We start from the raw sequence: 41250 nt of genomic DNA, 5'->3' as shown, positions 1-41250 counted from the left end.
CACATCGAATAATCAGCTTGCCATTCACCCCTCTCACCTTTGACTTTATCTCTCGCTGCAGACACAAGCGAATTCATTCGCGAGACGGCATTCCAAATGACATATCTGTGTTGGATGCACTGGCCTCTCGCGAATGAATTCGCTCCTACGGCGAGGCGGTTTCAGGAAGATAATGCCACTCGCCGTAACCTCCCGGTCAATGGCACCACTTCATTTTCCCGGCCGGGCAGCAGACGCCCGGTGAGTCCCATGCCTTCACTGACAATCACGGCATTCTCCACAAGGCACAGGTTGGACGGTGTATCCAGACCTGTGGCGAGTACGCTGACTTCACGGGTTTGCAGGTCGCAGCTCAATAGTCTGCCGCTGAAACGCTCGAAACCACCATGCAAGGGTTCGCCGGCCCAGTCGGGGCGCAAGGGTTGCAGCAGCCGGTCGCACAGTTCCAGCACCAGTACGCTGCCATCCGGGCGGATGGCCAGGCCGGTGGGCAGTTGCAGGCCGCTTATCAGCAACTCGATCTTGCCGGTTTCCGGCCAGACCCGGATGACCTGGCCGGCCCTGTCGACAAAATCGATACCCTGCTTGGCAGGATCGCTACGCAGCTCCCCGGAAAACAGGCTGATCAGGACCGCACCGGTCGCAGGCTCGTAGACCAGCGTCACAGGCACTGCTTCCTGCCCTTGAGCCAGTTCGGGCAATTGGGCCAGGATGCGTTCACCTTCGTTGTCCTGACTGAATTCCACCAGTTGGTTGGTATCAGGCTTGACCGCCAGCCAGCTGTGACGAGTGGGGTGATAGCACAGGGAGTTCAGGTTGCCCTGGCTGTGGAATACCGGCTCGGGTGGCGAGTACTGGATATCCAGGATCTTCGAACCCTGCACATAGTCGGTCTGGCTGACCAGAAAGCGCCCGTCACCCCAGGCGACATCCGAAATGCCCATGATCTCGTCCCGCAGCATGCGAGGCTGCATGTTCATGGCGCGAAAGCCTTGCGCCAGGGTTTCGGCAGGCAGGTAAGCCGCTGGGGTTTTCGGGTCCGGGCGCAGCACGCTGATACGGCCACTGAACGTCGCATCGGGCAAGCCCGATCCAGCTTCGATCAGTATCAGGCTGCCATCCGGCCCTGAGCACAGGCCCCGCGGGTTCAGTAACCCTTCTGCAATGAGGGTACTGGTACACAGGCGTTCAACGGGGTGCGCGGGTATTTCAATGGGAACAGTCATGACGCTCTCCATAGCCATGGGTGGGGTACTCATGGCAGCGGCTGCCAGGGTGTGCCTGTCAGGTAGGCGCTGAGCAATGCACGCTGGCTGGGCGACATCGAACGCACGACTGGCATAAACAAGGTGGTGCCTTTGTAAGTGTCCGAAGTGCGCGCAAGGATTGCATTCTTGTGGCCCATGACCGCATCTGGCTGGTTGAGCGGCACGTAGCGCGACATGGCAGGAAACGCCAGATAGTGATAACGCAGCACGTTGGGGTACACCTGATCCCAGGTGATGATGCTGCCCTTGGCGATACCGAAATCCGTCTGGGAGTATTTGCGGAAGGCGCTGAAATATGGGCTGTTGCCCGCAAGGGTGTACGTCAGCTTGGGAAAGCCCGCCAACGCTTCGGTCCCGTTTTTCAGGCTGATATCGATATTGACCGAATGTTGATTGGCGGGTACAGAAACCGATGACGGATAGTTCAGGCAATCGAGGCTTGTGCCAATGGCTATTTTGATAGAGGTGTCGGAAGGTACAGGTCCGCCCAGATACCTGACCTGCAGCGGAATCGTCAGGCCGTCAGGATGGTCTTCCAGATAGATATTTCGCTGGTCGGTGTAGAGTCTGTAGGGCGACTCGGCGATTTGTAGAGACGTCTTTGCAGGTGGATCAACTCTATAGTTCATGACCTCGTCTGGAGCCGTGATGGTCAATGGCTGGGTTTTGACCTGCTGTGCCGTGCCAGCATCAAGCGGCAAATCCACGATACCGCCGTACAGGTAATAATTCTGCAGGTACTCATTGTCCGGAGTCAGAGTCGTGAGGGTTGTAGTACCCGCGCAGAAGTTGACAGGACCATAATCGGCATTGGGTCCGATGGGGCTGGTAATGGCAGTACGGTCGGACCTGAACGTCTCCTCAGGGATGAGGTTCACCATATCGATGCTCAATAACCCGCTGTCGCTCAGGTCTGCAAAACCGGTACCTCCTGTGTTCTGGTTGACGAGCAGCCGGCCCGCTGGGCAGATGACAGGCTCGTCGGCAAAGGCCGGTGCCAGTGTGCCGATAACCCTGCCAATGCTTGGGTTGGGTGTGTATTTCCTGGCTGCATAATCGGCATTCAGTTGTTTTGTGGTCAGTGTCGGGCACATCTCGAACATGACGAAGCGCAAGACGATTCCGGTTGCTCCGGGAGCCTTGATGATCGATTGCAGTATTTCGCTGTTCTGGTTGTAACTGACGATTTTGTCCAGCGGGAAGGTCAACTGGAATGTGCCGCTGAGGGCGTAGGACCCTGGCGCGTCCATGGTTGCCGGCCCCAGTATTCGCTGCGTTACATCCAGGCTGCTGCACACGGTATCGCAGTTGATCAGCAACTGGATGTTGTCGTTGCCGCCGATCTGCAAGCCACCGACAAATATCTGGGTGGTGACCACCGAGGTCGGGTCCAGGTCCACCATCATCGGGCCGGAGGAACTGCGCTGGCCGGTTGCCGGGTCCACCGAGCCGAGCAGATAGACGGGTTGCCCCACCAGGTCGCCTTGCTTGCTGATCGCTCCCGGATTGCCTTGCGAACTGATCAGCGTGTCCATTTCGACGAGATGCTGGCCATAGTGATTCCAGCCACCTTGGGTGTAACCGCTGGTTGGCGCAGTGCTGGAAGGCGTGTTGATCTTTTCGTTCAATTGTTCGTCGGTGTAAGGCTGGGCCTCTGGAGCAATAGTCGAGGTTGCCGGATCGAACAGCTTGAAGCCTGTTTGATCACCCTGAGGAACGGTCGCTGAATTGTTCGGCACACTCACATCGGTGCTGATGCCACCCCAGAAATTCACTCGTGGTCCATTAAGAATGCTCATGGTCTATTTCTCGTCCTTGGGGCCTTGGGTGGCGGGCTGTGCAAATTTGAACATGTAGGAAAAGTCGGCCTTGTAAGGGCTGCCGACCGGTGTCGCCATGGAATGGCAAGCCATGCAACTGCTGTTGGCCTGGATATAGCTTTCCATCGTGACGTTGGCCGAAAGTGCCGGGGTCGGCTGGCCCAACGGATTACCGGGGTTGTTCGGGTTGAACGGACGCTGGGTCGTGACGAGCTGGTAGTACTTCAGAGCGCTTTGCTGCAGGCCGGGATTGAGCTGGAACCCCTTGTTGATCAGTTCGGTGGAGAGAGCAATCGGCGTTACCCGGTTCAGCGGGTTCGGGGTCTGGAAGGTGGTACCGGCTTTGGGTACACATACCATCTTGTTGTCTTGCGTCTGCCAGTCGCACGGGGACTGATTGAGGCTGGCAGGCTCGGCGTGGGGATTGAAGTAGGAGTAGTTGATGCCGGGTGCCGGGTTGTCGATCCATTGGCCTCCCGATTCCTTCTTGGGTGGCACGTTGTCGACTTGCTCGAAGGTGGACCAGATCCACTGTGGATAGCCTTGCACCTTGGTGATGATGTGCAGGCCCACCAGACCCAGATAAGCATCTGCAACAGCACCGGTGGGTTTGCCCTGATCATCGAACAGATCGACCTGCGAATGAACCGTCAGGTAACGGCTGGCGTTGTCGGCGGGTGTGAGAATTCGCCAGCTCGACTTGACCTCGATGACCCCGTTGGGGAATGAAATGTTGCTGGCTTTGGACACGACATTAGCGTTGTAGAAATTGTTGGCCACGATGTAGTTGTAAGAAACCTCGTTGGCCGAGATGTCGTAGTAGGTCGGGTTGCCGCGCTGATCGATCAGCCAGCCGCCCACGGCCTGATCGACCGCCTGGAGGACGCCAGTGTTTTTCAAGGCCGAAATATTGATCAGGCCCAGACTCTGGCTTTTCACCGGAGTATTCCAGGGGCCTGGATTACTGCCGTCCGCCGGGAATATTTCACTGACGTTCTTGTAGCTCTGCCACACGGTGTAGCCCGCATCTCCGGGTTTCTTGTTGCAGTCGGGGGTTCCGCGCTGGCCATCCGTTACGGGCCAGTTCAGGGCGATGAACATCTGCCAGCTGTACAGATCGAACAGGTCCTGGCCGCTTTTGGCGGCTGGAGCGCTGCCGGGAAGCTGGCAATTCAGGGTTGTAACCGACACATCCGGCATCGGTTGTTCAAAGGCAAGCGCAGGCAGGCTGACACTGCCCAACAGAGCCAGGGCAAGGCGATATCGAGTATTCATGGCATACGTCCTTGTCTGTCAGGGCTTGTTGGGCATCAGGTTGTTCCACTGCGCCTTTTTGCCATTGCTCAGTGTGGTCGGCGGGTTGAACAACTGGCAGGGCTCGGGATTTGCCGGGCACATCTTTGCCACTTGCGCCCAGGTCGTGGCCGGGTCCGGTTTGGCTATGCGGAAGTTGGTGTAGTTCTGGCTGACGATAGGGGCATTGGCGGTGGAGACATCGCCCGAAAAGAAGAAGGATTGAGGAAGCCTGTAAGGCGGTTGCCCTTTCTGGCTGCTGGTGGCGGCCTTGAAGAATGAATAACCGAACAGGATCGGACCGTCCGGCCCCGGCACATCAAGGGCATACGCTTGCACGCTGGCGTTGAGGTTCTTGCTGCGCTCGGCGCTATAGGGCAAATGCTGGATGAAGTCCTGGCGCGGCGGGTGGTTCATGGGCGAGAACATGCAGCAGGCGGGCATGCCTTTGGGGCGGTCCTGCTCGTAAGTCAGGAAGTACGCCTTGTTGCCCAGCGACACGAAGCTGCACGTGTAGTTGTTGTCCTTGATCGGGAAGATCGGCAGGCAGTATTTCTCGTAGTGCTCCATCATCGCGCCGTAACCATCGCCATCGGCCGGAATGTAAGTGGTGTCGTAATAAGTGGTGCCTTTGGAAACGCTGTAGTCACTGGGTTTCAAGGTGGCGGGCGGGTTGCTGTAGGGCGGCGGGTTTTTCTTGTAGCTGTCGGTGGTCACCCGGTACATGGTCCAGTCACTGACCCAGAAGGCCGGGAAGAACGGGTCGCTGGGGTCGCTGGGGTTTCGCTTGGCGATGCAGTTGCCGTTCTTTTCATTGCAGCCCGCGGTGTTGTGCACGCCCATGGTCGGGTAGATATCACCGCCGCCCTGCGCAAACAGGGAATTGCAGAACAGCAGGCTCGACAACATGAACAGCCGGATCAGAACGCTGGATTTCATACGACACTCCTCTGAAATGGCGGGTGGCCTGGTGGCCACCCGCTTTCTTGCCTGGGCGTTTAACAGCTTTGCGGGAAGTCGCTCATGCTCAGGGGCGTGGGCGGGTAGTTGCCCTTGACGAGGGATTGCGCCCAAAGCTCCAGCACGGCGCGTCGGCTTTGCGGCATGTCACGGGTGATGGGCATCGCCAGCGTGCTTTCTTCCTGGTATGGCTTGCTGATCAGCACAATCAACTGATCGACCGCGCCTTCTATGCGCTTCAGGGAGTTGAGCGGCATGTACTTGGCCATGATCGGGTACAGGTAATAGAAGGGTTCGAGGATTCGTGGATAGATGAACTGCTCCCAGATCAATACGCGGGCATCCTGCTGCTCGTAGATACTGTTCCAGTAAGTGATGAAGTCCTGTTGCAATTCAGGCTCCAGAGGAAGAACACGCAACGGTGCCAGGAAGTCGGTATAGGCCGACAGGTAGTTGAAGCTGAAAGGGACCTTGGGAGACTCTTCGCCTTCTTGCACGAAGAAGCGCAGGGTCGGAAAACCCGGAGCCTGTGCGGTGAAGGTCAATTGAGCGATGCCGTTGGCGTCGGTCGTGATCTTCGCCACGCTGTAGTTCACGGTGCTGCCGTTTTTTCCTTCCAGAGTGTCTTGCTGTGCAATGGCATTGGCCAGCGATAGACAAGGCGTCAGTGCCAGCGCTGTCGGGTTGCTCAGGTAGGTCTGATAGCTGACTTCTTCCGCAGAGTCATCCTTCAGTACGCTTGCAGCCATCGGAGGCAAGAACTCCGTCAACTGGCGACCGCTACCATCGGCAGCCAGGCTCAATACGGGGGCTGTATCGAGGAATTGGGGCAGCACGGATGTGTTTTGCTTATAGCTGGGCGGGTAATTGTTGAAGAGGGTGAAATCTGCCGCATTACTGAAGGCCAGATAATAGCTGCTGGTGGTCACCGAAAAGGCGTTGTTGTATTCCGCCACCCATATCACGGTATTGACCGCCGGTTTGCCATCGTGCTGAACCATGATGTTCAGCGTCTTGGTGTCGCCGACATCGATGAAACTGGCGCTTTCCACCACTTCGGCGGTCCACATCTGCTGTGTGGCGGCGGTCGTGGGTGACGAGCCTGACAACTGAAGTTCCAGCGGCCCGCTTTGCAGTTGGCCGATGGCGTCGGGCGTCAGGGAAAAATCGAGAATGCCGGAGCGCTTGTCGAAAGCGGACTGTTGATACTGATCGAAGCCGAAACTTGCGACCTTGCTGAATTGTCCGTCGATTCTTACTCCCACCTCATAGTCACCTGCCTGGAATTTCTCCGGCACGGGGACTGCGGCCTTGTCGTCCACGGTATAAAACGGAAAGCCGGTTCCCAGATCCAGCGACAGAATGTTGCTTTCAGGCTGTACCTGAGCCGAAATCACACCAAGCTGGATAGTGGCTCCGGGCGGAAGAGGCGTATCGCCCGGTGTTTTCTTGTAAACGCTGATGGGGGATGCCGGAACCAGACGACGTCCGGCAGGTGCAGTCGGGAACTCATCTTCGAACCACAGCCCCAAGGTGCCAGCTGTGCGGCTATAAGCCGGGTTGAAGAAAATATCGGCAACGTTATCCAGGCCTTTCTGATACATGGCCTGCATTTCTGCCAGTATTTTTGCCGGATCCTCATCGCCCGTCGGGTGTGTGATAAAGGGCGGGTAATCGTTGAAAACGCCGTTTTTGTCGTAGTAAGTCAGATAGGTCGAAAACCGGAACATCAGACCTTTGGCATTTTGCTTTTCCATCTGCTGCTGAAGGTTTTTCAACAACACCGAGTTTCCGTTTACCCATTGCAGGTTTTCCTTGGGGAAACAGGTCTGCCAGGTGGTGGTGACATAATTCAGGCCGCCGAAGGCTCCCCAGTTGAAGTTCAGAAAGCGGTCAAGCATGCGGTACTGGCGATCAAGAGTCAGACCACACTGGCTGTCTCCAATGATCAGCTTGTCGAAATACAGTGCCGTGAACGTGTTCTGCCAGGGGCTTACATCAACGAAACGGGCCGGTGTCTGTGCAGTGCTGCCAAAAGGGTTGCCTGCCAGTTGGTAGCTCTTGTTGATCAGATCATCCTGGCTGATATAGCTGTTGTTCTGCAGCTCTCCGCCAATGACCAGGGACTGAATGTCCTTGTAGCCCACAGTGCCGCAGCCATTGTCTCCAAAGAGGTCCCATTCACCGGGAGTGCCACTCGCGCCGTAATTGCCCGGCACTTGCAGCACGTAATCGGGCACTTTGGGAATCGGCGCGATGGTCCAGGGCAGCAGGGTGCTGGCGGCGTTCTCGGGGGTAATGCCGTACTCGGCCAGAAACGGCCAGTTCATCTGCATCTTGACCGCGTCGTACAGCGGAAACATGTCGTTGTTGTTGGCCGTCGGTGGGTTCCAGTACATGTGGCCATTGAAATAGATACGGGGGAAATTCAACACGCTCATAGGGTCATGCTCCTTAAGGTCGTTGCCACTGGGCGCGTTTGAGCGACCAGACGAAGTCCAGTTTTTCGTAACCGGCATAGGCCGACTCGGGCAACTCCTTGACCGGGTAGGCGAGGCCGCCCTTTTGGTCGAGCGCGAAGTTGAAATAAGTCTTCGTCTTCGTTGAATAGGCCGCTGTGCTGTGACAGGCCAGGCAGTCGGAATTACTCTGGAAAGCCGACTCCAGTTGCGAGTTGGCCAGCAACTGTCCGTCGTTCTGGTACTGGACGCCGATCAGTTCGTACTGCGCCAGCGCCGGGTATTGGGCCTGGAACGCTGTGTTGACCGGTTTCGCCGCCGCTGTTGGCCCGGTGATATTGGTCATGGGCTTTGCCGGAGTGTCATTGGTCACGCTGTACTTGCTGTTGTTCTTGTTTTCAAAGGTGGTCCAGACCCAGCTTGGCGACAGCTTGTTGATGACGTGCATGCCACTGAGGGCCGCATAACCCACGTTGTAGGTTTTCTGGTCGTCCTCCAGGTAATAGGCCTGAATGATGTAGTAACCATCATTGGTCAGTTGCTGCACGAAAGTCTGGTCGGCACCGATCCACAGCCAGGAGGTTTTCAGCTCCCAGGCTGTGGAGGGAAATTTCAGGCTGCTGGTCAGGGCCGCCTGGCCGTTCGCGTTGTAGACCTTTTGCTGCACGATGTAATTGAAGGTGTCTTCACTCATCTGCAGGTGAAAACGCACCGGCTGGCCCCGTTGCGCCGCAGGCACCTGATTGCCCATTTGCAGAATCAGCCCGTCCACCTGCTGAATGCTGTCCAGGTTCTGGAAAGCGCGCTGCATGTTCAGGCCCAGTGTCTGGGCCTGTTTGCTCACATCGGCTGGCAGCGGTTCGCGTTGGGCATAGGGCAGGGGTTGGGCGCCATTGCCCAGATAGACTTGATCGCTGGGCTTGAGGGTTTCCCAGACACGATTGGGATTACCTTGGGCTGCCGGCTGGTTCAGGCAGGCAAACCAGTTCCAGGCCATGGTTTCAGGGCTCTGCTGGAAGTTGGTCCAGGTCGTGGCCTGGCTGGTGCCAAACTTGAAAAGGTTGGTGCAATCGAAAGGGGGCGGTGTCTGCGCTTGAGCCATACCGGCTACAGCACTCAGAACGGTTACACAAAGGGCTCGCCGCATGAAATCTCCTTGGCATTGGCCTGATCACGGTGTTGGTGCCCCCGGAAGTGCTCCAGAAGCAGTTGCTTGATGGCGGTGGCAGGAAGACGCTCCGGCAACTGCAGTTCGCAATTTGTAATAAGTAACGGGCCTGACTGTTCATCGCCGGGCAAGCGTCCATGGCTGCCGCGAATCAGTCGGGTATCGAGAGGGATCAAGTCCATGTAGTAGCGAAAGCCGAGTTTTTTCTGCAACAGGCGGCGCGCTACTTTCAGTTTCGGGAAACGAATGGCCGGGTCGATGAACAACTCCAGCGGGTCGTAACCGGGCTTGCGATGAATGTCCACGGTGCGGGCAAAGTCGGGTGCCTTGCGATCATCGAACCAGTAGTAGTAATCGAACCAGAAGCCAGCCTCTGCAATGGCCACCAGCTCGCCGCTGCGGGGGTGATCGAGTTGCCAGGCCTGCTGTTCGGTTTTATCCAGCACCTGCTCGATGCCCGGCTGGCGCTGCAACAGGGCTTTGACTTTGGGGATGTCTTGCGCCCGTTTCACATAGATATGGGCGATCTGATGGTCGGTAACGGCAAAGGCGGCACTGGCGCCTGGGTCCAGCAGTTCCCAGGACAGGGACTGACGCACTTGCAGCAAGCCTTCCGAGCGCAGCACCCGATTGATCGACACCGATTGCTGAACCGCTTCTATGCCGTATTCCGAAAGCAGCATGACCTTGGCACCTTGCTGCTCGGCGAAGGCCAGCAAGCGTCCGACTTCATGGTCGATGGCCCGAACTTCATCGGCAATCGACGGATGATCTGGCCCGTGGCGTTGCAGGCTGTAATCCAGGTGCGGCAGATAGACCAGTTGCAGGTTGGGCCGGTTGATGCGGAATTCGGCCATGGCGCAATCCACGATCCAGCGACTTGACGAGATGCCGGCGGCTGGCCCCCAGAAGCCAGGAAACGGAAACTCGCCAATCTGCTGCTCGATGACTTCGTGCAGCGATGCTGGCGACGAGTACAGGCCGAACATCTTGCGCCCGTCAGCGGGGTAGTGGGGACGTGGCGTGATGGCTGCGTCCACATCGGCATACATGTTGAACCACCAGAACAGCTGGCTGCTGCGAAAGTCCGGATGTTCACGCTTGAGGTCATGCCAGACCTTTTCGCCCTGTATCAGATCGTTGGGTTGCAGCCAGAAACGCACTTCGGCCTGATCGCGGAAATACCAGCCATTGCCGACAACGCCATGCTTCGACGGCGGCTGGCCGGTAAGGATGGACGCCTGGACAGTGGAAGTCACCGCCGGAAACACCGGCTGCAAGCTGGCCATCTGCGCATTTTTGAGCAAGGCATTGATCTGCGGTGTGGCCTCGCCCAGCAAGCCGGGAGTCAGGCCCACCACGTTGATCAGCAGCAGTGGCGGCACGTCAGATCGCATCGGCATACGCCTTTTGCTTGTGGGCATCGGCAAGCAGTAAACCGCGCTGGAGCAGTTGCTTTTCGACCCATTGCAGTTCGGCCGCGATGCCCAGCAGCAAGGCCCGCTCGGTTTGTGGCCTGATGGCGGAAGGCAGGACGTTCCAGCTATAGGTTTCCGCTTCCAGCACCGGACGGAAATCAGCGTGGTCTGCGAGAAAGTCAAAGGTCTGGGCAAGGGCCAACTGGCTGCCGCTCAGTTCCGGCAGCAGCAGTTGCTCGCTGAACAGCGGCACATGGAAGTGAATCCTCAGTTCGCTGCTTTGCTCGGGATTCTCCAGTGCCGCAGGCAAATCGGCCCAGGCTTTCAACTGACCTTGTCCGTCCAGAGTCTTGACCTGATGCAGATAGGTGGCTTCGGCAAAGTTGCCAAGAGCATCGAGCACCTGTTCACGCCGGCTGTCACCCTCCGCGGGCAACCGGCAGATCATGGCATTGGATAACTGGATCTTGCCGACCGGGACTCCGGCTTCGCGCAACCTCGCAAGGGATTCGTAGCAGTGCTCGAAAACGACCGCCTGATGGCAGACGTCGAAGCACAGCGCCAGATGCTCATGATGCGGATCGCGGGCTTGCAGGCGCTGAAAGAACTCGATGGATTGTGTGGTGTTTTCCAGCACGCAGTCCGGTTCCATTTCCAGGCAGATCACGATCTTCTTGCCGGTCCTGTGTCGAAGGCTGGCAAGGGAAGACGTCAGTTGCGCGAGAAGCTCCTCGGCACGCTGCTGCCGCTCCGGGCTCCAGTGGGCGGCGTAACCCAGTGGCACGGTCGAAATCACGCCTTGATCGCAGTTCGCTGGCAAGGCTTCGGCGAGAATTTCTGCCAGTTGCAGGCTGTAGGCCAGTCGCTCGGCGTCCGCCCAACTGGGCAGGTACACCTCGGCCTTCACCGCGCCCTTGTGAAACTGCCCGTAGGGAAAACCGTTGAGTGAGGTCAGGCGCACTCCCGAGCGCTTCAACACCTCCAGAAAAGTTTTACGCGCCGTTGCATCCTGCAACTCCTGGGCGGCCTGGGCGCTGATCCACAGGCCGCTTTCCTGCTCGGTCAGCTTGCGCTGCTGGCGTACGCCCTGAAAATGCTGCTCGATGGAGGCGCATAACTCAGCCAGCCCCGGCGCAGGATGCACATTGCTGCAATAGCCGATCTGGGCCGCGGTCCAGCCTGTGGCGGCGCTCATTTGACCACCGGTTCCTGGCCGCGCAGGGCCGAGTTTTCCTGCCACTGCTTGCGCTGGTCGATGGGCAGCGGTGTGCTGACCAGGTCCTTGTCCAGTTGCTTGCTCTGGGCAAAGAAGTCCACCGGGTTATGGAACAGCACCTGTTCAACCTGGGCTTCGGTAAAGCCGGCCGCCAACATTGCCTGGCCGGTCTTCGGTACCTTGAGCGGGTCGCTGACGCCCCAGTCTGCGGCGCTGTTGACCACCATCTTTTCGGTGCCGTACTCCTTGAGCAGCGCCACCATGCGTTGTTCCGACATCTTGGTGTTGGGGTAGATCGAGTGGCCGCGCCAGCAGTCGGTTTCCATCACCAGAGGCAGGGTCAGCTCGTTCAGGTGGTCGATGATGACCAGATTTTCGGGAATGTTTACTTCCCGTATCACCGCCAGAGTGCGTTTGGTGCCGCCAATCTTGTCGCGATGCGGGGTGTGAACCAGAACCGGCAACTGGAACTGCTTGGCCAGTTCCAGTTGGGCGGCCAGAAAACGGTCTTCTTCGGGAGTGATATCGTCGTAGCCGATTTCACCGACGGCGACTACGCCATCCTTGACCAGATAACGCGGCAGGATATCCAGCACTTCGTAGGCGATCGACAGGTCATTGGCTTCCTTGGGGTTGAGCCCGATGGTGCAGAAGTGATGGATGCCGAACATGCTGGCGCGGAAGCGTTCCCAGCCCAGCAGCATGTCGAAATAATCGACAAAGCTGCCGAGGCTGGTGCGCGCCTGGCCTTGCCAGAATGCAGGTTCGATGACCCCGGTGATCCCGGCAGCGGCCATGTTCTGATAGTCGTCCGTGGTACGGCTTACCATGTGGATGTGCGGATCGAAATACTTGGGCATGGAACATCCTCGTAATGCGCAAAGGGCAAGCGTTGGGGAGTGCGGGTTTGGTGTTACCGAAAGTGCCCGGCCCATTCGGCGGGCAGGCGTTGTGCCTGATTCAACTGGACAAGCCTTTGGTGTTGGGGCGTTGTGAGCAGCGCGAAAGCGATGACGTGAACCAGTCCGATTGAAACCGGACGCTCGGCGGCAAGCTGTTCTTCCAGCAGGTCCAGGGCAAGCTGGTTCAGCGAACTGCTGCGCCTTTCAGGCAGCCCCAGCATGCGCCGGATATCGAGGCCCATGCTCAGCGCCTTCAACACCAGTTGGTGGAACGCGCGCTCGTTGTAGTGGCTCGACGGGAAGGGGTTATCCAGCGCAATGGCGGCAAACACCTGACTGTTGTGGGTGCGGCCAGCCTGAAGTGCCAGGTCCAGGCACTGCCCGCTGGCATCGAACCAGTCGAGGGCCTTGAGGATGGCGATCTTTTCCTGATCGTCGCCCCAGGCATAGAACTGACGCAGCAACGCTGAGCGCTTGCCGGGCTCTTGATGCTTGAGGGCCTGGGCCAGTAGCAGTACGCGGGCCAGCTGCGTCTTGGTCCATGCAACGTCGTCAGCCTCAGGCCGCTCAGTCAGTTGACGTTTGCACTGGCTGCTCAGGAGCACCAGCGTATCGGCACTCGGGTTTTGCGCAATCTGTGGCAGCGCACTTTCCCACCACTGCAACTCGGACATGGGCAAGTGGCGGCTGAAGCGCTGCAGTTGTTCGGTCAGGATCTCTTCTCTGAGTTCAAGTGCCGCAAATCCATTCGGGGCGATTTCGATCATGTCGGCTTGATCCAGCGTTGGAAGCGAGGGAGCAGAAAGAACACCAGAACGCACAGCAGACTGCCCCATGGCTGATCCGCCAGGGCCAGAACCATGGCGTCGAACAGTGGCAGTGCAGCCAGACCTGCGCCGATGAAGGCGCGGACCTGACGATGCTGCGGGTTGGCCAGATGACGCCAGTAATTGCGTCCCAGCCAGACGAGCCAGATCAGCAGCACCAGCCAGAACATGCCGTTGCTGGCGTAGCTGACCAGAATCAGCGGGCTCAGCATCAGAATCAGCGGGAAGCGGCTGAGCAACTGGTTGCGATGTTCCTTACGAGCCAGGTAGGTCAGGCCACTGATGTAGGCACCTAGCAATGCCGCGCAAAGCCAGATGGGTTCCGGCGGTACGCTCAGACTGGCAGCCGCTGTCAGGTAAAGCGCCGAGCGGCAGGCGCCCATCAGCCATACGCTGTGGGGGTATTTCTTGTGCAGAATGTTGTAGGCCAGGATGAAACCGAGCAACAGCGCAGCGCTGCCCAGCAGCCAGTCCGGCTCTTCGATCAACTGGCTCAGGCCCAGTATCGCGACGGCCGCCACCAGAATCAGTGCGCCGACAGCCAGTGCGACCTGCTGGCGGCTGACCAGCCCGAGGGTGATGGGGCGCGGGTTGTCGTTTTTCTGATCCCAGTCGGCATCCAGCAGGTCGTTCAAGAGCATGCCGAACAGATAAAGCAGCGACAGCACGACCAGCAGCAGCCCCCAGACCAGAAACGAAGGCGGGGCAAGGGCGCCAGCGCTACTGGCCAGCAACGCGGCTGCCAGAGTATTGGTCCATACCGTCGGCAGATTGGAGACACGACCCAGTGTCATCCAGGTTTTCAAGGAGGTCTGGTTCATTCAGGGCAACTCTTGGTCCAGCCGAGGGGCGATGTGCTGTAGGACGACAGGCGCTGCAAGGCCTGCTCCATCAGGGCGAAATCGATCTCGTGCAGATCGGTGGATTCACCCAGGCTGGTGAGCATCGGGATGGACAACTGACCGCCAAGGTGCTGCCTGAACTCTTCCAGCCCTTGCACGACCAGCGAGCGACCCTGGGCGTCCTTGAGCAATAGCTCCGGCGGGTTGAGACTGAATCCGAGCTGCACGAGCAGGTGCAGCAGGCGCTCGGTGTCGGTGTGCGACAGCAGATTCACCGCATTGGCGTACAGCGCGTCCAGCGCCATGCCTACGGCCACCGCCTCACCATGACGCAAACGGTGCTGGCTCAGGTTTTCCAGCTTGTGAGCGGACCAGTGGCCGTAATCCAGCGGTCGGCCATTGCCCCGCTCGAACGGGTCGCCGGCACCTGTGATATGCCCCAGATGCAGCTCCGCGCAACGGCGAATGGCGTAACGGCTGGCGCTGTGTTCAAAGGTCGCCAGCGCCTGGGCTTGTTGCTCCATCCACTGGAAAAAGGCCGAGTCCTTGATGGCAGCGACTTTCACGGCTTCTGCCAACCCGGCAATCCGGTCACGCTGGGACAGGCTGAGCAGCATCTGGAAGTCGTTGATCACCGCATTGGCCGGGCAGAATGCGCCGAGCAGGTTTTTCTGGCCAAAGGCATTGATGCCGTTCTTGACCCCGATACCGGCATCGTTCTGGGCCAGCACTGTGGTCGGGATACGAATCAGGCGCATGCCACGATGGAAGGTGGCGCAGGAATATCCCACGGCATCCAGCACGGCACCGCCGCCCATGGCCAGCACATAACAATGCCGGTCCAGCCCGTGTTGCAGCATGTGTTCATAGAGCTGATGCAGGACTTGCGGGGTCTTGCTCAGCTCACCTGCGGGCACCGCGATGGGTGCTGTCTGCAAACGAAGGTCATTGCTGTGCGCGACAAAGTAGGTATCGATCTGCGGCAGCAGGTGAGGTGACGACTTGAGCAGTTGCTCGTCGGCAAAGATCAGCACTGTTATCGGGCCAGTCTTCTCAGCGGTGAGTTGCGCACGCAGGCAGTCATTCTTCGGGTCGAACAGGTGATCGGTAAAAACCACCGGATAGTTGTAACTGACCTCGAAACAGCCCTGCAAAGGAAGCTCAGTGTCTTTGATAGCCCGGCTCTTTATGGCCTTCACCAGACTGCGACCGGCGATGAACAGGCCGGGCAACACCATGCTGGCCAGTACCGTGGCCAACAGTGCGTTTTTTTCCATCAGATAAGTACCGATGGCGCTATAGGCCAGTGCAAGCCCGGCATTGGCCAGCGTAGTGACCACCAGGAACTGACGCAGCGGATAGCGCTGCATGCCAGCGGCCACCACCGAAGTTTCGGCTAGTACCGGCAAGCCACGAAGACAGATCAGCGACAGGGTATTGAGCTGATAGGCCAGTTGCCCGCTGCTGCGCTTATTGATCGCCAGACGTCTGGACAGCAAACGCAAGTAGCCAGCGCCAAGGGCATAACCCATTCCGGCACCCAGGCAAAGTCCAATGAAAATGACCAGATAACCGCCGACACTGCCCAGCAACGCCACCGCCATCAGCGCCACGATACTGGAGGGCACAGGCAATACGACGTCGAACGCAAGCAGCGCAATCAACAGGAGGGCGAGATTTAACTTCTGAACGGGGTCTGATGGAATCGTCAGGCTCAAACCGGTCAGGAATTGTTCGATCTGCTCACCAAACAACAGAAAACTGGCGATGACCAGAATCGAAAAACATAGCAAGGATAGCCACCAACTTCCGGCGACTCCTGCTTTCGAGAGCGCACGGTACAACTGACTATGCTTCATCAAGCATCCCTCTTGATTGTTATGACTGAGTGTCCTTGTCAGATATTTCAAACTGCATCCGGGGCCGGCATTACTCCTGTCTCTACAATCAAACGGGTAGGGCGCCTGACTGCGCAGGCTTGGAATGAGTTGCAATGTAGTTCAGTGCTAGCGTTTTGCAAGTATGTGAAATGATGATTTTTCGGGATTAATAAATAAGCGTATTAAGGAACGATAATGTTCGTTAATGAAATTATTTTTCAATTGCTAACAAGACTTGTTATCAATTTTATCGGTTTCTGCACCAGCCCCATTGGCCGGGGCTGGCTGCTATCGAAACTCAGTGCATAACCACCAGATCCGTTATCGGCTGACGCCACCTCTCTTCGATCCTTGCATCATCGGCGCGATACCCGAGTGCGATAACGAGGGGAATGACCGAACCTCGTGGAAGTTTTAAAAGGTTGGCAACCCGAGAAGCAGAAAAGCCTTCCATCGGGCAGGAGTCGATCCCTTTTGCGGCGGCTCCCAGCATGAGTGTCTGAGCCGCAAAGATGGCGTTGCGCGCCGCCCATTGACGACCGCCTATATGGCCGATGGGAATCAAGGACAGCGTAGGGCGAATCAGGGCCGCCAGAAGAACCAGAGGTGACCAGAGTGCGGAAGACCCGAGCCCCAGGATTTTCTGGAACATTCCCACTTGTTTCCGGTAGTAGACCTTAGAGGCCTGCCCCAGCACCGATGAGCCTTCAACATGCTCGAGCTGCGCTTTGGCGGTACGCAGCCCGAGTGCCGGGCTGGCCACCATCACAATGAAGTCTGCTGCCGAAGCAGCCGCTTTCTGTCCATTACAGGCCGCCGCCATACTGGCTTTCAAGGCAGGGTCCCGAATCCAGTGCAGTTCGTAAGGCTGCATGTTTCCGCTTGAAGGTGCATAAGCCGCTTCAACGAGCAGCGCATTGACGTCATCTTCTGCAATGGGCGTTGAATTGAATTTGCGAATGGCCCTGCGAAAGCGATTCGCGGTCCGGAAGCCGTCCCAGGCATGCACGAGGTCTGGTGTTGTCATGATTGAAAATGCTCTCAAGAACATGAAGGGTGTTGTGTGTTCACGCCTCAAAATCGTAAGTTAAAGCTTATGTTTTAAATACTCATGTTCCGGAGCCGCCTGTGAGCAAAGGCCGAACAGCCGTAACCCCCCGTAAAGTCCCGGCCCAGGCGCGCTCCCGCGCAACGGTCGATGCGATTATCCAGGCGGCGACTTACATTTTGATCCGGGTCGGCTGGGAAGGGCTGACGACCAACGCCATTGCAGAGCGTGCGGGCGTCAATATCGGCTCGCTGTATCAGTTCTTCCCGAACAAGGAAGCCGTGATCGCCGAATTACAGCGGCGTCACGCGGTTGCTACGCGCACCGATTTGCTCAAGGCACTGGAAATCCTGCCGCAAGAGCTTTCGCTGCGCGACGCGCTGACTCTGATTGTCGAGATGATCGTCAACGAACACCGCGTTGCACCGGCACTGCACAAGGCAATCCATGAGGAGTTGCCCCATACGGTGAGGCAGGCGGATGACCCGGAGCAAATGCGCAAACAGTTCGCTGAGGTACTGAAGCCGTTCATGAAGAACGTCCCCGACCCGGATCTTTCGATCTACCTGATGGGCATCGCTGCCCACGGCATCATCCATACCGTGACTGCCGACAGGCCGGAGCTGCTCGGCAATCCGGATTTTGTTGTGGAAGTTGTCACGCTGCTTGAGAACTATCTCTGCCGGGCTACTTGAAGTGCTGTGCGAAGGTCGAAACCTGTTCCGGTCTGATCAACTGATAGGGCACCCATATATCGGACTCCACGGGCTTGCCCTTGATCATCCGCAGTGCGGCGGTGATGGCGCTGCTGGCCTGGGCTTGTGGGTCCTGAAACACCGATGCCGCCAATTGACCGCGCTTGATGGCCGCAAGTCCATCGGGAAGGCCGTCGATGCCGACAACAGGTGTCGAGCGTTGCCCGGCCTGTTGCAGTGCCATGGCGGCACCGATTGCCATTTCATCATTGTTGGCCACGATCGCATCGATCTTGACCCCGGCCAGCAGCCAGTTGCTGGTCAGGTCCATGCCTTTGTCACGCTGCCAAAGAGCGCTCTGCTCGCCAACGATCTTGATGTCGGGATACTGCTGCAAAACCTGCTTGACTCCTTCGGTTCGGCCCTGGGTCGCGTTCTGCACCAGATCACCCATGATGATCGCCAGATTGCCCTTGCCGCCCATCTTTTCGGCCAGATATTTCATCTGCAACTGACCTGCCTGGATGTCCTGGGACGCCACGGCGACAACGCCAGCTGGCAGCGTGGGCTGGTCGGGGCGGCGATTGACGTAGACCAGCGGTATTCTGGCCTTGGTAGCGGCTCGGGTGATATTGACGGCCGCAGCGGTGTCGACCGGCAATACAATGACCGCATCCACTTTCTGGCTGATAAACCCCTCGACCTGATTGAGCTGGCGAACCACGTCTCCCTGGGCGTCTTCGAACTGGATCTGCACGTTTTCTTTCTTCGCGGCATCGTTCAGACCGTTGCGCACGTAAGTCATGAAGTTGTCGTCGATCTTGGCGATGCTGACGCCGATCCGGTAATCGGCAAGCACCCCGTGACTGAACAGCAGGGTCACAAAGGCAAGTACAAGTGAGTGGCGCATGATGGTTTTCCTTTTGTTCTTATGGGTTGAAATTCATCAAGTGAGTGAGGCTTCTGGCCCTGTGCCTGGCCGTTCGATGGCCGGGCCAGACAGCTTTTGAATAGTCATTGCTCCAGGGTAAAGGCCTGACGAAAGTGTTGCAGTGCAATGTCCGGATCGCCGGATGCCCAGCCTTCCAGGCCGACCACACCGCTGTAGCCCATGCGATGCAGAGCCTTGGCAATGGCCGGGTAATGGATTTCGCCGGTGCCGGGCTCCATGCGCCCCGGTACATCCGCCACCTGGATTTCGCCGATGGCGCTGCCGGCACGCTGGATCAACTCGATCAGGTTTCCCTCGCCAATCTGCGCGTGATATAGGTCCAGGTTCATTTTCAGGTGCGGGCTATCCACTGCTTCGATCAAGGCCAGCGTGTCTTCGGCCCTGGCGAAAGGCGTCCCGGGATGGTCAACCTGAGTATTGAGGTTTTCCAGCAGGAAGACTCTGGAATGATCCTCGCCAAGCCGGGCGATTTTCTCAAGGGTCTTGCAGGCGTTCAGCCACATGCGCCCGCTGGTATGGCTGACAGGTTTGACCGGCAGACCCTTGTTGTCCAGGCCGGTGCCATGCAGGTTGAGGCCAGGGCAGTTCAGGCGCTCGGCAACGGCCAGTGACTCCCTGGCACTTTCCAGCAGGCTCTGGATACCTTCGGCATCCGTCAGATTGCCCGAGATATAACCGGTCATGGAGGTGAAGTCAGCACCCGTAGCACTCAAGGCCGCGATGTCCTTGGTGGTCCAGTCCCAGATTTCGGCACTGAAACCCAGCTCATGGATGCGCCGGACGCGCTCTACGAAGGGCAGGTCGAGAAACACCATTTCGGCGCTGACGGCCAGTGTGAAGGGGCAGAAACTCATGCCTGTTCTCCTGCAACCCGGACCGTCTTGCCCTGCTGGACTGACTCGATGCAGGCGCGGGCAATGGCCAGTGCCGCTCGGGCATCTTCACCGCTTGCCAGTGGTCTTTCGCCCGAGCGCAGGCAGTCTGCAAAGTGATTGAGTTCGGCAATGTAGGCATCGCGCAGCAGGTCGGTGTCCATGCGCTGGGTGTCGGCCTGGATGCCATCGGCCAGATAACGAACCAGTTCGGACTGGGCGACGCTGCCCATGGTCAGCATGCCAGCGCTGCCAAAGACCTCACCCCGCACATCGTAGCCATAGACTGCCTGGAAATTGGCCTCGGCAGTGGCGATGGCGCCGTTATCGAAACGAATCGTCACCACCGCGGTGTCGAGCAGTCCCTTGTCCTTGTAGGCTGGGGCCACCAGCGCATCGGCCATGACATTCACTTCCACGGCCCTGGCACCGGGGTTCAGGTAGAGCAGGGCATCGAAATCGTGGATCAGTGTTTCCAGGAAAATCACCCACTGCCCGATGCCGGCCGGATTATTCAAGGCTGGGTCGCGGGTGACCGAGCGCAGCAGTTGCGGTGTGCCGATGCGGCCCGAGACAACATCCAGATGCGCCTGGCGAAAGCTTCTGGCAAAACGCCTGTTGAACCCCACTTGCAAAGGCACCTGGGCATCGGCGGCTGCCGCGATGGCCCGGTCGGCTTCATCCAGTGTGATTGCCATGGGTTTTTCGCAAAAGACACCTTTCCCGGCCCGGGCGGCGGCGATGACCAGTTCAGCATGGCTGCGAGCCGGAGCCGCAATCAGAACGCCATCGATGTCAGGATCATCCAGCAATTGCTGCGGGTCGGTGTAGACCTTCTGCACATTGAATTTTTCAGCCAGGCGAGCGGCTTGTCCCGGTGTCGGGTCGGCAATGGCAGCCAGGCAGGCTCCCGGAATATGCAGGGCGGCTGTCTGGCCGTGAAAACTGCCCATGCGGCCTGCACCGATGAGTCCCAGGCGGATGATCTTGCTCATATGCATGCGTTCCTTGTTGTTGTCATGGGGCGAGCGAGTGAGCTCACTTCGCTCTATGGACGGGATAGCAAGCCCTGTGCCATTTCATAAGGTATTGATATGTAATGAAAATATCTGTTTGTACGCACTTAAGAGTGTCTATTTGAAAGACATGTCTACAATGACATGTCAAAGAAATGAACACTTCGAGAGCTGCAAATGGCCGATCATTCGTTCCTGACCTTGCCCCAGAATGAACTGGACTACATCACCGCCATCGGCCCACTGGCGCTGAACGACGGGCCGATGCTCGAACTGCAACAGGCCTGGCGGGAGTGTCTTGCAGGCAGGGTCGATCCTCATCCTGTGGTCAGGCCGGTGATCTGGGCTTCGTGGTGGCGCAGCATTGGCAAGGGGATCGACCCTGAAGATGCCGAATACCGGTTCGTGACCCCGACGGATCTGGCCGAAAAGCTGAGCGTTAACGCCTTGTTGATCGAGACCGCTCAGGAAGTGATGCGCGGTCTGCTCGCCTTTAATCCCCGAGGCCATATCAACCTCACCGATCCTCAAGGCACGACCCTGAGTTTCTGCGGGCTGGACATCACGCCGGTGGGCAGTCGCCTTTGCGAGTCCGTGCAGGGCACCAACTGCACGGGCCTTGCGATTGCCGAGGATCGACTGGTCTACGTGCTGGCCGAGGAGAACTTTGCCAACGGATTGCGGCAACGTCGCATGCATTGCGCTGCCGCGCCGATTCGCAATGCCAGTGGTGAAACCCTGGCGATCCTGACCCTGACAGCCGAGCCGGGATGGTTTCATTTTCATACCCTGGGCACCGTGCAGGCGGCGGCAGAGGCTGTCTCGCGGCAGATGGCGTTGCAGACGCTGCTGGACGAGCAGCGCAGCGTTCTGGAAGTGCTCAATGAAGGCCTTGTGGTTCTTGATGACAAGGGCTGCATCAAGGCGCTCAATCGCTATGCTCGCCAGTTGTTCCGGGTCGGACCTGAACTGCTGGAGCGTCCGTTCCTGCAACTCGGGCAGAGTGAGCTGAACGAAGACATCATGCAGCGTCAGGGCGAAGCCTTACGGGATCTGGATTGTACCTTTCAGCTTCACGATGGCACTCAACTGGCCTGCCTGGTTTCGGTCTGCCTGACCGGGCAGGGCGGACGGATCGTGTCGCTGCGTGAAAACCGCCGCATCCGCGAAATCACCCGCCGCATCATGGGGGCTCAGGCTCGTTATACCTTCGACAGCATTCAGGGAAACTCCAGAGTCATGCAGGACACGCTGCGCCTTGGCAGGATTGCGAGTCGCAGCGATTCCACCACGCTGATCCTCGGCGAGAGTGGCACCGGCAAGGAACTGTTCGCTCAGGCCATCCATAATGCCAGCGACCGTAGCAGTGGCCCTTTTGTGGCCGTCAACTGCGGCGCCATTCCCCGGGAACTGGTGCAAAGCGAGCTGTTCGGTCACGTTGAAGGCGCGTTCACCGGGTCTGCCCGTGGCGGTTCTGCGGGCAAGTTCGAACTGGCTGATGGCGGCACCATCTTTCTCGATGAAATCGGCGACATGTCGTTTGATGCTCAGGTCAGCCTGCTGCGGGTTTTACAGGAGGGCGAGGTGACTCGCGTCGGTGCCAGAAAGTCCCGGCAGGTGGATGTCAGGATCATTGCAGCCACCCACCGCAACCTGAGCCAGGCAGTGGCTGAAGGTGCATTCAGGGAAGATCTCTATTACCGGCTCAATGTCCTGAACCTCACCGTGCCGCCATTGCGGATGCGCAAGGAGGATATTTCCCTTCTGGCACAGCACTTTCTTGACCGCCGCGCGCAGTCACTGCGCAAGTCCGTGTCGGGTATTTCCACCCCGGCGCTGGACGCGCTCATGGCGTATTCATGGCCGGGAAATGTGCGCGAACTTGAAAACACCATCGAGCGCGCTACCAATCTGGCGGCAACCGCATCGATCCAGCCAGGTGATCTGCCTTTGGAAATCACGCAGGCATCGCTGCGGCCGCAACCCCCGTCACGGCCTGAATACAATGATGCCCCGGACCTGGGAGCCCATGAAATGAATGCGATCATCGGTGCGCTTAAGCACACCAACGGAAATATCCGGCTGGCTGCAAGGCAACTGAAAGTGTCCCGGGGCGGGCTGTATAACAAAATGAACCGGTTCGGGATCAGTGCCGATGCCTTTCGTTAGGCTGGCTTGAATATTCGGCCAATCAGGCCTTCGGCAACCCACGAGGTAATGGTAATTTACTGGCCCGTTCTCTTTTCAAGCAGATCAAGGATCGTCGGCTGTCATGGAAATACTGTTTGAATACGTCTTGCGAGCGATTTTTTTCCCTGTCGGCTGGCCTGTGGTGAAGATTCTCACGCTGGGAAAATACCCTGTGAAAGGCTCATGGTTTGCCGAAACCCCGCAATCCGACTGGACGGCCGGGATAGGGATTGCCGTTTCGTTGATTGCCATGATGGCTGTACTGAAGCAGTTCGTTATCCCTTGATACGTATTTCCTGCCTTACTTCGTTCCAGCCGTTTGGCGATGCCCTCAGCGCTAGCGTATCTTGTCGCCTCCTTGGCCTGACTCCGTGGAGTCGGGTATTACAAGACGTCGAGACAGTTTGAATGAGTGTGCTAGCGGGTCCATATGGCAGTTGACGAATCAGGGAATGAATCGGTTGAAGAGGCTGCGCCGAAGCGGCGTCGGGCACCCAAGGGTGAGATGCGCAGAACGGCTTTGCTGGATGCGGCCACCGTCATTTTTGCGCGGGATGGATACTCCAGTGCCTCGATGCGCGATATCGCAGCGCTTGTCGGCATTACAACCGTAGGGCTGCTGCACCACTTTCCGAACAAAGAGGCTTTGCTGAATGCGCTGCTGGAGCGCAGGGATCAGAGGGTCGTCTCGCGATTTCATGAGCTGACCATGGAGATGACGCTTGAGGGTTTCCTCAGGTTTCTGAGGCAGAGCATGGGCTTCAGTATCGAAGATGCCTTCGAGTGCCAGGCATCGCTGGTCATGAATATGGAAAGCATGTCGAAGGCTCACCCTGCATGGGCCTGGTACCAGGAGCGTTTTCACCTCACTCATCAGCACGCACGTGGGCACATGGCGGCTTTGAAAGAGGCGGGAGAGATTCGTGCTGATATCGATGTAAAGGCATTGGCGCAGGAAATTTTCTCGGTCATGGACGGTTTGCAGATCCAGTGGCTGAGATGTCCGCAGGACGTGGATGTCATGGCCGTTTTCGATATTTACCTGCGCCGTTTGGGTAGGGATATCCAGGCTCATCCTTGAGCCCGAATGCTTTTCATCAGAATGCCTGGGTGGCGTTTACCTGTACGGCCTTGCGCAGCGGTAGCGGCAACGGGTTGCTGTCGCGGGTGGTCAGGTGCTCTGGATACAGCGTGATCAGTGTGCGATCCAGGGGCAGAGTCTCTGAGTCCGGTCCCACCAGAATCTTGAACTTGCCGGCATCGACATCCCAGCTGGCCGTCTTGTCCACGTAATAAGCCAGTGAGCGCGAATCGATCGGGATGCTGACGGTCTTGCTTTCGCCTGGCTGCAAGTACACCTTGCTGAACCCCTTGAGTTCTTTTTCCGGACGGTCAACTGCAGGCGTCACCGGACGGACGTACAACTGCGCGACTTCGAAGCCCGCCTTGTCGCCGGTGTTGGTCACCTTGAATTTCACGTCAATGGTATTGCCCGGAGTCATGACGTTGGTCGACAGTTTCAGGTCGCTGTACTCAAAAGTGGTGTAGGAAAGCCCGTATCCAAAGGGGTACAGCGGCTTCGCATGCTTCTTGTCATAACCTCTGTAGCCCAGGTAAATGCCTTCGCTGTAGGTCATTTCGGTCAGCGCATTGTCACCCCGATATTGTTTTGGATCGGAATAGGAGGCGTAGCTTGGGTTGTCCTGGATCTTTTTGTCGATCGTGATAGGCAGCTTGCCCGAAGGGTTTACCTTGCCATACAGGATTTCGGCGATTGCCTGGCCACCTTGCTGACCCGCAAACCAGGCATGAAGGCTGGCACCGACCTTGTTGGCCCAAGGCTGCATATCCAGCCCGCCGCCACTGTGGAGGATGACGACAGTGTTCGGGTTGGCCTTGGTCGCGTAAGTAATCAGGTCAGACTGGTACTCAGGCAGTTCGTAGGCATGGTCAATCGACTCGCCCTCATATTCATGATTGGTACCGGCCGCAATGACGACGGCGTCGTATCGGGACAGGTCTTTTGGCGGCCGCAGAGACGCCCAGCTCATCTGAACGCCAGCCAGGCCGCCGAGGAACGTCGTGAAGTTGCCTTGCAGGCGGCGATATTCCAGCTTCACGCTGTATTCCTTGCCTGCTTGCAGTCGGGCAGTCTTGCCTGACGTCACCAGTGCGTTGATCAGATCGAACGACTGTTGCGTACCATCGTTTTCGAGAACCAGTTCGTCGTTCACCCACAACTTGTAAGCACCGTCAGCACGAACCTTGAAAACGTGTTCGCCGGAAATGGTCGGCTTGATCGTGGAGGTGAAGCGTGCCGAGAAGGATCCGGCTGCGGGGTTGAATCCCGAAACGGTGGTAGCGCCGGTATCGGTGGTGTTGGTATTGGTGACCCAGTTCAGGTTGACCCCAGGTTCCACGCGAGTCAGGGCAGGGGACCCGGAAAGCTCCGTATTGGAGAAGTACTCCGCTTTTACCCCGCTGTTGCTGATGCCGTTCTGGCCACTGCCCGGCTGATACCAGACAGATGCCTTTGGATTAAGGCTCATCTCGTGCAGGTACTCGACATTCGAACTCGTGGAAGCCAGTTGCTGCAGGCCGCTGAGTTCTGTCACATAGGTGTTGGGTGGCGAGTTGGCGGTACCGAACGGCGAAGCTGGAGGCTGCATGGCCAGGTCGCCGATAACGGCGATTTTCGCATCTCGGGCCAGTGGCAGCAGAGGGGTTCCCTTCGCGGTCTTTTCATTACGCAAAAGTACAGTCGATTCGCGGGCCATATTCAGCGCCGCACGCATGCCGTATTCCGGATGCTCCAGGGTCTGGGCCTTGTTCAACTGTTTGTCGAAACCGTAGCTCACCAGGCCGCGCAAGTTGCGTCTGACCTTATCGTCGATGACGTTCTGAGTCAGTTGCCCGCTCCACAGGTAAGGGAGCAGTTTGGCCTCGGTGAATTGAAGGCCGGACGGCATATCGATATCGGTCCCGGCCCATGCACCCTTGAAGGCATCCTGCACCGAGTTGAAGTCGCTCATCACGAAGCCTTGAAAGCCCCATTCACCCTTGAGGACGTCAGTGATCAGGTGGTGGTTCTCGCAGGCATAGTCGCCATTGATCTTGTTGTAGCCGCACATGATCGAGGCGATATTGGCGTTCTTGACCATCGATTCGAAGCCGGGCAGGTACATTTCGCGCAGGGTACGCTGGTCAACGCGAATATCGACGTAATGCCGGTTGGCTTCCTGTTCATTGGCAACATAGTGCTTGCCGGCAGCCTGTATGCCTTGAACCTGGATGCCGTTGGTGATGGCAGGTGCCAGCACGGCTCCAAGGAATGGGTCCTCGCCACTCACATACTCTGCAGTACGTCCGGCATAAGGCGTGCGATACAGGTTGACGCCCGGAGACAGCATTTGCTGGCCACCCGCGATGCGGGTTTCGTACCCGATTGCCAGGCCGAACTCCTTGGCGCGGTTGATGCTCCAGGTGGCCGCCAGTGCGGATTGAGCCGGGTACTGGGCTCCGAATGTCGCATTGTTGACGTGTACGCCCATCGCCGAGTCATACGCGACGGTACCTTCCATTCCCCACTTGCTCAGGCGCGGAATCATGCGCCCGTCATCCACGCGGGTGAAGTTGATTTTTTCCGAGACACTCATGTTGTCCAGTACGGCACCGACACGGGCTTCTACCTCGTTGCCGGTCATGGGCGTTACGGCCATGGCAATACTGGCCTGCGAGACGCTTATGGCCAATATGCTCAAGCCCAGCGTGTGTTTGAGGGCTGACAAGGGCAGCATCCTTTTTGGCTGATGATGGAGGCGGGAGTTGAAGGAATCATGGGAGCCGATGTTCATGGTTTCTGCACCTGAGCGGGCGCATCCTCTGTATCTACAGGGGCCTGCAGAAGTGCGGACGATCCTTTTTCAACCGGCGTGGCAATTTTGTTGGCACCCGAAAGTTGCTCCCTTTGTTTATCCACCTGTTCACGAACAGCTTGTTCCGAGTGATGTGTGTCGACCGCTTTAGAGTCTGCCCAAACCGGGCCGATACTGGAGGCGCCCAGCAGTAATACGCTAACAACAGACAGCAGGGGTCTAGTCATCGATGGAGTCTCGATAAAGGATAAGTGTTGAGTCGGCTGGCCGCGGAATACAGGAGTTCCGCCTGAAGGCCGCATGTTAAGTCCGGGAAGAGGATTAAAAGTTCAGCGGGATAGAAATTATATTTTATGAGGCTAGTTGGAAATGCTGGCGCATGGCTATTGGTGTTTGTTTTTAAGAATTTTTCCAAAGGAATCGGGCTAAAAACGCCTTTTTTTGATTTTTTATTGCTCTATTTTTGATTTTTATGGATTTTTGTTGCTTGTTTTTAGTGATTTTTCGAAGTTGTTTTGCTAATTTGTAAACCTAATTGCTGTTAGGTTTAATGGTCTGATATGCTGTTATAGCTGTAATTAAAGGGTGGTTTTTTGTGTGTTAAATAAAGGTTTGTGAAGGGGGTAGTTTGGGTTTTCTACAGGGTTAGTTGTCAGGGTGTTTGGGGTGGGTTTTCAGGAAGTGAGGATAAGATAAGGATTTAAGATCCGGCTGAAGCAGGGCGGGAAGAGTTTCTGTCGTTGGATGATCGGAATAAGACTTTCCTTTGAATTATCTATGGAAGATCAACCCATGATTTTGCAAAACGCTGCAAGACACCGCTGCGCACGACTCTTTTGTGTGCTGCTGATGCTGGTATTGAACTCATCTGCCTGGGCTGCCACAAAAAGTGCAAAGCGCGGGATCGCCTATGACATTGCGTTTCCAGCAGACTTGAGTGCTTTGGCTCCCGGAATCAGCTGGTGGTACAACTGGAGTCCCAAGCCTCACGATCGGCTGGCTTCGTATGACTATGCATCGATGTACGGGGTGGACTTCATCCCCATGGTCTGGAATTCGAATGTCGATGACGGCCAGTTGAAGCTGTACCTGCTCGCACATCCCGCTATTCGATATCTGCTGGTCATCAATGAGCCGAATCTTCTGGATCAGGCGAACATGACTCCCGAGGCAGCAGCCCGGTTCTGGCCAAGACTGGAGCAGATATCCGCCCAGACTGGCGTCAAGCTGGTCGGTCCCGCCATGAACTGGGGAACCATGAGCGGTTACGGGGACCCGGTCGTATGGCTGGATGCGTTCTATGCGGCCTATCGGGCGCAGAACCAGAACAGAGAGCCGCAAATCGACTACCTGGCCTTTCACTGGTACGACTACGGCCTGTCAGGAATGCTCGACAGGCTGTCCAGATTTGGAAAGCCGTTCTGGGTAACCGAGTTTGCCAACTGGCATTCCGTGCCGGATGGTGTCCAGATCGACTCACTCGAAAAGCAGAAGCAGCAGATGACCGAAATGGTTGCCATCTGCGAGAGCCGGGCTGACGTGTTCCGTTATGCGTGGTTCACCGGGCGGATGAACGATGACCCACATTTTTCAAGCCTGCTGAGTAACGAGGGAGCGCTGACGGAGTTGGGCCGACACTACCTTTCACTGCCATTCGCCGAGTGAGTCTTCTGAGCAGGATGTAATTGAGCTTACCTGTAAGCCTCAGCCTCACGGGCCTGCGCACTTTTCCAGCTATCAAGGTTCTTCAGGGTGACCAGATAGCGCTGGATATTGGCGTAGGCTTGCGGCTTCTCCAATCGCTCGACCAGCTCGGCCACGAACAGCATCATGAAGTCCGCACCGCTGAGCTTTTCGCCGACCAGGAATGTCTTGTTTTCCAGTTGCCGGTTCAGATAGCCAAAGACCTTTTCGCATTCCACCTGCGCATAGCCGGGCAGAAAGGAAAGGGTGGCCGTTTCGCGTTGGGCAAAGATTTTCAATAGCGGCGGGAGCATGGCCGAGCTTTCGGAAAAGTGCAGCCATTGCAGGTAGTCCAGATAGTCTGCGGTGTGTTTTTCAGGCGCGAGGTGCGGTGCGAAGCGTTCGATGAGGATTTCGGTGATGGCGCCGGACTCGGCAACGACCTTGCCATCCAGTTCGATCACCGGGGATTTGCCCAGCGGATGGATCGCCTTCAAGGACTCGGGTGCAAAATGGGTCTTGCTGTCGCGGCGGTAGAACTCGATGTCGTATGGCGCGCCAATCTCTTCCAGCAGCCAGAGAGTTCGGATGGAGCGGGACTGGTTCAGATGATGCAGCCTTATCATGGTCTTTCCTTGAGGCGATGAGCGATCAGGCATCCTAGAGGTCTGCCTGACCTGTGGCCAACAAGGATATTTGCAGCGCCTCATAAATTATTTTATGAGGCTGCTCTTATAAAGCAGTCTGCAACTCCAGACTCCGACCCGGTATCGCGGCAATAAGCTCTTGAGTGTAAGCCGCCTCGGGCCGCTCGAAGACATCGCTGGCCAGGCCTTGCTCGACGGTCTTGCCGTGTTTGAGCACCAGTACCTGATGGGCGACGCTGGCGACTACCGCAAGGTCGTGGGAAACCAGTACATAAGCGATGCCCAGTTCTTTTTGCAGCTCGACGAGCAGGTCGAGGATCTGCGCCTGTACGGAAACATCCAGTGCCGAGACCGGTTCATCAAGCAGCAAAAGGTCCGGTTGCAGGGCAAGCGCTCTGGCAATCGCCACTCGCTGGCGTTGTCCGCCTGACAGTTCGCGAGGCAGTCGGTCCAGGTACGACGTTGGCAGGTGAACCCGCTCGATCAACTGGCGTGCCGCCTGTTCCAGTGCCCGGCCCTTGAGCAGGCCAAAGGAAACCAGCGGTTCAACGATGCTTTCAAACAGGGTGAAGCGTGGGTCGAGGGCGCCGAACGGGTTCTGTTGAACCAGCTGGATACGTCGCCGCAATGGCCTGAATTCGTTCCAGCCGAGGTCGGTGACGTCGCGATCCTCGAACAGCACCCGTCCCTGGGTGGGCTTTTCCAGGCCCAGGGCGATGCGCAATGCCGTGCTTTTGCCCGAGCCGGATTCGCCGACAATCGCCAGTGTTTGCCCCGGATAGACCTTGAAGTTGACGTCCTGCAAAGCCTGGAAGTCGGCGTCTTCGCCTTTCACATAAGGCAGGCGGTAGGTCTTGCCGATATTGCTCAGGGTCAGCAACGGCGTAGTGTCGGGCGAGATAGAGCGGGGCGTTGCCGGGCTTTTGCGCTGGCCGAAGGCAGGCGCTGCGGCAATCAATGCGCGGGTGTAGCTGTGTTCGGGGTTTACAAGGATCTGCCGTGGCGGACCTTGTTCCACCAGTTCACCGCTTTTCATCACCAGCACCCGGTCTGCGCGGTCCGCTGCCACGCCAAGGTCGTGGGTGATGATCAGCAGGGAAATGCCTCGCTCGCCCACCAGACGTTGCAGGTGGTCGAGAATCTTGCGTTGCACCGTGACATCCAGAGCGCTGGTAGGCTCGTCGGCGATGATCAGTCGCGGATTACCCGCCAGCGCGATGGCGATCAGCACCCGCTGGCGCATGCCGCCGGACAGCTCGTGGGGGTATTGCCGGGCGCGCAGCACCGGTTTGTCGAGGCCGACCTGTTCCAGCAATTCCACTACATCGGCGTCGATGGCCGGGTAGCGGCGACCGTGGGCCTGGATCAGCGCTTCGGCAATCTGCTGGCCAATGCGCAGAGTCGGGTTGAGGCTGACCATCGGGTCCTGAGGCACCAGGCCGATGATGCTGCCACGAATCCGCCGCTTTTCCCGTTCAGATGCGTGGCTCAGGTCGTTGCCATCGACTCGCAGTTCGCCGTGGGTGATGGTCGCGTTATCCGGTAGCAGGCCGAGAATCGAGTTGGCGATGGTTGATTTGCCGGAACCGGATTCGCCGACAATCGCCACGGTTTCGCCTCTGCCTATCTGGAAGGAAACGTTGCGCACGGCTTGAGTGAGCTGCCCGTTGAAACGATAGGTCACGCTCAGGTTCTGGAGATCAATCAGTTGCGGCGTGTCAGTCATCGTTGAGTCTCTTCCAGAGTGCGGGCGATATGGTTGAAGCTGAACACCACGGCCACCAGAAACAGGCCGGGCAATAGCGACACCCAGGGTGCGGTCATCAGGAAGTGACGGCCATTGGCAATCAGCGTGCCCCATTCGGCGGCTGGCGGTTCTGCGCCAAAGCCGAGAAAGCTCAGGCCGGCGGTGGCCAGAATCGCCGCGCCGAAATCCAGGGTGGCCAGCACGGCAACCGGTCCCCAGGCATTGGGCAGAATGTGGCGCAGCATGGTCCGGGTCCAGCTTGCGCCACCCAGGCGTGCCGCTTCAACGTAAGGCAAGGTCTTGACGCGCAGCACTTCGGCGCGGGTAGTACGGGCGAAGCCGGGAATGATCCCGACACCTACCGCAATGGCCACCGGAATGGTGCCAAAGCCGATGGCCGTGACAATGGCCAGAGCCAGCAACAGGCCGGGCAGCGCCAGCAATACATCGATGAAACGCATGATCACGGCATCGATGCGTCCGCCTGCAAAACCGGAAATCACCCCAAGGCTGAGGCCGCCGGCCATGGCGATGCCGACGGCCAGCAAGGCTGCCTGCACCGACAGGCTGGAGCCATGCACCACGCGGGTATACAGGTCACGCCCCAGTTCGTCGGTGCCGAACCAGTGTACGGCATTGGGCGGCGTCAGCTTGTCGGCGGGTGAGGTGGCGTAGGGCTCATAACTGCTGAGCAGGGTCGGCACGATAGCGGCCAGCAATGCAAAGGCAACGATAGCCACGGCCAGCAGAAATCCGGGGCGACGCAACAACGGCAGGGCCGCATCGAAAGCACGGCTCAGGCTGCTGCGCCGCCGCCATTGGGTCGCAGGCTGCGCTTCATTGCGGCTGACAAGGCGAGCCAGACGTGCAAGGCGATTATCGAAAATGGTCATGGTGTCAGGAGACCTTTGGCGTGTGGGCGATGCGCGGATCCAGCGCGGGGTAGAGCAGATCGACGATCAGATTGACCACCACGAACGCGGCAGCCGAGACGGCAACGATGGCCAGCACCACCGGAATGTCCTGGCGCAGCACCGCTTCCTGAGCAAGACGACCGACGCCGGCGCGGGCGAAGATGGTTTCCACCAGCACGGCGCCGGAAACGGTATTGCCCACCTGCAGGCCGATCAGCGTCAGCAGCGGCAAGGCCGCGTTCTTGAAAGCATGGCGCGCCTGAACCTGAGCCCGGCTCAGGCCTTTGGCGTAGGCGGTGACGATATAGGGTTCTTTCCACACACCCTGAAAGCCGCGCAACAGCACCTGGGCGTAAACCGCAGCGCTGGGAATCGCCAGAGTGACCGCAGGCAATATCAGGCTGGAAAAGCCCTGATTGCCGGTGGCCGGAAACCAGCCGAGGCTGAAAGCGAACAACTGGATCAGCAACAGCCCCATCCAGAACACCGGCACCGAAAAGCCCAGTGAAGGCAGTCGCGACAGGGCCACCTTCAACGGCTGCCAGCGCACGTAAGCGGTGAGGTAAGCCAGACCAACCCCGCCAATCAGCGACAGTACAATGGCCAGGCCCGCCAGAGCCATGGTTTGCGGCAGCCGCTCGACCAGCAGTTCTGAAACGGGGCGGTTGAGCGTCAGCGAATTGCCGAAGTCACCCTGAACCGCGCCCCATAACAGGTCGATGTATTGCTCGAAGACGCCACGATCCAGCCCGTAATACAACCGGGCCTGAGCGAGGTCCTGCTCTGACAGGGCATCGATCTCGACACCGGAGGCACTGAGCATGATGGACAGTGTGTCGCCGGGCAGCAGATACAGAATGAAATAGGTGATGCTGTAGGCACCCCAGAGTACCAGCAGCGCCTGGGCAATCCGGCCAAGGACATAGCGGCTCATGGCGCTGCGATCTCGATGTCGTTGAACAGTGCAAAGCCTTCGGCGGTCCAGTGGAAGTTGCGCACTTTCTTGGCGGTCGCGGCTTGCCAGACTCGTTCATAGATGGGGAACGCCGAGCCTTCGTCGATCAGCAGGTTCTGCAAGTCGCCATAGGCTTGCGCCCGTTGTTCGGCGCGAGTGGCGGTCAGCCCGGCATCGAACAGTTCCAGTGCCTTTGGCAGGGTTTGCGGCTCGTAAAGGTTGGTGGCCAGGGTCGAGCTGTTGGCACTGCGCGGATCGATGATGGTCTGCAGGACGATTGGGTCGGCGCGGGTCATATAGGCGAAGGTCAGGTCGTAGTTACCTGCGGCGTTGGCCGCCGCCCATTCCGCCGTCGTTACGACGCTAAGCTTGAGTTCGATACCGATCTTGCGCAGCTGATCCTGGATCAGCACATCGCCAGCGCTTTCGGAAGGCGACAGGTTGTAGGAAAGCTTCAATCGCTTACCGTCCTTGTAGCGATAGCCATCGGCATTTTTCTGCCAGCCGGATTCTTCGAGCAGGCGTTCGGCACCCTGAGGATCATAGGCAAGCTTGTCGCCCAGGTTCTTGTAGTAGGGTGTGGTGATGTCGTAGACGCTGGAAACCACCGGGAACTGCGCGTTGTAGACAGTTGCGGCGTAAGTCTTGCGGTCGATGCCTTTTTGCAGCGCCAGACGCACATTGCGATCGGCCAGGATTCGCGTCCCACGGGTATTGGGGTAGATGTTCAAGGCCGGGCCGGGCAGGGAACGGCTCTGGATGGTGGCACCTTTGGACTTGAACAGGTTCAGGTCCACTTCGGAGAACGGATTGCGCGGCCAGAGAATATCGACCTGGCCCTGTACGAACTGGCCGTTGCGCACGCTTTCTTCCGGCACGTAACTGACCTCGACCGTATCCAGATGCGCCTCGCCCTTGTTCTGGGCATTGGCCGATGGCCAGGCATAGCCTTTACGTTTGGTCAGGCGCAGGCCGCTTTCGGGTGTGTAGCGCTCCAGCACGAAAGGCCCGGTGCCAATGATTGCGCCCAGCGAACGCTCCTTGGCAGTGAGCTTGTAGGATTCCGGAGCCAGAATCGAGAGGTTGGTGGTTGACGTGGCCTGCAGAAAGCCGGCATTGGGCCTGGCCAGCACCAGCTTGACGGTAAAGTCGTCCAGCACCTCGGCGTGGTCGTAGCCTGCCAGATAAGTCGCGCCAAAGGTGCTCGGCAACTGGGCGGCGAAAGCCTTGTTGGAGTCATAGGCGGCCTTCACCGCCTGGGCATCGAAGCGCGTGCCGTTGCTGAACGTCACGTCCTTGCGCAGGTGAAAGGTGTATTCCAGCGCGTTGTCGCTCACTTCCCAGCGCTCTGCCAGCCAGGGAATGATCTTGCCGGTCTGCGGGTCCTGATCGGTCAAGGATTCGGCAATATTGCGCAGCACTACCCGATGCTCCAGCCAGTAGACCTGGAAAGGGTCAAGGCTGACCAGCGTGGTGTTATCCCTGAAAAAAGCGACTTTGAGCGTCTTGGTCGCCTGACTGTCCTGACCGGCAGGGGAGCAACCCAGCAGAGTGGCGGCAGTGGCAGCGGCGAACAGCAGGCGCATGGGAAGAGGGCGTTTGATCATTGCAGCGTCCCCTGGTCCACGGGGTTGGCCGGCAATGCCTGATATTGAGTGCGGTGCATGAGAAATCCTCTTCAAGTCGAACAGCGCTTCAGGCTGGTTTTTAAGACCTTATTCGTCTGAGAAGAGGCTGTAAAAGTCTTTTTGGTTTTAAGCTAATATACATTTTTGTGATTTATACGATTTTTATTATTCTTAATTGGCATCTTTTTAGGGCGGGCCTCGCCTGTTTTCGGCAGCGTGCTGCCTTGCGTCATGAAAAAGCGCTCAGGGCCTGTTCAAGCTATTGATAGGGGATAGGCGATTTTGAAATGCGGGGATAGCACATCCGTACTATTGGCCGGGATTATCTGTGGCGGTAGATTCCCGGCAGAATTGGCCCTGGCGCGAAGGCCGAAGATGATTTTCCCGAACTGCAGTATTGATCAGGACGTGGTATGAAACGCTTGCTTACAGGGACCGTTCTGGGCGTGTTGTTTTCAGGGGCCGCAGGCATGGCCCTTGCCGGCAAGGAACAGACGCACACACCCCTTGAGTCTTATATCGGCAAGTATCCATGGGAAAAGGTGAATGGCACCGCCTTCATCGAGGACCCTGACGTTCGCGCCGCCGTGATCAAGGCGGCACCTTCGGCCACGGTCAGCGATGCGGTGCTGGGTGAAGACATGATCAGCCCGATTCTCAAGGTCGATGATCGCTTGCTCGCTTCAGGCTGGGATCGTCGCAGTGGTGGTTCCGTGAACTGGGCTATTCTTGCGGCGCTGGATGGCAGCCGCATGGCGCTCTGTTATTACGAAGAAGACGACAGCAACAGGGCGTACTGGTATCTCGGTGGCGAGATCGTCGTTACGACCACGGATGGCCGCGGTTGCCCGTCAGAGGCGGGTGACATCACCGACATGGGCACATTCCCCATAGGCCCTGTTCCTGATGAGCCCATACCTGACGAGCCTGCGCCGTCGGGTGCCGTAATCAATTGAATGCCCGGATTTTCGTCTGCCTTTCAGACGTCATGATTTTCCTGGAGAGCTTACCTTGAAAGGTCGTTTGATAACGCTCATGGCCACGTTTGCCTGGGCAACCACCGCATGGGCCGAGCCATCGGCAACTCTTTCGGAGCCTGTGGGCGGCTGGCGCTACCACGGCCTTCTGGACCGCAGTGAAAACCCTCGGGTCGCTTATCCTACGCCACCCATCAACCGGGGCGTGGAGCGCAATCGCACCATGATCGAAGGCCAGCTCAAGGCTATCGGCACCCAGCGCGGGCCGCACGTGCTCTCGGTCAATGGCAACCCATTGAATCTGTACACCGACGAAGAAGGACGTTTCGCCCGGCCTTATGCATTTGGCGCGGGTTCCAACAGCGTCGAAGTGCGCAGTGCAGAAGGCAAGTCCCTCAAGCGTGTTCAGTTCTATGAAGCCAACAGTCAGCGAACCCCGGCGCGGATTCGCGTTGTGCTGGGTTGGGATGATCCACAGGCCGAGCTCGACCTGCACATTGTCACCCCGGACGGGCAGCATGCGTTCTTCGGGCACACGGCCTTGACCAACGGTGGCGGCCTGGACCCGGACGGCGTCGACGGGCCTGGCCCGGAAATGTTCACCATGACTGCCCCCATGCAGGGCACTTACCTGATCTACGTGAACTACTGGGGCAACTTCGGCAACGGGGGTTACAACTTCGATGAAGCCAGTAACAAACAGGAAGTCATTACTTCCCAGATAAGCCTGGTGCTCAACGAAAACACCGTCGATGAAAAGCGCGAAACCTTCATCGTGCCTCTGCGTGCCATTGGTGACCTGCTGCTGGTCAAGACTTTCAACTATTGATCATCCCGTCCCATGGATGAATTGGGTTTTGTGAACATGAGCGATAACTCGACTTCAACAGCGGTTCCCCCGTCCGCCGATACGCCCGTTGTCAAATCTTCCCGTCGCGGGCCAGTGCTGCTGGCGGGGTTGTGTCTGGTGGCGGGAGTGGCCGGCGCCATGGGTTGGTTCATGCACAAACCCAAGGTGCCGGTGGCTGCAATTGCCAGTGACAGACTGGGCATGAGCCGCCCGGACGGCCTGCTGGAAACCCGGTCCCTGAGCCAGTTGCCCAGAGACCTGCTGGCAGTGCCGTTCCTCAAGGAAACCCTGACCGAAGATTTCGTCTTCTATTACGAAACCCATGCCGATCGCCTCGGCCTGATCGGCAGCCTGCGCAGAATCATCTACGAATACGACCTCAAGCTGCAGGACACCCTGATCGAGCAACTGCTCGATCAACCGGCCGATATCGCCCTGTGGCGTGGCAAGGATGGCCGGCTCAAGGATTTTCTGATGGTCATGGACCGCGGAGGCCTGGCCAAGACCCTGGAGCCGCTGCTCAAGGTCTTGTACGACACCCAACTGAATAATATTGGCGTGCTGAAAGTGGGTGCTGACGAGGTGCCGCTCTATCAGCTCAGCTACAACGCCAGCAAGTCGCTGGTATTCGCTTCCCATGGTGACAAGCTGGTGGTGCTGTCCAACCCGGCCAGGCTTGCAGGGCCGGACACCGCTACCCATGAAACGACCTCTTCCGGCATGAGCCCGTCCGAGGAGCAGGAAAGCGGTTCCTCGCTTGCACCCGGCAGCGTTTCCACCGAAGCCATGGCCGCTTTGCTCAACGGCGACAAACTGTTCACCGAAGCCTTTGGCCTGGAGCCGCGCAAACCTGAGGTCAAACAACGTCTGTCGGTCAACTCCAGTGTTCTGGCCATGGGGTATCAGCGCTTTATCCCGAACTTCGCCGGCCTGCGTTTCGAGATGGACGACAAGGGCTGGCACAGTTTCCTGGCCATGGACGAACTGGAGAATCAGCCCGATCTGAATTTCAAACCCATCTGGCAAGCCATGCCCATCGGCGCCAGTGCCTGCGTGGCATTGCCGCTGGCGGCCACCCAGCAGAAACCGCTGCTGGTCAAGCTGGGCGCGCAGGATGCTGTGGCTCAGGCGCTGACTGAACACATCTCCGACTCGGCAGGCCTGTGCTGGTACGCCGACTCGCGTCTGTACACGCCACTTCTGGTTGCCAGCCTCAAGCCCAAGGAAGCCCCAGGTCTGGATGCAGACCTGGGCAACCTGTTCGGTTCCATGGTCGGAGCCTATGAGGCCAACGTCGCCGAAAAAGTCTTCCCGGTGGTCGAGAAGCAGGAAGGCGAAACCCGACAATGGCAACGTCAGGTCAGCACCAACTTCGGCCCGTATCTGGCCCGCGATGCCGAGAACCCGGACGCTATCACCGGCAAGGCCTTCATGAGAGTCAGCCTGGCGCGTCATGGCTCGACCTTGCTGTTTTCCCTCGACGACAAGCTCGTGGACAAAGCCCTAGGCACCCTCGACAAGCGTTTCCCGCCGCTGGCCGATGTGTTGCCCAAGGACTCCCTGGTGCCGGTTTACTTCAACCCCGGCTCCATGGCGCAACTGATGCAGCAGGAAACCCTCGGCAGCCTGCCGAAGGACATGGAACCGGTGTTTTATAACGCTGCACAGACCCATCTGATTCCCAAGCTGCGCAAGCTCGGCGGTTACGGCAAATACGCACTCACGCTGCCCCAAGGCACCGAGCCCGATGGCCACTGGCAATGGCTGCCGCTGGAGTGGAAAGCCCTGTGATCACGCTTGTTCGAGGACTTGTCCTGTTGACGATGCTGCTGGGCGGCCGGGCATTTGCCAGTGACGTGCCGCCGCTCGATGCGCAGCAATCCCAGGTGTTTCGTGCCTGGTTCGTGCGTATCGCTCAGGAACAATTGGCTCAGGGCCCCAGCCCGCGCTGGTATCAGCAGGATTGCGCCGGTCTGGTGCGCTTCGCCAGTAACGAGGCGCTGAAGGTTCATGACGAGAAATGGCTGCGCAGCAATGGCCTGTCGAACCGTTACCTGCCGCCTGAACTGCAATTGACTGAGGCACAGCGAGGGCTCGCCCGGCAATGGCAGCAAGGTGGCGGCAAGGTCGGCCCGTATGTGAATGCAATCAAACTGATCCAGTTCAACAGCCATCTGGTAGGGCGCGACGTGACCCAGGCCCGCCCCGGCGACCTGATGTTTTTCGATCAGGGCGATGACCAGCACCTGATGATCTGGATGGGACGCTACATCGCCTACCACACCGGTACCACAACCCCCACTGACAACGGCATGCGCTCCGCGAGCCTCCAGCAACTCATGACATGGAAGGACACCCGATGGATACCCGACGCTGCCAACCCCAATTTCATCGGCGTCTATCGACTCAACTTTCTCTCCCAATGACCGGTGCCCGCATGTTGCGTATCTGCTCTCTGATTTCATTGCTTCTGGCGCTGCTGATTCCTTTGGCCAATGCTCACGCCGAAGACAGCGTCGAGCCCAGCGGTTATAGCCCGGTGCCCGGTGAAAGCTTTTTCCTGCTGGCGGACAGCAGTTTTTCCAGCAATGAACAGGCGCTGGTTCGCCTGGAAGCGCCGGGGCGTGACTATCGCCGGTTTCGCATGGAGCCTTACGGCGGCGCAGACATTCGCGTGTACCGTATCGACAAACCGCTGGATTTTCTCAAGCGGCAGAAGAACCTGCACCGCGTGGTCAGTGAAGGCCAGTTCAAGGGCGAAGGCTTGTCCAACACCCTGGCTTACCTGTGGGACAACTGGTATCGCACTTCCCGTCGTGTGATGCAGAGAGCGTTTTCTTACGAGTCCCGCAAGCAGGTGACCGAGGAAGTGCCTGAACTGAAGATGGGCAATGCCATCGCTGCGCCGACACCTTTCGAGTCTCAACCCCAATTTGCCCTGATCCCCGGTTTGCCGGTTGTCAGACAGTTCCGATATCCGCTGTGGGAAGCAAAGCCGATCCAGCCACCGGCTGGCGTGGACCTGAGCGGTTCGTCCAGCAAGTTCGTCACGGTCGTGCCGGGTAACGTCTACATCCCGCTGGGCCAGTTGAAGCCGGGCCTGTATCTGGTGGAGGCGTTGATCGGCAAGTACCGGGCCACGACCATGGTCTTCGTCTCCAATACCGTGGCCGTGAGCAAGATTTCCGGTGACGAGCTTCTGGTCTGGGCCGCCCGCAAGCATGACGGCGGCTCGGCACCCAAGGTCAATGTGCTGTGGACCGATGGCCTGGGCGTGATGAGCAGCGGTGCCACCGGCACCGATGGCTTGCTGAGACTGAAACACGTCAGCCCCGAGCGCTCGTTCGTGATTGGTGAAGACGAAGAGGGCGGCGTCTTCGTTTCGGAAAACTTCTACTACGACAGCGAAATCTACGACACCAAGCTGTATGCCTTTACCGACCGGCCCATGTACCGGCCCGGTGATTGGGTGTCGCTGAAAATCGTCGGCCGCGAGTTCAAGAACGCCCGTGATTCCGTCGCGCCGACCGCTGCCGATGTGGACGTGACCGTGCTCGACGCCACAGGCACTGCACTGCAATCGCTGCCATTGAAATTCGATGCCGTGTCAGGGGCCCAGGGGCGTTTTCAGTTGCCGGACAACGCCGTTGCAGGCGGTTATGAATTGCGTTTCAGCTACAGGGACCAGGCCTACAGCAGCGCCTTCCGGGTGGCGGAATACATCAAGCCTCACTTTGAAGTGTCGCTGAATCTGGCCAAGCAGGATTACGGCACCGGCGAGCCGGTAAAAGGTAATCTGGTGCTGCTGTATCCGGACGGCAAGCCGGTGGCCAATGCCAAGGTGACCCTGAGCCTGCGCGCCCAGCAGTTGTCCACGGTTGATAATGAGCTGCAATACCTCGGGCAATTCCCGGTGGAACTGACCAGCACCGAACTGACCACCGACGCCAAGGGCAATGCGCCTCTTGATCTGCCCGCTGCCGACAAGCCCAGTCGCTACATGCTGACCGTGTTTGCCAGCGATGGCGCGGCGTATCGGGTCAAGACCACCAGGGAAATCCTGATCGACCGTGGCGCAGCCAGTTTCCGTCTTACTGCTCCCCAGCGATTCAGTGCCGTGGGCGAGAAGGTTGCTTTCAGCTATCAGAATGAAGGCGGCAACGAGCCACTCAAGGCGGTGACACCGAGCAGCTACAAATGGGTTCGTCTGGAAGACCAGACCAGTGGCGGCGACAAGCTTGCGGCTACAGCAAAGGATTTCAGCCTGAGTTTCGACCGTCCGGGCACCTACAACCTGACCCTGCTGGACGAGCATGGCCGCCTGCTGGGGGCCACCGGGCATTCGGTGACCGGCGACGGCGTCAAGGCCGTACCGGGCACAGTGGAAATCATCTTCGACAAGCCCGAGTACAAGGTGGGCGACGAAGCCCTGGCGCTGATCACTTTCCCCGAGCCGGTCAGCGATGCGCTGCTGTCCCTGGAACGTGACAAGGTCGAGGCCACAGCCTTGCTGTCCAAGGGCGGCGACTGGCTGAAGATGGAGAAACTCAATGAAACCCAATACCGTGCGCGAATTGCGGTAAAGGATAACTTTGCCCCGAACCTGACCTTCTCGGTCCTGTACACCAAAGGTGGCCAGTACAGCTTCCAGAACGCCGGTATCAAGGTGGTTGCGCCGCAGATAGACGTCGCCATCGCCACGGACAAGGAAGACTACCAGCCGGGGGATATCGTCTCGGTTGACCTGACCACACACTTCGCTGGCAAGCCGGTCCCGGCTCACCTGACGGTCAGCGTGGTAGACGAAATGGTCTACGCGCTGCAACCGGAAATCGCACCGACCATCGACCAGTTTTTCTACCATCCGCGCCGCAATAACGTGCGTACCAGCGCGAGCCTGTCGTTTATCAGCTACGACGTGGCATTGCCGGGCAGCCCGACGGCGCCGGGCAAGGCCAACCGCAGCGAACGGGGCGTGAAAGTGCTGGAGCGGCCGCGTCGTGAGGACGTCGACACCGCTGCGTGGGAGCCCGAGCTGGTGACCGATGCCAACGGCAAGACGCGCTTTACCTTCAAAATGCCGGACTCGCTGACCCGCTGGCGCATCACGGCCCGTGCCATCGACCAGAACGGTCAGGTCGGGCAGAA

Annotated in this window: 33 protein-coding genes (1 of these 33 cut by a window edge); 10 read left to right on the top strand and 23 right to left on the bottom strand. The window is 58.2% G+C overall.

The features are described from left to right. Nucleotides 1–161: 161 nt before the first annotated feature. The 13 genes from K5D32_RS16585 to K5D32_RS16525 all read right to left on the bottom strand — a co-directional run bounded on the left by K5D32_RS16585 (nt 162) and on the right by K5D32_RS16525 (nt 17080). Nucleotides 162–1226, bottom strand: a complete 1065-nt coding sequence (locus tag K5D32_RS16585) for a hypothetical protein (protein ID WP_221601110.1) — start codon at nt 1224–1226, stop codon at nt 162–164. Between the two features lie 29 nt (nt 1227–1255). After that, entirely contained in the window at nt 1256–3067 is a 1812-nt protein-coding gene (locus tag K5D32_RS16580; protein ID WP_221601108.1) for a hypothetical protein, read from the bottom strand. Between the two features lie 3 nt (nt 3068–3070). Next, nucleotides 3071–4363, bottom strand: a complete 1293-nt coding sequence (locus K5D32_RS16575; RefSeq protein WP_221576307.1) for a hypothetical protein — start codon at nt 4361–4363, stop codon at nt 3071–3073. Nucleotides 4364–4381: 18 nt separating this feature from the next. Further along, nucleotides 4382–5320 carry a hypothetical protein gene (locus K5D32_RS16570; RefSeq protein WP_221601106.1) on the bottom strand — a complete coding sequence of 313 codons (939 nt, stop codon included), beginning with the start codon at nt 5318–5320 and terminating at the stop codon, nt 4382–4384. Between the two features lie 59 nt (nt 5321–5379). Further along, a complete protein-coding gene (locus K5D32_RS16565) occupies nt 5380–7782 on the bottom strand; it encodes a hypothetical protein (protein ID WP_221601104.1) in 2403 nt (800 codons plus the stop codon). Nucleotides 7783–7795: 13 nt separating this feature from the next. Beyond that, the gene (locus K5D32_RS16560; RefSeq protein WP_221601102.1) at nt 7796–8947 is read right to left on the bottom strand and encodes a hypothetical protein; all 1152 of its coding nucleotides are present in this window, start codon (nt 8945–8947) and stop codon (nt 7796–7798) included. Continuing rightward, on the bottom strand, nt 8926–10365 hold the full coding sequence (locus K5D32_RS16555; RefSeq protein ID WP_221601119.1) for an alkaline phosphatase family protein: 1440 nt from the start codon (nt 10363–10365) through the stop codon (nt 8926–8928). Before K5D32_RS16555 ends, K5D32_RS16560 begins: the two co-directional genes overlap by 22 nt. After that, a complete protein-coding gene (gene eboE / locus K5D32_RS16550; protein WP_221593113.1) occupies nt 10355–11581 on the bottom strand; it encodes a metabolite traffic protein EboE in 1227 nt (408 codons plus the stop codon). The genes K5D32_RS16555 and eboE overlap by 11 nt, the downstream gene beginning before the upstream one ends. Beyond that, the gene (locus K5D32_RS16545) at nt 11578–12462 is read right to left on the bottom strand and encodes a TatD family hydrolase (protein WP_221601100.1); all 885 of its coding nucleotides are present in this window, start codon (nt 12460–12462) and stop codon (nt 11578–11580) included. The genes eboE and K5D32_RS16545 overlap by 4 nt, the downstream gene beginning before the upstream one ends. A 53-nt stretch (nt 12463–12515) precedes the next feature. Further along, on the bottom strand, nt 12516–13271 hold the full coding sequence (locus K5D32_RS16540; protein WP_221576301.1) for an EboA domain-containing protein: 756 nt from the start codon (nt 13269–13271) through the stop codon (nt 12516–12518). Continuing rightward, nucleotides 13268–14152, bottom strand: a complete 885-nt coding sequence (locus K5D32_RS16535) for a UbiA family prenyltransferase (RefSeq protein WP_221601098.1) — start codon at nt 14150–14152, stop codon at nt 13268–13270. The genes K5D32_RS16540 and K5D32_RS16535 overlap by 4 nt, the downstream gene beginning before the upstream one ends. Beyond that, nucleotides 14149–16032, bottom strand: a complete 1884-nt coding sequence (locus tag K5D32_RS16530; protein ID WP_221601097.1) for a 3-dehydroquinate synthase — start codon at nt 16030–16032, stop codon at nt 14149–14151. The genes K5D32_RS16535 and K5D32_RS16530 overlap by 4 nt, the downstream gene beginning before the upstream one ends. 319 nt (nt 16033–16351) lie before the next feature. Next, complete coding sequence (locus K5D32_RS16525) at nt 16352–17080, bottom strand: nitroreductase family protein (protein WP_221601095.1); 729 nt, start codon at nt 17078–17080, stop codon at nt 16352–16354. A gap of 101 nt (nt 17081–17181) precedes the next feature. Here K5D32_RS16525 and K5D32_RS26135 point away from each other — a divergent pair, with 101 nt between their 5' ends. Beyond that, nucleotides 17182–17796 carry a TetR/AcrR family transcriptional regulator gene (locus K5D32_RS26135; RefSeq protein WP_221601093.1) on the top strand — a complete coding sequence of 205 codons (615 nt, stop codon included), beginning with the start codon at nt 17182–17184 and terminating at the stop codon, nt 17794–17796. Here the strand turns inward: K5D32_RS26135 and K5D32_RS16515 are convergent. The 3 genes from K5D32_RS16515 to K5D32_RS16505 all read right to left on the bottom strand — a co-directional run bounded on the left by K5D32_RS16515 (nt 17789) and on the right by K5D32_RS16505 (nt 20621). Continuing rightward, nucleotides 17789–18706: a sugar ABC transporter substrate-binding protein gene (locus tag K5D32_RS16515; RefSeq protein ID WP_260407421.1), complete on the bottom strand. Its 918-nt coding sequence runs from the start codon at nt 18704–18706 to the stop codon at nt 17789–17791. The genes K5D32_RS26135 and K5D32_RS16515 overlap by 8 nt on opposite strands. A gap of 104 nt (nt 18707–18810) precedes the next feature. Next, nucleotides 18811–19602 carry a TIM barrel protein gene (locus tag K5D32_RS16510; RefSeq protein ID WP_221601091.1) on the bottom strand — a complete coding sequence of 264 codons (792 nt, stop codon included), beginning with the start codon at nt 19600–19602 and terminating at the stop codon, nt 18811–18813. Next, nucleotides 19599–20621, bottom strand: a complete 1023-nt coding sequence (locus K5D32_RS16505; protein ID WP_221601089.1) for a Gfo/Idh/MocA family oxidoreductase — start codon at nt 20619–20621, stop codon at nt 19599–19601. Before K5D32_RS16505 ends, K5D32_RS16510 begins: the two co-directional genes overlap by 4 nt. A 192-nt stretch (nt 20622–20813) precedes the next feature. Between K5D32_RS16505 and K5D32_RS16500 the strand changes: the two genes are divergently transcribed. The 3 genes from K5D32_RS16500 to K5D32_RS16490 all read left to right on the top strand — a co-directional run bounded on the left by K5D32_RS16500 (nt 20814) and on the right by K5D32_RS16490 (nt 23907). Beyond that, nucleotides 20814–22805 carry a sigma-54-dependent Fis family transcriptional regulator gene (locus K5D32_RS16500; protein ID WP_221601087.1) on the top strand — a complete coding sequence of 664 codons (1992 nt, stop codon included), beginning with the start codon at nt 20814–20816 and terminating at the stop codon, nt 22803–22805. Nucleotides 22806–22908: 103 nt separating this feature from the next. Continuing rightward, nucleotides 22909–23112 (top strand): hypothetical protein, encoded by a 204-nt coding sequence (locus K5D32_RS16495; protein WP_221601085.1) that lies wholly within the window; start codon nt 22909–22911, stop codon nt 23110–23112. Between the two features lie 144 nt (nt 23113–23256). Then, nucleotides 23257–23907 carry a TetR/AcrR family transcriptional regulator gene (locus K5D32_RS16490; RefSeq protein ID WP_221601083.1) on the top strand — a complete coding sequence of 217 codons (651 nt, stop codon included), beginning with the start codon at nt 23257–23259 and terminating at the stop codon, nt 23905–23907. A gap of 16 nt (nt 23908–23923) precedes the next feature. On the opposite strand, the gene K5D32_RS16485 is transcribed toward K5D32_RS16490, so the two are convergent. Beyond that, nucleotides 23924–26623 carry a glycoside hydrolase family 3 protein gene (locus K5D32_RS16485; RefSeq protein ID WP_221576370.1) on the bottom strand — a complete coding sequence of 900 codons (2700 nt, stop codon included), beginning with the start codon at nt 26621–26623 and terminating at the stop codon, nt 23924–23926. A gap of 53 nt (nt 26624–26676) precedes the next feature. Then, nucleotides 26677–26916 (bottom strand): hypothetical protein, encoded by a 240-nt coding sequence (locus tag K5D32_RS16480; RefSeq protein ID WP_221593153.1) that lies wholly within the window; start codon nt 26914–26916, stop codon nt 26677–26679. A 634-nt stretch (nt 26917–27550) separates the two neighbouring features. Between K5D32_RS16480 and K5D32_RS16475 the strand changes: the two genes are divergently transcribed. Beyond that, entirely contained in the window at nt 27551–28366 is an 816-nt protein-coding gene (locus tag K5D32_RS16475; protein ID WP_409372874.1) for a glycoside hydrolase family protein, read from the top strand. Between the two features lie 26 nt (nt 28367–28392). On the opposite strand, the gene K5D32_RS16470 is transcribed toward K5D32_RS16475, so the two are convergent. The 5 genes from K5D32_RS16470 to K5D32_RS16450 all read right to left on the bottom strand — a co-directional run bounded on the left by K5D32_RS16470 (nt 28393) and on the right by K5D32_RS16450 (nt 34254). Continuing rightward, nucleotides 28393–29010, bottom strand: coding sequence for a glutathione S-transferase family protein (locus K5D32_RS16470; RefSeq protein WP_221593121.1), 618 nt, complete (start codon nt 29008–29010; stop codon nt 28393–28395). 106 nt (nt 29011–29116) lie between these two features. Then, complete coding sequence (locus K5D32_RS16465; RefSeq protein ID WP_221601081.1) at nt 29117–30757, bottom strand: ABC transporter ATP-binding protein; 1641 nt, start codon at nt 30755–30757, stop codon at nt 29117–29119. Continuing rightward, nucleotides 30754–31671: an ABC transporter permease gene (locus tag K5D32_RS16460; RefSeq protein WP_221576290.1), complete on the bottom strand. Its 918-nt coding sequence runs from the start codon at nt 31669–31671 to the stop codon at nt 30754–30756. The genes K5D32_RS16465 and K5D32_RS16460 overlap by 4 nt, the downstream gene beginning before the upstream one ends. 4 nt (nt 31672–31675) lie before the next feature. Next, a complete protein-coding gene (locus K5D32_RS16455; RefSeq protein ID WP_221576289.1) occupies nt 31676–32626 on the bottom strand; it encodes an ABC transporter permease in 951 nt (316 codons plus the stop codon). Then, nucleotides 32623–34254 carry an ABC transporter substrate-binding protein gene (locus K5D32_RS16450; RefSeq protein ID WP_221601078.1) on the bottom strand — a complete coding sequence of 544 codons (1632 nt, stop codon included), beginning with the start codon at nt 34252–34254 and terminating at the stop codon, nt 32623–32625. Before K5D32_RS16450 ends, K5D32_RS16455 begins: the two co-directional genes overlap by 4 nt. Nucleotides 34255–34688: 434 nt before the next feature. Here K5D32_RS16450 and K5D32_RS16445 point away from each other — a divergent pair, with 434 nt between their 5' ends. The 5 genes from K5D32_RS16445 to K5D32_RS16425 form a co-directional block, all read left to right on the top strand. Then, nucleotides 34689–35231 carry a hypothetical protein gene (locus K5D32_RS16445; protein WP_221601076.1) on the top strand — a complete coding sequence of 181 codons (543 nt, stop codon included), beginning with the start codon at nt 34689–34691 and terminating at the stop codon, nt 35229–35231. Nucleotides 35232–35310: 79 nt separating this feature from the next. Further along, nucleotides 35311–36081: a YfaP family protein gene (locus K5D32_RS16440; RefSeq protein WP_221601115.1), complete on the top strand. Its 771-nt coding sequence runs from the start codon at nt 35311–35313 to the stop codon at nt 36079–36081. Nucleotides 36082–36117: 36 nt separating this feature from the next. After that, nucleotides 36118–37893, top strand: a complete 1776-nt coding sequence (locus tag K5D32_RS16435; RefSeq protein WP_221601114.1) for a DUF2138 domain-containing protein — start codon at nt 36118–36120, stop codon at nt 37891–37893. Continuing rightward, the gene (locus K5D32_RS16430; protein ID WP_374107879.1) at nt 37863–38528 is read left to right on the top strand and encodes a DUF1175 domain-containing protein; all 666 of its coding nucleotides are present in this window, start codon (nt 37863–37865) and stop codon (nt 38526–38528) included. Before K5D32_RS16435 ends, K5D32_RS16430 begins: the two co-directional genes overlap by 31 nt. Next, nucleotides 38525–41250: the 5' portion of an alpha-2-macroglobulin gene (locus K5D32_RS16425; RefSeq protein ID WP_221601072.1), read on the top strand. It continues 1849 nt past the right edge of the window; the window shows 2726 of its 4575 coding nt (coding positions 1–2726); its start codon is at nt 38525–38527; its stop codon lies off the right edge, out of view. The genes K5D32_RS16430 and K5D32_RS16425 overlap by 4 nt, the downstream gene beginning before the upstream one ends.

This window comes from Pseudomonas cichorii (genome assembly GCF_019719005.1).
In the GTDB taxonomy this organism is placed as follows: Bacteria; Pseudomonadota; Gammaproteobacteria; order Pseudomonadales; family Pseudomonadaceae; genus Aquipseudomonas; species Aquipseudomonas cichorii_E.
Note: the sequence above shows the minus strand (reverse complement) of the source record. Positions and strands in the feature narration are given on the sequence as shown.

What these genes read in the sequence shown, in the direction of transcription:
- K5D32_RS16585 (WP_221601110.1), bottom strand. Translation starts at nt 1,226, where the DNA reads ATGACTGTTCCCATTGAAATACCCGCGCACCCCGTTGAACGCCTGTGT.
- K5D32_RS16580 (WP_221601108.1), bottom strand. Translation starts at nt 3,067, where the DNA reads ATGAGCATTCTTAATGGACCACGAGTGAATTTCTGGGGTGGCATCAGC.
- K5D32_RS16575 (WP_221576307.1), bottom strand. Translation starts at nt 4,363, where the DNA reads ATGAATACTCGATATCGCCTTGCCCTGGCTCTGTTGGGCAGTGTCAGC.
- K5D32_RS16570 (WP_221601106.1), bottom strand. Translation starts at nt 5,320, where the DNA reads ATGAAATCCAGCGTTCTGATCCGGCTGTTCATGTTGTCGAGCCTGCTG.
- K5D32_RS16565 (WP_221601104.1), bottom strand. Translation starts at nt 7,782, where the DNA reads ATGAGCGTGTTGAATTTCCCCCGTATCTATTTCAATGGCCACATGTAC.
- K5D32_RS16560 (WP_221601102.1), bottom strand. Translation starts at nt 8,947, where the DNA reads ATGCGGCGAGCCCTTTGTGTAACCGTTCTGAGTGCTGTAGCCGGTATG.
- K5D32_RS16555 (WP_221601119.1), bottom strand. Translation starts at nt 10,365, where the DNA reads ATGCGATCTGACGTGCCGCCACTGCTGCTGATCAACGTGGTGGGCCTG.
- eboE (WP_221593113.1), bottom strand. Translation starts at nt 11,581, where the DNA reads ATGAGCGCCGCCACAGGCTGGACCGCGGCCCAGATCGGCTATTGCAGC.
- K5D32_RS16545 (WP_221601100.1), bottom strand. Translation starts at nt 12,462, where the DNA reads ATGCCCAAGTATTTCGATCCGCACATCCACATGGTAAGCCGTACCACG.
- K5D32_RS16540 (WP_221576301.1), bottom strand. Translation starts at nt 13,271, where the DNA reads ATGATCGAAATCGCCCCGAATGGATTTGCGGCACTTGAACTCAGAGAA.
- K5D32_RS16535 (WP_221601098.1), bottom strand. Translation starts at nt 14,152, where the DNA reads ATGAACCAGACCTCCTTGAAAACCTGGATGACACTGGGTCGTGTCTCC.
- K5D32_RS16530 (WP_221601097.1), bottom strand. Translation starts at nt 16,032, where the DNA reads ATGAAGCATAGTCAGTTGTACCGTGCGCTCTCGAAAGCAGGAGTCGCC.
- K5D32_RS16525 (WP_221601095.1), bottom strand. Translation starts at nt 17,080, where the DNA reads ATGACAACACCAGACCTCGTGCATGCCTGGGACGGCTTCCGGACCGCG.
- K5D32_RS16515 (WP_260407421.1), bottom strand. Translation starts at nt 18,706, where the DNA reads ATGCGCCACTCACTTGTACTTGCCTTTGTGACCCTGCTGTTCAGTCAC.
- K5D32_RS16510 (WP_221601091.1), bottom strand. Translation starts at nt 19,602, where the DNA reads ATGAGTTTCTGCCCCTTCACACTGGCCGTCAGCGCCGAAATGGTGTTT.
- K5D32_RS16505 (WP_221601089.1), bottom strand. Translation starts at nt 20,621, where the DNA reads ATGCATATGAGCAAGATCATCCGCCTGGGACTCATCGGTGCAGGCCGC.
- K5D32_RS16500 (WP_221601087.1), top strand. Translation starts at nt 20,814, where the DNA reads ATGGCCGATCATTCGTTCCTGACCTTGCCCCAGAATGAACTGGACTAC.
- K5D32_RS16495 (WP_221601085.1), top strand. Translation starts at nt 22,909, where the DNA reads ATGGAAATACTGTTTGAATACGTCTTGCGAGCGATTTTTTTCCCTGTC.
- K5D32_RS16490 (WP_221601083.1), top strand. Translation starts at nt 23,257, where the DNA reads ATGGCAGTTGACGAATCAGGGAATGAATCGGTTGAAGAGGCTGCGCCG.
- K5D32_RS16485 (WP_221576370.1), bottom strand. Translation starts at nt 26,623, where the DNA reads ATGCTGCCCTTGTCAGCCCTCAAACACACGCTGGGCTTGAGCATATTG.
- K5D32_RS16475 (WP_409372874.1), top strand. Translation starts at nt 27,551, where the DNA reads ATGCTGGTATTGAACTCATCTGCCTGGGCTGCCACAAAAAGTGCAAAG.
- K5D32_RS16470 (WP_221593121.1), bottom strand. Translation starts at nt 29,010, where the DNA reads ATGATAAGGCTGCATCATCTGAACCAGTCCCGCTCCATCCGAACTCTC.
- K5D32_RS16465 (WP_221601081.1), bottom strand. Translation starts at nt 30,757, where the DNA reads ATGACTGACACGCCGCAACTGATTGATCTCCAGAACCTGAGCGTGACC.
- K5D32_RS16460 (WP_221576290.1), bottom strand. Translation starts at nt 31,671, where the DNA reads ATGACCATTTTCGATAATCGCCTTGCACGTCTGGCTCGCCTTGTCAGC.
- K5D32_RS16455 (WP_221576289.1), bottom strand. Translation starts at nt 32,626, where the DNA reads ATGAGCCGCTATGTCCTTGGCCGGATTGCCCAGGCGCTGCTGGTACTC.
- K5D32_RS16450 (WP_221601078.1), bottom strand. Translation starts at nt 34,254, where the DNA reads ATGATCAAACGCCCTCTTCCCATGCGCCTGCTGTTCGCCGCTGCCACT.
- K5D32_RS16445 (WP_221601076.1), top strand. Translation starts at nt 34,689, where the DNA reads ATGAAACGCTTGCTTACAGGGACCGTTCTGGGCGTGTTGTTTTCAGGG.
- K5D32_RS16440 (WP_221601115.1), top strand. Translation starts at nt 35,311, where the DNA reads ATGGCCACGTTTGCCTGGGCAACCACCGCATGGGCCGAGCCATCGGCA.
- K5D32_RS16435 (WP_221601114.1), top strand. Translation starts at nt 36,118, where the DNA reads ATGAGCGATAACTCGACTTCAACAGCGGTTCCCCCGTCCGCCGATACG.
- K5D32_RS16430 (WP_374107879.1), top strand. Translation starts at nt 37,863, where the DNA reads ATGGCTGCCGCTGGAGTGGAAAGCCCTGTGATCACGCTTGTTCGAGGA.